General features: G+C 47.5%; 54 protein-coding genes (2 of these 54 running past the window's edge). 16 read left to right on the top strand and 38 right to left on the bottom strand.

The genetic code is table 11. The annotated features are described in order from the left end of the window. On the bottom strand, positions 1–1,882 hold the 5' portion of the coding sequence (locus tag KNO98_RS09000; RefSeq protein ID WP_214700563.1) for a 2-oxoglutarate dehydrogenase E1 component. It extends 971 nt beyond the left edge of the window; 1,882 of the gene's 2,853 nt are visible here — the first part of the coding sequence; it begins with the start codon at positions 1,880–1,882; its stop codon lies beyond the left edge, outside the window. 336 nt (positions 1,883–2,218) lie between these two features. Between KNO98_RS09000 and KNO98_RS08995 the strand changes: the two genes are divergently transcribed. From KNO98_RS08995 to KNO98_RS08985, 3 genes are all read left to right on the top strand, one after another. Next, on the top strand, positions 2,219–3,151 hold the full coding sequence (locus tag KNO98_RS08995) for an ABC transporter ATP-binding protein (RefSeq protein WP_214700561.1): 933 nt from the start codon (positions 2,219–2,221) through the stop codon (positions 3,149–3,151). Then, positions 3,129–3,866, top strand: coding sequence for an ABC transporter permease (locus KNO98_RS08990; RefSeq protein ID WP_214700559.1), 738 nt, complete (start codon positions 3,129–3,131; stop codon positions 3,864–3,866). Before KNO98_RS08995 ends, KNO98_RS08990 begins: the two co-directional genes overlap by 23 nt. Before the next feature lie 175 nt (positions 3,867–4,041). Continuing rightward, complete coding sequence (locus KNO98_RS08985) at positions 4,042–4,236, top strand: hypothetical protein (protein WP_026826600.1); 195 nt, start codon at positions 4,042–4,044, stop codon at positions 4,234–4,236. 43 nt (positions 4,237–4,279) lie between these two features. Here the strand turns inward: KNO98_RS08985 and KNO98_RS08980 are convergent, their stop codons facing one another. After that, the gene (locus KNO98_RS08980; RefSeq protein WP_026826601.1) at positions 4,280–5,059 is read right to left on the bottom strand and encodes a sulfite exporter TauE/SafE family protein; all 780 of its coding nucleotides are present in this window, start codon (positions 5,057–5,059) and stop codon (positions 4,280–4,282) included. Positions 5,060–5,092: 33 nt separating this feature from the next. Then, entirely contained in the window at positions 5,093–5,467 is a 375-nt protein-coding gene (locus KNO98_RS08975; protein ID WP_251129558.1) for a rhodanese-like domain-containing protein, read from the bottom strand. 115 nt (positions 5,468–5,582) lie between these two features. Between KNO98_RS08975 and KNO98_RS08970 the strand changes: the two genes are divergently transcribed. The 3 genes from KNO98_RS08970 to KNO98_RS08960 all read left to right on the top strand — a co-directional run bounded on the left by KNO98_RS08970 (position 5,583) and on the right by KNO98_RS08960 (position 8,497). Further along, positions 5,583–5,879 (top strand): rhodanese-like domain-containing protein, encoded by a 297-nt coding sequence (locus tag KNO98_RS08970; RefSeq protein WP_214700558.1) that lies wholly within the window; start codon positions 5,583–5,585, stop codon positions 5,877–5,879. Positions 5,880–5,911: 32 nt separating this feature from the next. Continuing rightward, positions 5,912–7,312 (top strand): MBL fold metallo-hydrolase, encoded by a 1,401-nt coding sequence (locus KNO98_RS08965; RefSeq protein WP_214700557.1) that lies wholly within the window; start codon positions 5,912–5,914, stop codon positions 7,310–7,312. Between the two features lie 66 nt (positions 7,313–7,378). Beyond that, entirely contained in the window at positions 7,379–8,497 is a 1,119-nt protein-coding gene (locus tag KNO98_RS08960; protein WP_214700556.1) for a TlpA family protein disulfide reductase, read from the top strand. A gap of 44 nt (positions 8,498–8,541) precedes the next feature. Here the strand turns inward: KNO98_RS08960 and nfsA are convergent, their stop codons facing one another. Then, on the bottom strand, positions 8,542–9,291 hold the full coding sequence (gene nfsA, locus KNO98_RS08955; RefSeq protein WP_214700555.1) for an oxygen-insensitive NADPH nitroreductase: 750 nt from the start codon (positions 9,289–9,291) through the stop codon (positions 8,542–8,544). A 170-nt stretch (positions 9,292–9,461) separates the two neighbouring features. Here nfsA and KNO98_RS08950 point away from each other — a divergent pair, with 170 nt between their 5' ends. Continuing rightward, positions 9,462–10,352: a DNA/RNA non-specific endonuclease gene (locus KNO98_RS08950; RefSeq protein ID WP_214700554.1), complete on the top strand. Its 891-nt coding sequence runs from the start codon at positions 9,462–9,464 to the stop codon at positions 10,350–10,352. 83 nt (positions 10,353–10,435) lie between these two features. Here KNO98_RS08950 and KNO98_RS08945 read toward each other — a convergent pair whose 3' ends face one another. From KNO98_RS08945 to KNO98_RS08885, 13 genes are all read right to left on the bottom strand, one after another. After that, positions 10,436–11,905 (bottom strand): catalase, encoded by a 1,470-nt coding sequence (locus tag KNO98_RS08945; protein WP_214700553.1) that lies wholly within the window; start codon positions 11,903–11,905, stop codon positions 10,436–10,438. A gap of 84 nt (positions 11,906–11,989) precedes the next feature. Further along, the gene (locus KNO98_RS08940) at positions 11,990–12,586 is read right to left on the bottom strand and encodes a DUF2238 domain-containing protein (RefSeq protein ID WP_214700552.1); all 597 of its coding nucleotides are present in this window, start codon (positions 12,584–12,586) and stop codon (positions 11,990–11,992) included. A 257-nt stretch (positions 12,587–12,843) separates the two neighbouring features. Beyond that, the gene (locus tag KNO98_RS08935) at positions 12,844–13,569 is read right to left on the bottom strand and encodes a class I SAM-dependent DNA methyltransferase (RefSeq protein WP_214700550.1); all 726 of its coding nucleotides are present in this window, start codon (positions 13,567–13,569) and stop codon (positions 12,844–12,846) included. Next, entirely contained in the window at positions 13,569–13,916 is a 348-nt protein-coding gene (gene rsfS, locus KNO98_RS08930; protein WP_026826611.1) for a ribosome silencing factor, read from the bottom strand. Before rsfS ends, KNO98_RS08935 begins: the two co-directional genes overlap by 1 nt. Positions 13,917–13,926: 10 nt before the next feature. Then, positions 13,927–14,484, bottom strand: coding sequence for a bis(5'-nucleosyl)-tetraphosphatase (symmetrical) YqeK (gene yqeK, locus KNO98_RS08925; RefSeq protein WP_214700548.1), 558 nt, complete (start codon positions 14,482–14,484; stop codon positions 13,927–13,929). Next, a complete protein-coding gene (locus KNO98_RS08920) occupies positions 14,474–15,043 on the bottom strand; it encodes a nicotinate-nucleotide adenylyltransferase (protein WP_026826613.1) in 570 nt (189 codons plus the stop codon). The genes yqeK and KNO98_RS08920 overlap by 11 nt, the downstream gene beginning before the upstream one ends. After that, positions 15,040–15,336 (bottom strand): ribosome assembly RNA-binding protein YhbY, encoded by a 297-nt coding sequence (yhbY, locus tag KNO98_RS08915; protein WP_026826614.1) that lies wholly within the window; start codon positions 15,334–15,336, stop codon positions 15,040–15,042. The genes KNO98_RS08920 and yhbY overlap by 4 nt, the downstream gene beginning before the upstream one ends. A gap of 6 nt (positions 15,337–15,342) precedes the next feature. Further along, complete coding sequence (gene aroE, locus KNO98_RS08910) at positions 15,343–16,128, bottom strand: shikimate dehydrogenase (protein ID WP_214700546.1); 786 nt, start codon at positions 16,126–16,128, stop codon at positions 15,343–15,345. Further along, entirely contained in the window at positions 16,125–17,237 is a 1,113-nt protein-coding gene (gene yqeH, locus KNO98_RS08905) for a ribosome biogenesis GTPase YqeH (protein ID WP_026826616.1), read from the bottom strand. The genes aroE and yqeH overlap by 4 nt, the downstream gene beginning before the upstream one ends. Before the next feature lie 133 nt (positions 17,238–17,370). Beyond that, the gene (locus tag KNO98_RS08900; RefSeq protein WP_026826617.1) at positions 17,371–17,997 is read right to left on the bottom strand and encodes a YqeG family HAD IIIA-type phosphatase; all 627 of its coding nucleotides are present in this window, start codon (positions 17,995–17,997) and stop codon (positions 17,371–17,373) included. A 125-nt stretch (positions 17,998–18,122) separates the two neighbouring features. Beyond that, entirely contained in the window at positions 18,123–18,902 is a 780-nt protein-coding gene (locus KNO98_RS08895; protein ID WP_214700544.1) for a phosphatidylserine decarboxylase, read from the bottom strand. Further along, positions 18,899–19,321, bottom strand: coding sequence for a thioredoxin family protein (locus tag KNO98_RS08890; RefSeq protein ID WP_214700542.1), 423 nt, complete (start codon positions 19,319–19,321; stop codon positions 18,899–18,901). Before KNO98_RS08890 ends, KNO98_RS08895 begins: the two co-directional genes overlap by 4 nt. A 75-nt stretch (positions 19,322–19,396) precedes the next feature. Further along, positions 19,397–19,591, bottom strand: a complete 195-nt coding sequence (locus KNO98_RS08885) for a YjzD family protein (RefSeq protein WP_026826620.1) — start codon at positions 19,589–19,591, stop codon at positions 19,397–19,399. Between the two features lie 162 nt (positions 19,592–19,753). Between KNO98_RS08885 and KNO98_RS08880 the strand changes: the two genes are divergently transcribed. Beyond that, positions 19,754–20,566: a Cof-type HAD-IIB family hydrolase gene (locus tag KNO98_RS08880; protein WP_214700541.1), complete on the top strand. Its 813-nt coding sequence runs from the start codon at positions 19,754–19,756 to the stop codon at positions 20,564–20,566. A gap of 51 nt (positions 20,567–20,617) precedes the next feature. Here the strand turns inward: KNO98_RS08880 and KNO98_RS08875 are convergent, their stop codons facing one another. The 8 genes from KNO98_RS08875 to KNO98_RS08840 all read right to left on the bottom strand — a co-directional run bounded on the left by KNO98_RS08875 (position 20,618) and on the right by KNO98_RS08840 (position 30,844). Next, positions 20,618–21,466, bottom strand: a complete 849-nt coding sequence (locus KNO98_RS08875; protein ID WP_026826622.1) for a YitT family protein — start codon at positions 21,464–21,466, stop codon at positions 20,618–20,620. 146 nt (positions 21,467–21,612) lie between these two features. Beyond that, on the bottom strand, positions 21,613–23,910 hold the full coding sequence (locus tag KNO98_RS08870) for a glycoside hydrolase family 65 protein (protein WP_214700540.1): 2,298 nt from the start codon (positions 23,908–23,910) through the stop codon (positions 21,613–21,615). A gap of 216 nt (positions 23,911–24,126) precedes the next feature. Then, a complete protein-coding gene (locus tag KNO98_RS08865) occupies positions 24,127–24,534 on the bottom strand; it encodes a YflT domain-containing protein (RefSeq protein WP_026826624.1) in 408 nt (135 codons plus the stop codon). A 116-nt stretch (positions 24,535–24,650) separates the two neighbouring features. Then, positions 24,651–25,709: a LacI family DNA-binding transcriptional regulator gene (locus tag KNO98_RS08860; RefSeq protein WP_026826625.1), complete on the bottom strand. Its 1,059-nt coding sequence runs from the start codon at positions 25,707–25,709 to the stop codon at positions 24,651–24,653. Between the two features lie 50 nt (positions 25,710–25,759). Further along, entirely contained in the window at positions 25,760–27,262 is a 1,503-nt protein-coding gene (locus KNO98_RS08855; protein WP_214700539.1) for an alpha-amylase family glycosyl hydrolase, read from the bottom strand. Positions 27,263–27,285: 23 nt separating this feature from the next. Next, positions 27,286–28,119: a sugar ABC transporter permease gene (locus KNO98_RS08850; RefSeq protein ID WP_026826627.1), complete on the bottom strand. Its 834-nt coding sequence runs from the start codon at positions 28,117–28,119 to the stop codon at positions 27,286–27,288. A gap of 1 nt (position 28,120) precedes the next feature. After that, positions 28,121–29,473, bottom strand: a complete 1,353-nt coding sequence (locus KNO98_RS08845; RefSeq protein WP_026826628.1) for a carbohydrate ABC transporter permease — start codon at positions 29,471–29,473, stop codon at positions 28,121–28,123. A 105-nt stretch (positions 29,474–29,578) separates the two neighbouring features. Further along, a complete protein-coding gene (locus KNO98_RS08840) occupies positions 29,579–30,844 on the bottom strand; it encodes an extracellular solute-binding protein (protein ID WP_214700538.1) in 1,266 nt (421 codons plus the stop codon). A 371-nt stretch (positions 30,845–31,215) separates the two neighbouring features. On the opposite strand from KNO98_RS08840, the gene KNO98_RS08835 reads away from it, so the two are divergent. Both KNO98_RS08835 and KNO98_RS08830 read left to right on the top strand, forming a co-directional pair. After that, positions 31,216–33,000, top strand: a complete 1,785-nt coding sequence (locus KNO98_RS08835) for a glycoside hydrolase family 13 protein (RefSeq protein WP_214700537.1) — start codon at positions 31,216–31,218, stop codon at positions 32,998–33,000. Positions 33,001–33,159: 159 nt separating this feature from the next. Continuing rightward, the gene (locus tag KNO98_RS08830; protein ID WP_214700535.1) at positions 33,160–34,518 is read left to right on the top strand and encodes an MATE family efflux transporter; all 1,359 of its coding nucleotides are present in this window, start codon (positions 33,160–33,162) and stop codon (positions 34,516–34,518) included. A 25-nt stretch (positions 34,519–34,543) separates the two neighbouring features. On the opposite strand, the gene KNO98_RS08825 is transcribed toward KNO98_RS08830, so the two are convergent. Next, a complete protein-coding gene (locus tag KNO98_RS08825) occupies positions 34,544–35,284 on the bottom strand; it encodes an enoyl-CoA hydratase/isomerase family protein (protein ID WP_251129561.1) in 741 nt (246 codons plus the stop codon). 144 nt (positions 35,285–35,428) lie between these two features. On the opposite strand from KNO98_RS08825, the gene ybaK reads away from it, so the two are divergent. The 6 genes from ybaK (at position 35,429) to KNO98_RS08795 (ending at position 40,671) form a co-directional block, all read left to right on the top strand. After that, on the top strand, positions 35,429–35,893 hold the full coding sequence (gene ybaK, locus KNO98_RS08820; protein WP_214700531.1) for a Cys-tRNA(Pro) deacylase: 465 nt from the start codon (positions 35,429–35,431) through the stop codon (positions 35,891–35,893). A 19-nt stretch (positions 35,894–35,912) separates the two neighbouring features. Continuing rightward, positions 35,913–36,611, top strand: coding sequence for a CDP-diacylglycerol--serine O-phosphatidyltransferase (gene pssA / locus KNO98_RS08815; protein ID WP_214700530.1), 699 nt, complete (start codon positions 35,913–35,915; stop codon positions 36,609–36,611). Between the two features lie 89 nt (positions 36,612–36,700). Next, positions 36,701–37,450 (top strand): carotenoid biosynthesis protein, encoded by a 750-nt coding sequence (locus KNO98_RS08810; protein ID WP_214700528.1) that lies wholly within the window; start codon positions 36,701–36,703, stop codon positions 37,448–37,450. Further along, the gene (locus tag KNO98_RS08805) at positions 37,416–38,114 is read left to right on the top strand and encodes a lysophospholipid acyltransferase family protein (RefSeq protein ID WP_214700527.1); all 699 of its coding nucleotides are present in this window, start codon (positions 37,416–37,418) and stop codon (positions 38,112–38,114) included. Before KNO98_RS08810 ends, KNO98_RS08805 begins: the two co-directional genes overlap by 35 nt. Continuing rightward, the gene (locus KNO98_RS08800; protein WP_214700526.1) at positions 38,111–39,178 is read left to right on the top strand and encodes a glycosyltransferase family 2 protein; all 1,068 of its coding nucleotides are present in this window, start codon (positions 38,111–38,113) and stop codon (positions 39,176–39,178) included. The genes KNO98_RS08805 and KNO98_RS08800 overlap by 4 nt, the downstream gene beginning before the upstream one ends. 26 nt (positions 39,179–39,204) lie before the next feature. Next, entirely contained in the window at positions 39,205–40,671 is a 1,467-nt protein-coding gene (locus KNO98_RS08795; RefSeq protein ID WP_026826638.1) for a phytoene desaturase family protein, read from the top strand. Between the two features lie 440 nt (positions 40,672–41,111). Here KNO98_RS08795 and KNO98_RS08790 read toward each other — a convergent pair whose 3' ends face one another. The 12 genes from KNO98_RS08790 to addB all read right to left on the bottom strand — a co-directional run. Then, positions 41,112–41,951 carry a phytoene/squalene synthase family protein gene (locus KNO98_RS08790; protein WP_214700525.1) on the bottom strand — a complete coding sequence of 280 codons (840 nt, stop codon included), beginning with the start codon at positions 41,949–41,951 and terminating at the stop codon, positions 41,112–41,114. Next, complete coding sequence (locus KNO98_RS08785; RefSeq protein ID WP_214700524.1) at positions 41,920–43,398, bottom strand: phytoene desaturase family protein; 1,479 nt, start codon at positions 43,396–43,398, stop codon at positions 41,920–41,922. Before KNO98_RS08785 ends, KNO98_RS08790 begins: the two co-directional genes overlap by 32 nt. Further along, complete coding sequence (locus tag KNO98_RS08780) at positions 43,395–44,888, bottom strand: phytoene desaturase family protein (protein WP_214700523.1); 1,494 nt, start codon at positions 44,886–44,888, stop codon at positions 43,395–43,397. The genes KNO98_RS08785 and KNO98_RS08780 overlap by 4 nt, the downstream gene beginning before the upstream one ends. Positions 44,889–44,957: 69 nt before the next feature. Beyond that, positions 44,958–45,989, bottom strand: a complete 1,032-nt coding sequence (locus tag KNO98_RS08775; protein ID WP_026826642.1) for a class I SAM-dependent methyltransferase — start codon at positions 45,987–45,989, stop codon at positions 44,958–44,960. Positions 45,990–46,089: 100 nt separating this feature from the next. Then, positions 46,090–46,473 (bottom strand): YisL family protein, encoded by a 384-nt coding sequence (locus tag KNO98_RS08770; RefSeq protein ID WP_214700520.1) that lies wholly within the window; start codon positions 46,471–46,473, stop codon positions 46,090–46,092. Between the two features lie 122 nt (positions 46,474–46,595). Further along, a complete protein-coding gene (locus KNO98_RS08765; RefSeq protein WP_214700518.1) occupies positions 46,596–49,154 on the bottom strand; it encodes a sensor histidine kinase in 2,559 nt (852 codons plus the stop codon). Next, positions 49,151–49,513 carry a response regulator gene (locus KNO98_RS08760; protein ID WP_026826645.1) on the bottom strand — a complete coding sequence of 121 codons (363 nt, stop codon included), beginning with the start codon at positions 49,511–49,513 and terminating at the stop codon, positions 49,151–49,153. The genes KNO98_RS08765 and KNO98_RS08760 overlap by 4 nt, the downstream gene beginning before the upstream one ends. Positions 49,514–49,647: 134 nt before the next feature. Beyond that, positions 49,648–51,519 (bottom strand): ABC transporter ATP-binding protein, encoded by a 1,872-nt coding sequence (locus KNO98_RS08755; protein ID WP_285800411.1) that lies wholly within the window; start codon positions 51,517–51,519, stop codon positions 49,648–49,650. Next, on the bottom strand, positions 51,516–53,240 hold the full coding sequence (locus KNO98_RS08750) for an ABC transporter ATP-binding protein (RefSeq protein WP_214700516.1): 1,725 nt from the start codon (positions 53,238–53,240) through the stop codon (positions 51,516–51,518). The genes KNO98_RS08755 and KNO98_RS08750 overlap by 4 nt, the downstream gene beginning before the upstream one ends. Next, the gene (locus KNO98_RS08745; RefSeq protein WP_026826648.1) at positions 53,233–53,715 is read right to left on the bottom strand and encodes a MarR family winged helix-turn-helix transcriptional regulator; all 483 of its coding nucleotides are present in this window, start codon (positions 53,713–53,715) and stop codon (positions 53,233–53,235) included. Before KNO98_RS08745 ends, KNO98_RS08750 begins: the two co-directional genes overlap by 8 nt. A gap of 169 nt (positions 53,716–53,884) precedes the next feature. Then, positions 53,885–57,502 (bottom strand): helicase-exonuclease AddAB subunit AddA, encoded by a 3,618-nt coding sequence (gene addA, locus KNO98_RS08740; RefSeq protein WP_214700514.1) that lies wholly within the window; start codon positions 57,500–57,502, stop codon positions 53,885–53,887. Next, a protein-coding gene (gene addB / locus KNO98_RS08735; RefSeq protein ID WP_214700512.1) for a helicase-exonuclease AddAB subunit AddB crosses the window boundary here: on the bottom strand, positions 57,480–57,671 show its 3' end. It continues 3,246 nt past the right edge of the window; 192 of the gene's 3,438 nt are visible here — the last part of the coding sequence; its start codon lies beyond the right edge, outside the window; it ends in the stop codon at positions 57,480–57,482. Before addB ends, addA begins: the two co-directional genes overlap by 23 nt.

Below are 57,671 nucleotides of genomic sequence, written 5' to 3'. Positions count from 1 at the left end.
CATCGTTCAACATGATGTTTCGTTGTGCGAACGTTCCACGTTCCGAATCTTGACCGCTCAAGCGTACGGGCGTACCATCTGAAAGAATCGAAGCAAAGGCAAGCGTTTCCGCGTGACCCCAGTCGATTTTTCCACCTTCGTTGAAGGCCTCGCGGCGACGGTCGAGTACTTTTTGAAGCTTATGGAAGACACCAAACCCTTCTGGCCAGTCAAGCAACTCTTCGTTCAATTGAGTGAGCAGATCGTGCTCTACAGTCGTGTCGACTTTCGGGAATCCTTTATGGACAGCTTCCGGCAAGACGATGTCCGCGTCCACTTCTTCAGGAGGAACAAGGTCGCGGGCTGCTTTGAGCGCCTCTTCGATGTTTTGTTCAACTTGCGCTTTCTCTTCTTTCGTCATAACGCCTTCTGCTTCAAGCTGTGCAGCATAGACGTGACGGACAGATTGATGTCCCTTGATCGCTTTATAAAGAACAGGGTTCGTGTTCATCGGTTCGTCCATTTCGTTGTGACCGTAACGACGATATCCGATTAAATCGACTAAGATATCTTTATGGAATTTGGCACGATACTCACTGATCAACTTCGCGACGGCGACACACGCTTCCGGGTCATCCGCATTCACGTGTAAGACCGGGATTTCATATCCTTTGGCGATATCACTCGCGTAACGCGTCGAACGTGAATCGTTCGGGTCCGTCGTGAAACCGATTGTGTTGTTGGCGATGACATGAACCGTCCCACCTGTACGGTAACCCGTCAAATTCGTCATGTTGAGCGTCTCAGCGACAATTCCTTGTCCTGGGAAGGCCGCATCCCCGTGAATCAAGATCGAGGCCGCCAAATCATCGTACTGTACAGCCGAACCTTTTTCGGACCGATTATCTTGCGCGGCACGCGTGTAACCTTCAACAACGGAGCCGACAAATTCGAGGTGACTCGGGTTGTTCGCTAAGTTGAGTCGAACTTCTTTTTGTTGTTCAACCACTTTACGGTCAAGACCGAGGTGATACTTCACGTCTCCCGTCCACCCGAAGTTGATGCCGATCGACCCTTCAGACGGAATCAATTCTTTGTTCGGTGCGTGCTGGAATTCCGCGAAAATCATTTCATACGGTTTACCGAGTACGTGGGCGAGTACATTCAAACGTCCACGGTGGGCCATTCCGATATTGATATGTTCAGAACCGCTCGAGATGAGTCCTCCGACCATGGCATCGAGTAATGGCACCATCGCATCCAATCCTTCGATGGAGAAACGTTTTTGTCCGACATATGTTTTATGAAGGAATGACTCAAACAGTTCTGTCTCAGCAAGACGTGTGAATAATTCTATTTTTTCTTCTTTTGAGAATTTTTGCATCAACGCGCCTTGTTCGACTTGGCGGCGAATCCACTTCTTCTCTTCCATATCGTCTAAGTGACGAAGTTCGATGGCGACCGTCCCTGTGTAGACGTCAAGTAAGTGACGGAATAACTCGAGAGCACTCGCATCTGGTTTCGGTGCATCGTCTGATAAAAGGCGTGCTGGAATTCGCAACAAATCTTCTTCTGTCAAATCGTAACGTGACAGTTCGAACAATTCCTGCTCTCGTGGATGATCTTTCAGTGGATAAATATCGGCCGCTTTGTGACCGAAAGCACGGATATCATTGACAAGGCGTGTCGCAGAGACGACCTTCTCCAAATCAAACGATGGACCCGAGACCGATGCTTCTACCGGTGATGCTACTGGCGCCCCATTCTCATCGAAGTAACGACGAGTCTCCTCATCGACCGTTGATGGGTCTTCCAAATATTGCTCGTACAGTTCAATGATGTAGCCTAAGTTAGGACCATAAAATGCTTGCGATTTCTCGTGGACATTCGACGACTCTCCCATTGAATAAATCCCCCTTATCCATTCCTAAACGTTCTATCTGTGAACGCTTTCATTTTAACATGTAGCCCGAAGCCGTTCACTTATCTCTTACCCTAGTGAACAAAACAAAATCTTGCCTCTTACGCTCAACTTCATACTACACCTTTCATGGCGGAAAGACCCTTACAAATTCACAATTCGTCCATACTATTTCAATAAGTTTTGCTTATCGATAAATTGTGTCACAAGCATTTGTTTCAAAAATTTCAAAAAAAGATGAAACCTTATTTCAAACAAGCCCGTAGAAGGGGATGTAGGAAGCACACTAACACATTTAAAAGAAAGCTAGGTGACAACATGTTATCCGTACAGAATGTTCACAAGAAAATGGGAAAAGCGACGGTTTTGACGAATGTCAGTTTTGATGTCGTTCCAGGTGAGATTTTTGGTTTTCTCGGCCCAAACGGCGCGGGGAAGACAACAACGATACGTATTATCACAGGTCTCATGCCGGCCACTCACGGGACCGTAACCGTCGACGGATATGACGTCGCGAACAGTCGCCAAGAGGCGCTGAGCCGAATCGGTGCCATCGTCGAGAATCCGGCGTTTTACCCGTACATGACAGGACGAGAAAACTTGATTCATGCCATGAACTTGATTCCGAATTTGAAAAAAGTCGACTTGAACGCGCTCGGCGCACTCGTCGGTCTCGACGGAAAACTCGAGATGAAAGTGAAACAGTACTCGCTCGGGATGAAGCAACGTCTCGGGATTGCCCGTGCTTTGTTGCATAATCCAAAAGTTCTCATTTTAGATGAGCCGACGAACGGTCTCGACCCAGCTGGAATCGCCGACCTTCGGAATTACTTACGCCACCTCGCTGACCATCGCGGGATCGCCATCCTCATCTCAAGTCATTTGTTGAGTGAGATGGAATTGATTACGGACCGCTTCGCCATCATTGACCAAGGGCAAATCAAATCGGTAGAAGATGGACAAACGAAAGCCGAGAGTGTCATCCTTTGTAAAGTTGCCAAAGAACAGATGAACGATGCACTCGACGTCGCTGCACTCGCCTTTGATGACGTGAAAATCGTCCAGCAGTCTGCCGAGTCGTTCATCGTACCGCGACAGGAGACAGATATCCCAATCTTATTGAAACAATTAATCGAGCGAGACATCGCCGTCTATCAAATCGGTATGAAGCACGAGTCGCTCGAAGAACAATTCTTGAAATTAACGAAAAAAGAAGGAGGTTCGAACAATGCGTTCATTACTCAGCAATGAATGGATGAAATGGCATCGTACGATTAAACCATATGTCGCCTTAGGTGTATACACGGCGATCATCCTCATCGTATACGCCGTATTGGCAAGTGGAGACGGTACACCGGAAGCGGCATCGTTCTTTGAATTTTCAACAATGGGCGCTATCGCCTTCCTGAGTATTTTTACAATCGTCTTCACGGCTGAGATGGTCGGGAACGAACTGAAGTTCGATACGCTGAAGCATCTCTTGATGAGTCCTTATTCTCGTGACCGTATCTTGTTATCTAAACTCGTCATGGCCGTCCTCGTCATGTTGTTACAATTCGTCTTCATCTTAGTCGTCGCGTTCGGGTTCTCCCTCACGCTAGACGGTTCTGTCACATGGGACGTCGTTCGTCCAATCCTCATCAGTGTGAGCGGACCAATCTTCATCATCTTCTTGACACTCATGTTCTCGGTCGTCTTCAAGTCGGTCGGTGTCGTCATCGGTTTCACGGTGCTCGCGAATTTCGCGTCTAGTATCATCGGTGGTCTTCTCGTCGCTTGGAAACCTGAGCTTGCGAAATGGGTCGTCTTCTTGCATACGGACCTCTCCATTTATGACGTGAATCCTGAATTCATGAAAGCAATGGATGCTACGATCGGCTTCTCGATCTTCTACGTCGCCCTTCATATCGTCGCATTTTACCTCATCACGGCGTTCATGTTCCGTAGCAAAACGTTCGCGGAATAAACAAATAATCTCTATTGATTCGACACGTTCGAATCGATAGAGATTTTTGTTGTCTGAATCTGCATGTGTGACGATTCTCTTTCCCTTTTGTCACATAAACTCAATATTCTGGAAGACGTCACTAGCAAGCATACGATATGATGAAGGTAATAGGTTGAAAAAAGGATGTGACAATATGGCTCTCACGATCGGTTTAGCATTGCTCGTCTGTTTGATTGCGCTCATTTTCACCATCATGGTCGGGCTCGGGAAAGACCGTTCCACGTACAGCCAAAAGAAAAGCTTATCGATGGTTTCTTGGCTCTACATCATCTTGCTCCCCGTCTCGTTCATCGGACTCGGTCTGCTTTACTATTTCATTACGAAATAATCGAAAAAATCACGATGCCTACACGCTAGGCATCGTGATTTTTTTATGCGATCAAGTCGCTCCAAATTTTGATGGTGCTCGCTAAAATAAGTAGCGCCAAAATCCATTGAAGTGCTTTCGTATTCATGTTTTTGCCGACGTTTGCTCCGATCGGTGCGGCAATCAAACTCGCGATGATCATGATGATAGCCGGTTCCCAGACGATTTGGTCGGTAATGATTTTTCCGAATGTCGAACCGATTGACGAGATGAACGTGATGGCAAGTGAACTGGCAATCGCCATCTTTGTCGGGATGCGTAAGACGACGAGCATAATCGGCATGAGAATGAATGCACCCGCCGCCCCGACGATACCAGCCGCGATTCCTACGACGAACGCTGAACTTGCCGCAATCACTTTGTTGAACTGCACTTGGTCGAGTGGCATATCATCCACTTGCGGTTTCGGCAAGAACATCATAATCGTTGCAATCGTGGCGAGTACAGCGTAAACAACATTGATCATCGTCTCCGAAAGAATCGTCGATCCATACCCTCCAATAAAGCTACCAATCAATACTGCTACACCCATGTAGAGAATCAATTGCTTGTTTAAGTATCCACCTTTACGATAAGCGTAAATCCCACCGATAGTTGCAAAGAATACTTGAATCGCACTGATTCCTGAAACTTCGTGTGCGCTGAATGCAGCAAATCCTAAAAGTGGTGGAATGTACAACAACATCGGATATTTGATGATGGATCCTCCAATTCCGACCATTCCAGAAATAAATGATCCGATAAATCCTATTAAAAAAATTGTAATGATAAAACCGAACTCCATATAGACTCCTCCATTTAGTTTATTATTCTCTGATTATTCATTCGCTTCCCAAGAAATCATACCGCCTGAAACGTCATAAATTTCTGTATAGCCGGCGTCTTGTAACTGTGTGGCAGCTTGGGCACTTCGGTTACCACTCCGACAAATAACGTAAATCGGTTCGTCTTTCGGATACGATAATTGGGCAGCATCTAATGAAGAAAGTGGTGCATTCACCGCTCCTGAAATATGCCCCCCCTCGTATTCAGACACTTCACGTACGTCAAGGAGTGTTATTTCCTCGTTTTCCAATTTGTTTTGTAGAGTTTTTGTATCAATCTTCACAATATCATCCTTTTCAGATGTGATTACAAAGATAAAAATACCCATTAAAGCCACAATTCCGACAAATAAGGAAATTTTCTTCATCTTTTCTCCTCCAATTCTTTTCACTTGCGCTCATTATACCTTAGGGGGTATATTAAAGCCAACGAAACATTCTCGTTGCCAAATCACTAGGAAATGAAAAGGAGATCAATGACTTATGAAGACGATTACGACTACTGAATTAGAAGCGTTACTTCAAGCAGACGATTCACTCAACTTAATCGATGTGCGCGAGACAGATGAATATGCTGGAGGTCACATCAAACAAGCGAAAAACGTACCACTTTCTGAATTCGGGGCAAAAGTCGATGAGCTCGATCGCTCTAAACCGATTCACGTTATTTGCGCAGCTGGCGGACGCAGCATGAATGCATCTGCTTATCTCGACTCACTCGGGTTCGATGTCACGAACGTCGATGGCGGGATGATGAGCTGGCAAGGCGAAGTCGAATAAACCATTACTTTAGGTCATAGGGGGAAATTCACATGTTATTACGTTATTTTTATGATGAAAAATTAGCACAAGCTTCATATATGGTCGGTTGCCAAATGACGGGAGAAGCGATTGTCATCGACCCGGCCCGCAACATCGAACCATACCTTCAGGAAGCTAAAAAAGAAGGCATGAACATTGTTGCAACGGCAGAGACTCACATCCATGCAGACTTTGTGTCCGGTTCACTCGAACTCGCGAAACGCACAGGCTCAAAAGCATATCTATCTGATGAAGGAGATGCTTCATGGAAGTATGCGTTCGCGAAAGACATCGATTCACAACTCGTCAAAGACGGTGAGACGTTCAAAATCGGAAACGTGACACTCGAAGTCATGCACACACCTGGCCATACACCAGAGCATATCTCGTTCTTATTGTATGACCGCAATCAAACACAACCGATGGGAATCTTCACAGGGGACTTCGTCTTTGTCGGCGATATCGGTCGCCCTGACCTTCTCGAAGAAGCAGCAGGTGTAAAAGGAACGACGGCAATCGGCGCAGAACAAATGTTTGATTCGCTCAAAAAATTCGTAGCTCTACCAGACTTCGTTCAAGTATGGCCTGGACACGGCGCAGGTAGCGCTTGCGGGAAAGCGCTCGGTGCGGTTCCTACGTCAACGGTCGGTTACGAGAAAGCGACGAACTGGGCGCTGCAGATGACGGACAAAGATGCCTTCATCAAAGAGTTGACAACCGATCAACCCGAACCACCGAACTACTTCGCGATGATGAAAAAAGTGAACAAGGAAGGCATCCAAGTCACGACTGAAATTACTCGGCCTGAAGTCGTCGAATCGAATCGTCTCGATACACTCGTCGAAGAGACGCAAGTCGTCGACACGCGTAAAGGTGAGGACTTCGCGAACGGACACGTACCAGGGACGATTAACATCCCGTACAACAACAAGTTCGTCTCGTGGGCGGGGTGGCTCGTCAACTTCGACAAAGATATCACACTCATCGCAAGTGCTGAGGACATCGATCAAGTTCAAACGGACCTTCAATCGATTGGCCTTGACCGTCTTCGTTTCATCGTTCCAGTCGAAGAACTCGAAGCATCGCTCTTGACGGAAACGTATACGGACGTGACGGCAGAACAAGCGATTGAAGCTGCTGAAAAAGGAGACGTCTTCGTTCTTGACGTTCGAAACGCGACAGAATGGAACGCAAGCCATTACGAAAAGGCAGAGCGCATCTTGCTCGGAAAACTCGCACGTGACCATGAAGGTCTTCCGACAGACCAAACGATTGCGGTTCATTGTGCTTCAGGCGTCCGCTCACGCATGGCGGCAAGTGTCCTTCAATCGCTCGGCTACAAAAACATCCACAACGTCCTTGGTGGCTACGGTGCGATGAAGACTGTCTTGAACGCTCAACAAATCAAATAATGTTATACTGACTATGAATATGGCGCCCGCTTCGAGAGGGGTGCCTTTTGTTTAGGAGGGAAAGACGTGGTCGCTATCGGTCCACTTAACATTCGTTTAGATTTACTCATCTTCTTACTGAGTCTTGTTGTCCTTTATGGCATCTTCCGCTTCCTTGGGTTGACAAGTAAACAACGTGAAGCCGTCATCGGTACATGGTTCTATGGTTTTCTCGCTTGGAAAGGAAGTGCGATTGTCATCGGTCTCTTGACGACACGTGATATCTCAATCGCTCTCTATGCGACTGGAGGTATTTGGGCTCAACTGATTGCAAGCGGAATCGTACTTTGGCTCGTCTATCGACTCGATCGAGACCTTTTAGGATATTGGGTGCTAAGTGGGGTCCTCGTCTGGCTCGGGATGACACTCGCAGTCCCTGTGTATGGGACGATATTGAATCTTCCCGACCAACCGATTCATCTATGGAGCGCCGTCCTCATCCTTCTGCTACTCGTAACGACGTGGCGATGGATGCATGAGCCGACACGCGGGAACATCCTTTGGACCGTCCTTGGTGCATCTAGTATCTGGCTGTTTGAATCATACGCAGTCGGACAGATTCAATGGTGGATGATCGTCATCACCCTCGTCCTGTTTGGACTGACCGTCTTTCTCGCTCGCCCTTCAAGGAAAGCCGTACAATTCAGTATCGGCGTTCTTGTCGTGCTAGCGGTGGTAAATGCTGCTCTACCGGAACGCGCGTCGCAAACCGTCACCACCGAGACGGCATCGACCGGTTTGAATATCGGGCAAATCCCACCTTCGTTCGAATTAAAACGAACCGACGGGAGCGCATTCGACTTAGAATCGTTACGCGGTAAGCTCGTCGTCGTCAACTTTTGGGCGTCTTGGTGCCCTCCGTGTCGCGCAGAGATGCCAGATATGGCCGCGTTCGCCAAAGAGCGTGAAGATGTGATCATCGTTGCTGTTAACACGACGACGAGCGAACGCGATCCAAGCAATGCCGTCTCGTTTGTCGAACCGTACGAAGACGCTTTTACCGTCGTCTATGACCGTGACGGCCAAGTCGGTGATGCGTACCGAATTCAAGCGATGCCGACGACGTATGTGCTTGATGAATCTGGAGTAATCATTGCGAAGCAATTCGGCGCCATCGATCATGACTGGCTCGATGCTCAATTATAGTGAACATGACAAAACCGCCGACAGAGACTTGTCGGCGGTTTATCTTATTGCTTCAAATAGCCTTGTGCTTTCAAGAAGTCTTTGACGTCAAGACGTGTCGATTTCGACAACATGCGCCCCATCTGTCCGGTCCACGTATCTTTACGCGGGTTAGAGCCCCGGACCATATAATAATCGTGGATCAACGCATCGTAATCGGAAAGTGACTGTTTGATCCGTTCAGGATTCGCCTCGTATGTGTTCTCATGGTAGACATGGTGGAACGGTAGACGTGGTTTTTGATCCTCGACTGTAGCCGGTACACCGACTGCCATCCCGAAGAGCGGAATGACCCGTTCTGGCAATTCGAGCACTTCTTTCACAGCAAACAGGTCGTTCCGAATGCCGCCGATATAACAGATCCCGAGTCCCATCGACTCCGCTGCCACCGCCGCATTTTGTGAGGCAAGCGCCGCGTCGATCACAGCAACAAGTAGTTTCTCATCAGTCTCAAGCGTCGCAGAAACCTCAGCCTCTTGTAGCTCACCAATCATTTCATGACGATGCAAATCCGCACAAAAGACGAAGAAATGACCATTCTCGACCACATAGGACTGATCACCCGCTATCTCGGCAAGTCGTTTCTTTTTCGCTTCATCGGTCACCCCGATGATGGAGTATGCTTGGATAAAGCTAGACGTTGATGCGCGTTGTGCGCTCTCGACGACTGTCTGAATTTGTTCATCTGTCAATTTCTCGTCCGTAAAATCGCGGACGGAACGGTGGTTCAATAATGTCTCAATCACTTCGTTCATACGTTCTTCCCCCTTTTTTCAATCTTGGCACAAGGTTTGTGAATCCACAAATAAGAGGAGTCCGTTGGGCACATTTTGAATGGATGATGTCCGAATTTTGCTTTCTTATGCTATCATTAAAAGCTATATAGTAAATACAATCATGTAACTTCGAATAAGGAGCGATATATATGAAAAGAATGCCATTTTACATTCCATACCTTCTTGGTGCTCTATTCCTCTCTGGATGTACAGATGCCGATGTGAGCGTCTCGACGGCGACCGAAGAAACGACCGAAGAGAGTACGACACAAGAGGAACAGACCACCGAGACTTCACCTGAACAGGAAGAAGATTTGTTCGAAGGCTATACGTTGATCGAAGTTGATGGCGGCGATCAATCCGGTAGTCGTGAAGCGAATGTCGTCGTCGATATCGGTTTTGGCGACCGTGAGTACTGGGCGTTCACGAACGAACATGGTCAACTCATTCGCGTGATTGCCGATGAGATCACTCTTCAGGACGATGAGACCGAAGACGTCAATTCTTCAGGACGTTACTATTCAGACGAGGCAAAAGTTCCAGGTGTCGAAGACCCAAACCTCGATGAAGGCCATATCATCGCCGATTCGCTTGGCGGTGTCTCAAACGCCTATAACATCACACCACAAAACAGCGCACTCAACCGCTACGGTGACCAGGCGTTCATGGAAGATGTCATCCGAAAAGCTGGTGGGGCGAAAGACTTCGAGGCCATCATCACCTATCCGAACACGACAACACAGATTCCTTCCCGCTACCAATACACGTATACCGTACGAGGCAACACGGTCACCGATACGTATGATAACGCGGACCCGGAAGAAGTAAACGAATCGCTGGATTTGACGGACGACTCACCGCCTGACGTGACGACGGAGCCGGTCGAGGAGCGAGAATTATCTGATATCGACCTTGACGGGAACGGGCAAGTGACAATCAAAGAAGCAAAGAATGCCGGATTTGAGATGCCGATCACGCGTGACCATTGGTTGTATCAATATATGGACGACCGAGACGGTGATGGGATGGTCGGTGAATAACAGCGTTTCACGAGACGTTTCTCTAATGGAGAGACGTCTTTTTGCATACAAAAAAACCGCGGTACATGACCGCGGCTAACTTGTTAGTTCGACATCTGATTCAAGAATGGTGCGAGATCAACGTTCAACTCGTTCGAGAGACGCTCTCCGAGCTCACGGTCCGCACGATAGAAGTTACAGATCAGGAGAAGAGTCGTCTTCTCATGACGAACTTCTTTAATGTGGGCGACGAGGTTACGGATGAGTGCGTCCTTCTCTTCTTGAGAATAACGGCGATACACTTCTCCGGCCTGGCCGAAGTCGTTCGTCTTCTCAATCTTCTGACGTCCCGTCACACCTGTGATTGGCTGTGGCGTCTCGATGTAATCCGCATTCGGCTTCGGTGCGTCTTCATAGCGGTTCGGCTCGTAGTTGACCGGGCTCGTCTGTTGCTTGAATGGCATCGCTCCGTCACGCTGGTTGTTTGCGACTTGAGCGAATGGACAGTTGATTGGAAGCTGAAGATAGTTCGGTCCGATGCGGTGACGTTGCGTGTCTGAGTACGAGAAGAGTCGTCCTTGAAGCATCTTGTCTTCTGATGGTTGAATCCCTGGGACGAGGACCCCCGGGTTGAAACCAACAGACTCGGTCTCGGCGAAGTAGTTGTCGACGTTTTTGTTGAGTGTCATCGTTCCGACCAATTGATACGGGATGACGTCCTCGAACCAATCTTTCGTCGCATCTAGCGGATCGAAGTCGAAGTTATCCATGTCCGCCGGGTCTAAAATTTGTACATATAAATCCCATTCCGGATAGTCCCCGTTTTCAATCGCGTTGAACAAGTCACGTGTCGCATGGTTGAAGTCTTCTGCTTGAATTTTCGCAGCTTCTTCCATCGATAAGTTTTGAATCCCTTGCTTCGGTACCCAGCGCAACTTTATGTACACCGTGTTTTCAAATTCATTCACCCATTTGAAAGAGTGGACGGATGACCCGCGCATATGACGATACGATGCCGGGATACCCTCATCACTGAACAAATGAAGAAGCATACTCGTCGATTCTGGTGTGAGTGACATGAAGTCGAAGAAGCGGTCCGGGTCTTGAAGGTTCGTTTGCGGGTCCGGTTTGAGTGAGTGAATCACGTCTGGAAATTTAATCGCATCACGGATAAAAAAGACCGGCAAGTTGTTTCCGACGAAGTCATAGTTTCCTTCTTCTGTGTAAAACTTGACAGAGAAACCACGCGGGTCACGAAGCGTTTCCGGTGAACCTAAGCCGTGGATGACGGTCGAGAAACGCGCAAAGATAGGCGTCTCTTGCCCCTCTTCTTGCAAGAATGCCGCTTTCGTATAGCGTTTCATACTATTTTTTACGGTGAAGACACCATGTGCTCCTGCCCCTCTCGCATGAACGACACGTTCTGGTACACGTTCACGGTCGAAATGCGCTAATTTCTCAATTAGTTGATAGTCTTCGAGAAGCGTTGGGCCCCGACGACCCGCAGTGATGGAGTTGGCGTTATCCCCGATTGGCACGCCTTGATTAGTAGTTAGTTGACGATGTTGATCCATTTGATTGCCTCCCATTATTTATAATTATTACAATCTTGATATTAATAAAATATTATAATGATTACAAATAAAAAAGCTCGTGCATCACGAACTTTTTTTCATGCTTCGTTTTTTCTTGGCTTTTTCACGTTGATGAAGCGACACGACGAAGAAAGCAGCAAGCACTCCCCCGATTGATCCGGCAATGATATCGACCATCGTATCATCGTTTCCGTTCCCCTGCATCGTCGTGTTCAAGAAGACATCGGATGTGAATTCATACATTTCCCAAAGCGCCGCCCCGGCCATTGAAAAGACGACGATATACACGAATAGAAACCGTTTCGGAATTTCCGTACGAAGATCGTCATCGAGCCGGGAGAAAAAGTCGAATCCTAAAAATGCGAGAAAGATGCCACTCAAGAGATGAAGGAATGTGTCCCACCAGCCGTTCCCATACAATCCGACGATGGACCCTAAATATTGTGACGCGAACAAGAATAAGATATACGCCACTTTCATCTTGCCATCAAGTTCTGTTTTGAACGTCTTTTCAATGAAAAACGGGATGAGACCAGAGATGATCCCGGCTCCCGCCACACTCGCATCGAACCAGGATTCTTCAATAATCGCTGTCACGAGTATGACCGCCATGAACAAGACGAACCCAAACTCAAGGATACGCCCTTTCGTGAGCTTCATAATCTTTCGCCTTCTTTCGTCAATAATGTTCTCTATATGGTTTATTCCCAACTCACGATGGACTTCAACCTATACACACATTTGTTGATTCGCAAGCTGCTCATTTAACTGAATTTAGCGCGAATTCTCCCACCTCCAAGCGTCTCGGGGCACAGCCGAGCGTAGGTGGAAGATGGATCGGCGGGTATCGGATGAGGAAGACAATGGATGTGCGTGATACGAAAAAATCCCTGATTCTTGAAGAATCGGGGATTTACTTATTTCTGTGCAACGAAGAAAATACGCTCAGCATCAGTTCCTGGTGCATGTTCAGTGAAATCAGATGTAACTGATTTGACGTGGAACCCGGCACCAATCAACCATTGCATGTACTGCCCTGGTTCATATGTCCGTTGCTCATGCGTCTCCTCGACCCGTTCGTACGTCCCGTCTTCAAGCGCGACGAAGAACGTCAAATCATGAACGACCGAGAGCGGTGCTTCTCCCGGGTCGGCAAACCAAATATACGAGCAGTCTTCTCCGTTTGACGCGTACGTCTTTTGGTTGAAGAGCGTCTGCATCTTATTCGGGGCATGCACATCAAAGATGAACAGCCCATTTGGCTTGAGTTGGTTGTAGACGGATTCGAACGTATCGATTACATCCGCCTCATCCTGAAGATAGCAGAGCGAGTCGCAGAGAATCGTCACCGCATCGACCGGCTCCGGCAGTTCCAACTCGCGCATATCCTGTTCCCAAAGCGGCAACTCGATTTCTGCTTCGAGTGCCTTTTCTTGTGCGACTTCGAGCATCGACTCCGATAAGTCAATTCCCATGACATCGTAATGTTCAGCGAGACGAATCGTGGCCGACCCGGTCCCGCATCCGACATCCGCGAGTGTCGCACCATCTTGGACGTGACGACGCACGAAAGCGACCCACTCATCATACGGCGCGTCTTTCATCAACTCGTCGTATACATAGGCGAATCCTTCGTATGCCATTAGCCGACTTCCACTTCGACGTGCGGCGCGTCAGCCCACAATTTCTCTAGGTTGTAGTAATCACGGTCGTCACGATGGAAGATGTGAACGACGACGTTCTCGAGGTCAGCAAGGACCCAACGTGCCGTATCCATTCCTTCGAACTTGTGGAGCGGTAAGTCGTTTTCGCCAGCGATGTCTTTAATTTCACGCGCGATCGCTTCGACTTGTTTCTCCGAGTTTCCGTGACAGATGACGAAGTAGTCCGCAATCGGTGAAATGCCTTCCATGTCGAGTACGACGATTTCTTCGGCACGTTTATCGTCAGCCGCTTTTACAATCAATTCTAATTCTTCTCTTGCAGTCATAAAGACCCTCCTAAGGTGTATTCACAAAATCATTATACGTATCAATCGTCAGTGGAAAAATGCGCACTGACTTCTTTAATAAAAATTCAATCGTTTGACGCAGTGTCGCGACAACGGCCGCTTCGAGCGACTGCTCCGCTTCTGTCCGCAGGCGATCGACACCTGGATAGTTCCGATTCGGTTCGATGGCGTCGGCCACGAACAGGATTTGGTCGAGACGAGACATTCCGGGTTCTCCTGTTGTATGGTTCCGGATCGCAGAAAGTACATGCGGGTCCAAGTCATACTGTCGAGCCAGCAACACTGCTCCCACCGGCGCATGCAATAACTCGTCCCCGTATTGAAGGAGATTCGGATCAAGCCCCTCATCGATGACGATTTGGCGCATCTTTTCCGTGTCGAAGTATTTCGCATAATCATGAAGCATCGCAGCAAGACGGGCTTGTTCAATATTTTCGCCATATTGATTCGCTAAGCGCTCCGCTGTCTCGACCACGCCGAGCGTATGGATATAGCGTTTTTCTGGCAGCGTCTGTTTAATCAACTCGTGTGCTTCTTCAAACGTCATACAACTTATGCTCCTTCACATACGTCTCGACTAACGTCGGGACAAGATATTTGATGGACTTGCCTCGTTTCGCCCTTTCACGGATATCCGTCGACGAGATTTCAAGCTGTGGCATGTCAATCGTGCGTACGTCCGCCTTCTCTGGAATCAAATAGCGCGTGCCAGGGCGAGCGACCGCTCCGAACGCGACGAGACGGATGAGCGTTTCGTAGTCGTGCCACGATTCGAGCGAGACAAGCGAATCCGCTCCAATTAAAAAATAGAACGTATCGTCTGGATGTTGTTCAATCAACCGCTTCATCGTTTCCACCGTATAGGATGGCTCACTCCGTTCAAATTCAATCAGGTTCAACTTGAAGTCTGACTGATTTTGAATGGCACGACGGGTCATCTCGATTCGGTCGTCAGCCGAGCTGAACCCGACTTTGTGTGGTGGAATCGCAGCCGGCAAAAACCAGACTTCGTCGAGTACAAGCTGTTCGCGAGCTTGTTCGGCGATTAACAGATGACCGAGATGCGGCGGGTCGAACGTGCCCCCCATCAAACCAATCCGGCTCATGGGAGTTTGATTTGGCGATTTTCTTTCTCTGTCGCCTCTTTGTATAAGACGATGACTTTTCCAATGACTTGTACGACTTCAGCCTTTGTACCTTCTGACAATTCGCCAGCCACGTCTTTCGGCGTGTCCATGCAATTTTGAAGTACTTGGACTTTGATTAACTCACGTTTCTCAAGTGCGTCCGAGATATCTTTACACATCGCTTCACTTACACCATTTTTCCCGACTTGATAAATCGGTGAGAGATGGTGCGCTTCTGCACGTAAAAAACGTTTTTGTTTACCTGATAGCATAGTATATTATTCCTCCAATAATCTTTCGATTAACTTCTTTCCGATGGTTTCGTCCGGTTTCACGCCCGTCCATTTCTCGAACGAGAGCGCGCCTTGCCCAACGAACATACCCACACCTGTCACAACGACTGCCCCGCGATGTTCCGCTTCTCGAATCATCGGTGTGATGAGTGGACGATATATGATATCACAAACGACGGTGTTTTGTCGTAATCCTTCTAATGAAAGTGGTGTGGATTGATTGTCCATCCCGACCGATGTCGTTTGAATGACGACATCATATCGAGAAATGTCGACCTCATCGAACGTCGTGTACGCGACTCCGAACGTGTCGGCGAGCACTTTTGCCCGTTCGACTGTCCGATTGACAATCGTCACGTTGCGCGTCGGGAGAGCTTGTACGATCCCGCGGGCGGCGCCTCCTGCACCGACGATGAGAACACGTCCTGTAAAGTCTGTGAATGGCATCAGCGCTTGGACGAGACCGGCACCGTCCGTGTTCGTCCCGATGAGTTGCCCGTCTCGTTTATAAACCGTATTGACGGCACCTGCTAACTTTGCCGCATCATCGAGCTCGTCAAGATGACGAATGACCGCTTCCTTGTATGGAATCGTCACATTGAATCCGTCCCATCCCCCGTCTCGCATCGCTTCAATCAAGGTAGAAAGTTCGTCCGGTGCGGCGTCAATCGCCTCATAACGCCCGAAAAGCCCAGACGCCCTCAACCACTGCTCGTGCAGCTTTGGAGAGAGCGAATGAGCAATCGGGTGACCGATGACGGCCAGATTCATACGAGCGCCTCGCGGAGTGTTACAGCGACGCCTTTTGGAGCCCACGCTGCAATACGGCCGCCTTTACCGTGAATCGAGACCCATCCGAGACCGCTGAACACGATATCAGTCTTCACACCATCTCGTAAGCTGAATTCGTGACGGACGAGTGGTGGTAACATTTCAAGTGTCTTCTCGTTCGGTGGGTTGAGCATTTTCCCAATATGTTGGTCATAGAGCTCATCCGCGCGTTCGAGTTTCGTACGGTGTGCTTTCAACTCGTTCGACATATAGATGACGAACGACCGTTTATTGCCTTCCAAGTAATCCAAGCGTGCCAAACCGCCAAAGTAAAGCGTCTGTTGCGGGTTCAATTGGAACACGTGCGGCTTGATTTCTTTCTTCGGCGTGATCGTCTTCAAATCTTTTGCATCGACATAGTGTGCCATTTGATGACGGTTGATGATCCCTGGTGTATCGTACAGGTTCGCATCATCATCGAGCGGGATGTCGATCAAGTCAAGTGTCGTACCCGGGAAATGACTGACGGTGATGATGGCTTCATCCTCTTCACCGAAACGTTTGATCACCTGGTTGATGAGTGTCGACTTTCCGACATTTGTACAACCGACGACGAAGACGTCTTTGCCTTTCCGGTAATATTCAATTTTCTCAGCAAGCTCATCGATACCGTGCCCTTTTTTCGCACTGATCAAATGAACGTCGATCGGGTTCAATCCGAGCTCTTTTGCCTCTGCCTTCATCCAGTTCGCCATCCGGTTCGGGTTGACCGACTTCGGTAACAAGTCGACCTTGTTCCCGACTAACAGTACGGGGTTCGAACCGACAGAACGTTGTAGACCCGGCAGCCAGCTGCCATTGAAGTCAAAAATATCGACAATTTTGATGACGAGCGCTTCTTTTGAACTGATGCCGTTCAAGATACGTAAGAAATCATCATCTGATAAATCCACGTCTTGAACTTGGTTGTAGTGCTTCAATTTGAAGCAACGTTGGCAAATGACAATCTCACGGTCAAGTGCCGATTTTGGTGCATAGCCGACTCCGTTCGGGTCTTCCGTTTGAATGGCTACGCCGCACCCAGCGCAATATCGTTTAGTTTCTTCCATAGTTGTACTTACTGCCGTTTAGGTTTCCCCTTCTTCATTCACCGTAGCACCTCGCTGCTACTCCTGAAGCGTTAATTCCGACGCCTTGGTCGCCGTACATCGGCAGCCTCCTTCTTTCTGTGCGTTCGAGGTCTTATTCATCTTTTTTATGTGAATCTTCGGAACGTGGATGCATCGCCTCACCGATTTTTTCAGCGACAGCAACTTTTGCACGCTGTGCGTCAACGGCAAGCTCTTCCACTTTTTTCGTGATCAATACGTACTTCCCACGACGCTTCATGTGCGCGAAGACCACCTTCTCAAGCATCCGGTTGAATTTCGTGACGAGCCCGTCCGTTTTGACGACCGGTTGCACATGGATGACATGAATGCCCGCCATATTGGCACCGAGCACGTCTGTAAACAGCTGATCCCCTAAGAAAATAGCTTCTTTCGGCGAATAACCATATTTCGAGAGCGCTTCTTTAAACCCAGATGGCAAAGGCTTTCTAGCACGAGCGACATAATGAAGGCCGAGCGGCTCCGTAAACGTTCGTACACGATTCTCATTATTATTTGATACGACAATCACATCGAAACCGTATGATTTTACTTTTTCAAGCCACATCAATAAAAGCTCTGGCGCATGTGGGACATCCCACGCGACGAGTGTATTATCAAGGTCCGTCAAAATGACACGTACCCCACGGTCTTTCAATTCTTGTAAGTCGATGTCAAACACAGTCGCGACGAACTGTTTCGGATAAAGTCGATTAAACACGTAAAATTCCTCCAATTAGCTAAACGATTCAACTACTTATACAAGTATTGATATCCCTTCTATGGTAAACGAAAACCGACCAAACGACTAGTCTATCGTTCGGTCGGAAGAAAATTATTGTAAAATTAGTTGGTTTTGAATGTCCCGATGACTTCACCGAGTCGAACCGGACCCATTTTTTCACGTTCTAATTGAACGGCATCTTTCTCAAAACAGAGGACGACGGTCGAACCGAATGAGAAGTATCCGACTTCTTGCCCTTTATCGGCTTGGTCCCCCTCGAGCGTCCATTCAATCGTGTTCACGTTAAGGGCACCCACCATAATATGTTCATACGCTCCGACCGGGCTGTCAAAGCGTGTCACACGACGGTAGTTGCGCGAGAGCGGTCGCACCGTCTCGGTCAATCCGAGCTCATTAACCGGTGCTGAGCGGTCACCGAGCTCGTAATGGCTGAGCACGCGGCCGGCAAGTGGTGTGTGGACACGGTGATAATCGCTCGGGCTGAGATAGAGGACGACGACCGTTCCGCCAGCGTAACGGCGCGCTTCTTGTTGTGAACCGAGAAGTTCCGCAAGCGTATACGATTGTCCTTTCACTTCAAAGCGGCTATCTTCCGAAATTAACTCAATGACCGATAACTTCCCGTCACAAGGTGATACGAGTGTGTCGGTCGATTCATCAATCGTCCGTGCGTCAGGCTTCAAATGACGCGTGAAGAACGCATGCAGTGAAGGATAAGCTTGTAGCGGTTGCTCCGCTTCCTCTACCGCAATGTGATACACTTTTGCGAACGACGGAATCAAATGACGACTCACTCCTGATTCTGCGAAGCGTTTAAGGCGTGAGGCAATCCAAGGAGAGGCGTTTAGCTCAAATAACGTTTGATAAAAACGACGTTTCATTCCTCTTTGGCCTCCTCATTTTTAAAGAATGTCTCGTATTGTTGTTCCGAGACCGCACCTTCAATGCGACCGATTTCTTTTCCATCCTCAAAACGGATGATTGTCGGTGTCCCATTGATGCCATATGTTTCCCAAACATTGTGGTCTGACAAGTTGATTGAAACCGCATCGTATTCTTCGATGAGAGGTTCGACATAAGGCTTCACTTGCTCACAATATTCACAGCCAGTTTGCCAAAAGTAAGCGACGACCTCTCCCTCTTTATCTAACCTTTGCTGCAATTCATCTGCCGTGACGGCATTGGCACCTTCTTCTTCATTAGCACCGTTCAAAAAGAACAACAAAGCGATTCCGATGACGATAATCGCTCCGATGATGGCGAACGTCATGAAATTCGCACGTTTTTCAGGATTTTTCATATGTTAGGCCCTCCTCTAATAATGATGAAAGAAAAAAGACTGACTCATGCACGAGTCAGTTTGATTGTAGACGGCTTACTTCTCTTGTGCAACGTCGCTAATTCCCATGTCTTGGTTTAAGACATCGAGAATTGCAACGAAGAATGTGATGGCCACGCCAAATCCTGTCGCGAGCATCGCGTTGTACTCTACACCATCAACAGCAGAAATGATAAATACCGCTGTATTCGAGAGCACAATCGCCCAGATCAATGTCACTAAATAACGCATTGAACGTCCCCTCCATCTCACAGATGATTCGTAAAAATTCATACGACATTAGTATAGCATTGTTCGTATAGAATATGCGACTTCGATTGTATATTCTTTCCGTCCAATCAAAAAATGTGATACGGTCGTAGAAACATCATTGTGAAGAAAAGAGGATGACTAATGTCACGTTATTTAATCGCAGTTGATTTAGATGGTACGTTGTTAAGAGATGATAAAACAATTAGTGAACGAAATCTCCGTGCCTTACAGGCGGCGCGTGAAGCTGGACATGAAGTGATGATTGCGACAGGGCGACCGAAGCGTCACTCACTCATGTACTATGAACAACTCGGACTAACGACACCGCTCGTCAACTTCAATGGCGCGCTCGTGCACCACCCGAAAGATGCGAATTATGCGGTCACACACCGACCAATCCCGCTCAAGACCGCGCACGACATCATTGAGGAAGTAGCGGATACGAAAGCACATAACATCGTCGTCGAAGTGACCGACCACGTTTATTTCCAAAAGGATCCGCAAGAGTTTTATAGCCCGTACGCAGAACGTGCGCTCAGTGTCACATCCGGCAACCTGTTGACCCATCTACAAGATGAACCGACGTCACTCCTGATTCACGCGACTAAAGATCACGTCGCGCACGTCCGTTCACAACTCGATGATATTCATGCAGAAGCGGTACTGAATCGGCAATGGCGCATGCCCGAGCATATGATTGAAGTGATGAGTAAAAACACGTCGAAAGCACTCGGACTAAAGGAAGTCTCGAAGCATTTAAATATCGACCGAAAGCACATCATCGCATTCGGTGACGAGGAGAACGACCTTGAGATGCTCGACTATGTCGGCACAGGTGTTGCAATGGGGAATGCCATCGACCAACTGAAAAATGTGGCCAACGAAGTGACCGCTTCGAATATGGATGACGGAATCGCCCTCTTCCTAGAAGAAAAACTCGGCATCAAGGCATAATGAAAGCACCGACTGCAAAGTCGGTGCTTTCATTATGATTCATATACTTTTTTAGCGACGGAACGTCCCTTCGACGTCCTCTGTCGGCAAGATATTGATCCAAACAGTTGGGTCGGCATCTTTACAAATACGTGTGATTTCACGAACCTCATGTCGCTGCGCGACCATCATGAGCGTTGCTTTCTCGACTTTCGAATACGTGCCGATTGCCGGCATGAGCGTGATACCACGGAACACGTGTTGATGTAGTTCCTTTGTCACCTCATCCGGATGATTCGTCACGATAAACAGCGTCTGACGCTGTGTGTTCGTATAAATCTCATCGATGACTTTTGATGTCACGTACAAGAACACGATTGTATAGAGTGCCGTCGGCCATCCGAACAATGCCCCTGCAGCGAGCGCGATCATCATGTTCATTAAGAAGAGATAAACCCCGACCGAGTTGTTTGTAAATTTCGCCAAAATCAAAGCGACGATATCAAAGCCCCCTGTTGAGGCACCATATCGAATCGTAATTCCCGATCCAATTGCCAAGAGCACACCGCCGAATACGGCGTTTAGTAACGGGTCGTCCGAGAGAAGCTGCGATTGCGGAAGCATACGGATGAACAACGTGACCGAGGCAACACTGACGAGCGTATGGATCATCATGTTCCGGCCGAGCATAAAATAACTGACGACGAGTAGTGGTGCATTCAGAATAAAGAACCAGAGCCCTTCCCCTAGTTCAAACGGTGTGCCCGCTAACAATGTCGTCAAGATTTGGGCTAGACCTGTAAATCCCGTCGAATAGACGCCAGCTGGAATTAAAAATAATGTCATGGATAAGGCAACGAACAATCCTCCGATAATCGAGACAACCCCGATTCGTGTATGTTCTTTAACGGCTTCCGTCAAGCTTCAACTCCCCTTTCTCAAAATAGCTAAGAATCAAGATAACATAGATTATTCATACTGCATACAGCAAATATGCATGAATTCTCATAAGTTTGATACACAAAAACAAGCCGACCTCAGTCGACTTGTTCATATAAAGCAATTGATCACGCTTTCACTGTTTCAATTGTAATCGAATCATCAGCAGGTACCGTTATCTCATTTCCGTACACATGAATCGTTACATCTGACCCGCCCGTTTGTTTGATCGTCACTTGTTCACGTGATGAAGTGACCGTCAAATGATGACCACGCCAGAGCATGTTGAACGAGTAGCCGTTCCAACCTTTTGGAATCATCGGACTGAACGAAAGATTATCTTCTTTGATGCGCATTCCTGCAAATCCATGAACGATTGACATCCATGAGCCGACCATCGATGTGATGTGTAAGCCATCTTCTGTGTCGTTGTTGTAGTTATCGAGGTCAAGACGTGCCGAACGTTGATACAATTCGACCGCTTTATCTTCATATCCGACTTCTGCCGCGATGATCGAATAGACACATGGCGACAAGCTCGACTCGTGAACCGTACGTGGCTCATAGAAATCAAAGTTCGCTCGTTTCTGCTCGACTGTGAAACGGTCACCGAACGTGTAGAGTCCTTGGAGAACGTCCGCCTGTTTGATGAAGTTCGAACGGAGGATTCTGTCCCACGACCAGTTTTGGTTGAGTGGCAAGTGTTTCGGATCGAGGTCTTTCACTAAGATCTGTTCTTTATCCATGAAGCCGTCCTGTTGCATGAACACGTCTGGAACGAGGTCGTCTTTCGGGTAGTACATTTTCGCCTGAATGTCCGCCCACTTCGCGAGTTCTGCGTCCGTGATGCCGAGTGTCGATACGAGCTCATCGAGGCGTGCAGGCTCTGCTTCTTTCAAATAGTTGTACACTTCTTGCGTGTATTCGAGTGTCCACGCGGCAATCAGGTTCGTGTACCAGTTGTTGTTGACGTTGTTATCGTATTCGTTCGGACCTGTGACGCCTAGAATCATATATACGTCTTTGTGCGGCACAAAGTTGACACGGCTAGCCCAGTAACGCGAGATCTCGACCAATACTTCCAGTCCGTATTGTCCAAGGTACGATTTATCGCCTGTGAAGTTCGTATAATTGAAGATGGCGTGGGCAATCGCACCGTTTCGGTGAATCTCTTCGTGTGTAATTTCCCACTCATTGTGGCACTCTTCCCCGTTCATCGTGACCATCGGATAAAGGGCACCTTCCATGCCGACATTCTTCACAGAATTCTCTTTCGCCTGTGGTAATTGGTTATGACGATATTTGAGCAAGTTCCACGAGACTTCCGGTTTTGTAGTCGCCAAATAGAAGTGGAGGCAGTATGCTTCTGTATCCCAATATGTCGCACCACCATATTTCTCACCCGTGAAACCTTTTGGACCGATGTTAAGGCGTGAATCTTCACCTGTATACGTTTGATACATGTTGAAGATATTGTACCGGATGCCCTGTTGCGCTTCGATGTCTCCATCGATGCGGACATCTGCATCTTCCCAACGCGCAAGCCATGCTTCTGTCTGATCAGCGAGAAGCGTCTCAAAACCTTTTTCAAACGCTGCTTCGACACGTGTCATCCCTGCAGATTGCAACTCGTCAATCGTATGGTCACGGTTCGTCACGACAGATACGTATTTATATGCAGTCGCCGTTTCGCCAGCTTCCGTATGGACGGTGAATTTGTTCGCCACGAACAAGTCTGTCGCTTCAAGCACTTCACAACGCGCACCTTCCACGTCTGCAATCATCGATGCCGTGACATGCCAATCGAGTTTTTTCGTCTTCGTCGTCACGAAGCCAAAGCGCTCTTCGACACCACTTTCGACCGGAAGCCAGAACTTCTCGTCGTAGTTTGAGTCTTCGTTGACGACATCACCGTCTAAATATGGGGTGAACTCGATTTTAGCTTTATAGTTGACTGGTGTAATGTTATAGCGGATTGCCAAAATTTCTTTGTCGACGATTGAGAAGAAACGGACGACTTCGACTTTCGTCTCTTCTGTCCCGTTCATCAACGTGAACGTCCGTGTCAAAACACCACGCTGCATATCGAGCTCGCGTGTAAAGTCTTTTACTTCCCATTTTGCCAAGTCGACTGGTGTTTCATTAATCGCGACGCGTAGACCGATGACGTTTGTCGCATTCAACACTTTGGCAAAGTACTCAGGATATCCGTTCTTCCACCAACCGACACGTGTTTTGTCCGGGTAATAGACACCCGCCACGTAGAATCCTTGGTGCGTATCATTCGAGTAATCCTCTTCAAAGTTTCCCCGCATCCCCATATGCCCGTTTCCGAGCGATGTGATTGATTCAGCAAGGCGGTTTTCTTTCGGATGAAGACCTTCTTCTGTTACTTTCCATTCATCGACTGCAAACAATCGTTTCATCTGTCTGCCACTCCTTTTTCTCTACAAGGCTACCTTCGACAGACAACTAGTTCGTGCAACCGTTTGTCTATGAAAGCGCTGTATTTAATCTCACCTTTCATTTTACACAACTGAACTCAGAATGCAATCGTTTGCATAAAACTTTTTCTTTCTTTTTTTTTCACATTTTTTCAGAAAAAAAAGACTGCCTTTTGCCGAGGCAGTCTAAATGAATCATCATTTATGGTCTTCTTGATTTTCACCGAACGCGGCATTCGCTTCATGTCCTTCAAAAACATCGCTCCGTCCATCATTGAATCCCGTATCGGGTTCGTCGATGATGAGAGCGTATCCACCTTGCTTGACTTGTGAATGCGCATGATCCACCTCATCATTTGAGATGCCTAAATCACTAAGAACTTGCTTCACGTCTTGACTCTTTCCTCCTTGGATGTTGTCTAGCCAAGACGTATCGCCTTCTTCCACTTTTACGTTTGTCTCACGCTTGACGACCCGAACCTCGTCTTCCTGCTCAGTCACAACGTATAATTCACCTTCATCATAGCCATTTTCTTTCAGCTCATTGATTTTGGAGAGAAGATTCCCTTTTGTTTCATATGTTCCGACAAATCGTCTTTTACTCATATTAATCCTTCCTTTCGATTTCAGTTCATTCTTGAAAGATGTTCCCTTCTTCTTTTAGCTTCAATCACCAGGATATGCAAAAAACGACCTCGCTCACGCGAAGTCGTTTAGATCATTCAAGAATTCGATTCAAGTGTCTCCACCGTCTTGCTATCCTTCTGTCCGCACGATTGACGTACGACCAGATAATGAGGCACGATGACGCGTTTCCCATAAGGTGGGGCACTATCACTAATCTGTTCAATCAAACAGTTCGTCGCTTCGAATCCAAGACCGAAAATATTGATTTCAACCGACGTGAGTGGCGGATTGGAGTGCTCTGCGATATAGACATTGTTGAAACTGACGACGGCGACGTCTTCAGGAATTTTAAGTCCCATCTCACTGAGTGTGCTGATGACACCGAGCGCCATCATATCATCACTGACAACGACGGCCGTTGGTGGTTCTTCGTTCTGAAGTAACTCACGGACAGCCATCGCTCCGCCTTTCGTCATAAATTCAGCACGTGCAATATAGTCTTCACATACCGGAATGCCCGCTTCCATGAGGGCGGTCGCATAACCGTTCCGACGGTCTTGTGTCACCGCAAGTTTGTCCGATCCACCGATGAAGGCGATTCGACGGTGACCTAGGTTGTAAAGATGTTTCGTCACCTCACGACCGGCAAGATAGTTGTCCGTATCGACATATGTGATCGAAGAAGCGTCCCCGAACGGCTTCCCGACCACGACGAACGGAAACTTCGTTTGACGTAAATATTGGACGACTTGGTCGTCTTCCCGTGAATAGAGGACGATCACGCCGTCGACACGTCGTCCTTGTACCATTTCAATGACACCGGACAGTACTTCTTCCTCTGTCACTCCAGTTGTCATATAGAGAGAGTATCCATTTTGGTGCGCCTTCGTGCTGATACCTCGCAACACTTCAGGGAAAAATGGATTTTGGAGCGTTTTTGTCGCCGCACTCGGCATGACGAGACCAATCGACTGCGTTGAGCGGTTCGCGAGACTTCTCGCATGAATGTTTGGATGATACCCTAGCTCTTCCATCGAACTTCTAACCCGTTCTTTTGTCTTTTGGCTGATTCTTGGGCTGTTGGCGATGACACGAGATACTGTCGACGGCGCGACGTTCGCATGCTTCGCAACATCTTTGATTGTAATTTGCATGGTGTTCCCCCCTGCTTCCGTGAATTCATACCTTACGGCGTTTCATTTCTTTATTTGCGGCGCTTCCACATGACCAAACCTGTCAAGAAAATCGGAATCGTGACGACAAGTAATCCCATCATCCATGGATTTACCGATGACTCCTCAACAATGTAAGCGTTCGCACTTTCACCAGATAGTTCAATTGTAAACGTTCCGCGCCGATCTGTGACCAGTTGTGAGAATAATAGACCGCGAAGTCTCGTATCTTCCCCGATTTCATTGACATCGATTTCAATCTCTCGATCCTCGCTGTTCATGTTGATTGCATATAACGCGATGCCATCTCCATCTTTCCGCTCAAAGACAGCCATCCCATCTTCGGATGCAATCATGCGTTGTTCACCAGTCGCAAATACTGGGTATTCTTCACGCATGCGATTCATCGTCGCCATGTATTCATGCAATTCTTCATTTCCCGGGAATTCCGTCATAACACGGTTCGCCGGGTCGGCTCCGCCGGTCTGTGCATTTTCTGTTCCTTGGAAGACGATCGGCATGCCAGGTGACGCATAAAGCGCGAACAACCCGAGGCGTAACCGTCGTTCTGCTGACTTCACGTCGCCGAGTTCTGCCATATGCATGAAACGTTCGACATCATGGTTATCGAGGAACGTCGCCATTTGGTTCGGGTCGTTGAAGAACGTTTCTGCATAGCTTGCGGCAACATCGATTTCGTCGACATTCGCCTGTTTTTGCGTCATCGTTTTCGACACCCGATCATAAAACGTAAAGTTTGTGATGCTGTTGAATCCAAGATTATCATATTGTGCGACATATTTCGGATCCGGGTCGAACACTTCGGCGAGTAAGTAAAAGTCAGGGTCGACCGACCGAACACCTTCGACAAAGTCTTTCCAAAATGCTTTGTCGACGTGACGAACCGTATCGAGGCGATAGCCGTCGATGTCCGTCTCTTCGATCCAGTACTTCGCCGCGTCAATCAAATACGACTTGACTTCCGGATCCTCTGTTTTGAAGTCAGGTAAGTCGAACAACCAGTGCGTCTCGACTTGCTCCTGGTCTTTCCAAAATACGATTGGTAGTTGCTCGTGGAACCATTCCGGCTTTTCTTCCACCCATGGATGGTTCGGACCGACGTGGTTGACGACGAAGTCGAGGATGACTTTCATGTCTCGCTTGTGCGCCTCAGCGACGAGCTCTTGTAAATCCTCTTTCGTCCCAAATTGCGGGTCGATGTTGTAGAAATCTTTTATCCAGTACCCGTGATAGCCGTCCGGCATATTTTCAAAGACGGGTGTTAACCAAATCGACGTGAACCCGAGTGACTCGATATAATCGAGTTTTTCAATGACTCCACGGATGTCCCCGCCATGAAAAGCTTTCGGATCGTCTTTGTCTACCTGTTCATTGTTGTCGGGGTTCCCGTCAACAAAACGGTCGACCATAATAAAATACATGCGTTCTTGTTCCCAAGTAGCAGCTTCCTTTGCTCCGACGATAGTCGGAAACAAAAGAAGCGACAGGAGCACGAGCACGACGCCTCGTCTCATATCGCTTCCTCCTTTTACGAGTATTATCCTTTCGTACCACCCGCTGTTAGGCCAGAAACGAAGTAGCGTTGGAACATGAAGAACAAGATGACGATCGGGAGGGCTGAAAGGACAGCACCTGCCGCGAACAACGTGAAGTTGTTATCAAATTGTTTCGAGATCATGTTGTAAAGACCAACTGCCAATGTTTGTTTCTCTGGTGAACGAAGGACGAGCGATGCCAAAATAAAGTCGTTGAATGGTCCCATGAAGTTAAAGAGAGCAATCGTTGCGACAATCGGCTTCGCAAGCGGCAAGATGATTTGCCAAAAGATTCGGAGGTGACCGGCACCATCCATTCGAGCAGCTTCGTCAAGTTCTTTCGGAATCGTGTCGAAGTACCCTTTCGCCAAGTACGTGTTCATCGGAATCGCACCACCTGCATAGAGCAAGATGAGCGCTGTATGTGTGTCAAGAAGACCGAGCATGTTGAGCAATACATAAATCGCGATGATTGCAACGAACTGTGGCACCATTTGAAGGACGAGGAACAAGACGAGCGAGTTTTTCCGTCCAACGAAACGGTAGCGCGAGAAGACGTATCCAGTAATCGTTACCAAGATGACAGAGAGTGCCATCGTAATGAAAGCGATTTTTAACGTGTTCACATACCATAAACTATAATCCGAAATCGTTAAATCAAACAAGTTTTTGTAGTGAACAAATGTCGGGTTTGAAGGAATAATCGTTGACGTAATCGTACGCCCCGGGTTGAACGATGTACCGACAACCCAAAGCATCGGATAGAGAATGATGACCGACGCAAGCGTCAAGATAACATACGAGATCGCCAAATTGATTCGTTTTTGTTTTTTCATATCAGATCATATCCTCGTCTTTGAAAGATTTTGTCCGACGGAACTGGATGACCGCAAGCGTCATGATGAAGAATGACAGAATGAGCGTGATCGCAGCCGCAAGTCCGTATTGCGGGTTGGCACCGAGGGACAATTTGTAAATCCAAGAAATCAAGATGTCGGTACCGCCGGCCGTTTGTCCAGGTACAGCAGGGCCACCGCCATTAAAGAGATAAATGATATTGAAGTTGTTGAAGTTGAACGTGAACTGTGTGATCAAAATCGGTGCTGTCGCGAACAAGAGCATCGGCAATGTGATCAAACGGAACTTATCAAAAATCGTCGCTCCGTCAATCGTCGCAGCTTCATACAAATCACCAGGAATTGATTGAAGCACACCTGTCATGAGCGTCATGATGAACGGGAACCCGAGCCACCATTGAATGAGAACGAGTGCCGAACGGGTAGCCGTCGGATCGGTCATCCAGTTGATTGGATCAAGACCGAGTGCCGGCAGAATCGTCGTATTGAACACCCCAAACGATTCGTTGAACATCGAACGGAAAATCAAGATTGTGATAAATGCCGGGACTGCCCAAGAGAGAATCAAGATTGAGCGGAATAAGCGACGGAAGCGAAGACCTTCTTGGTTCAAGAGCACCGCAAGGAAAATACCGATTGCGATAACACCAGTTGTAGAAGCAACCGTCCAGACAAGTGTCCAACCGAGAACCCCGACGAACGTGTCTCGGAAAATATCGATTTCAAAAATGCGCGTAAAGTTCTCAAACCCTACCCACTCTACGAGTTTCGCTGGTGGTGCATTGTTGTAGCGATAGTTCGTAAAGGCGATCAAGAACGTAAAGATTAATGGAAGAATAACTGTAAACACTAACAAAATGAGTGATGGGATCAACATTAAGTATGGGAATCCATGGTCACGCAAGTTGCGAAGTTGCATTTGGAACGATGGAAGGTTTAGATGCTGATCACGAGCGCGACCGACACGATAGGCGTCACGAATGTTCCAAATATAGAACGCGATTCCGAAGAAAAGTAAAATTAACGCGACAATCCCCTCGACCATCAAAAAGATGGAGTGGTCGTTACGAGGTCCTGGCACTTCACCAAGCGTGATCAATCCCCAAAGTCCTCCACGGTCACCTGGTCCGGCGCCCGCCCCTTTGAAAAATAGATCATAGTTTACGGCAAAATAAGATACGACGACGATAAAGAACGCTACCGCTTTCGCGTATTGTTTGTTATAAAATTGTCCGAATCCCGGAATAATGGAAAGTAATCCCGCGTTCCGAGCATGGTTTGTAGGCTTATCCGGGCGTTGGTCCGGTGATTTAGGGTTCGCAATTGCAGCCATCCTCAGTTTCTCCTTTCGATTTGAGCAAATCAATCAAGCAAACGTTTGCTCAATGCTAGAAAATGATGGGGAACGCCTAGCGGCGTACCCCGTCATTTCAATTCCTTATTGGTTATTCGCTTGGATTTGTTGTTCGATGACTTTGACTGCATCGTCTGCAGATTTTTGTGCATCTTGTTTACCAGTCGCTACGAGCTGAAGTGCTTGTGCCATTGGCTCCCAAACTTGTCCCATTTCAGGAATGTTTGGCATTGGGATAGCGTTTGTCGCTTGATCGAATACCGCTTTCGCAACTTCGTTCGATGTGATTGTCTCGTTCGACTCGAGTGCTGCTACTGGTGGAATCTCGTTGTACGATTCAAACATTGCCAATGCGTTTTCTTCATTCGTCAACTCTTGAAGGAACATTTCAGCCCACTCTTGGTTTTCTGTGTAAGCTGAAAGGGCATATGTTTTCACACCCATGAACGTCTTGATCGGCTCACCGTTTGGAAGTGTCGGCATTGGAGCCGCTCCGAGGTTCACGCCTGCATCTGTGTAACCAGCTACAGCCCAAGGTCCGTTCATGACTGAATGAGCTTTCTTCTCAGTGAAGAGTTGGTCCATCGCTTGGCCACCAGACTCACCGATCAACCCTTTAGGGAAGAGACCTTCTTCGTACCATTTACCGATGTATTCGAATCCTTCAACTGCACCTTCGTTGTTCAAACCGATATCCGTTGGGTCGAGTGCGCCACCGTCTTCTTTGAACACGTATCCGCCGAATCCTGCAACAACACCGTGAGCGAAGTAGAAGTTATCCCAAAGTGCGAGGAATCCATACTCGCCGTCAGCTTTTACATCGTTAGACAACTTGTAAAGGTCGTCCATTGATGTTGGCGCTTCAGACATCAAGTCTTTGTTGTACATGAGAACTGGTGTCTCAACAGATTTCGGGTAACCGTAAGCTTGACCGTCGAACATGACAGCTGATTTCGAAGCGTCAGTGAACGCATCGAGTGAACCTTCGTCAGCAATCGGAGTCAAGTGACCTTGGTCTGCGATTGTACCGATTTGGTCGTGTGGGACGAGAATGATGTCCGGACCTTTACCAGCTGGACCATCAAGCGCGAGCTTGTCTTTTTGATCCGTCATCTGTACTTCGACGACTTCAACTTTTACGCCATGCTCTTCTTCGAATGCTTTCGCAACTTCTTTTGTTGTTTCAGACTTTTCGATGTCTTCCCAAATGACGATCTTCTCAGGCTTGTTCTCGCTTGAAGAACCACCTTCGTTAGAAGATTCGTTGTCTGTTCCGCCACCACATGCAGCTAGTGCACCGAATGCGAATACTGCTGTTGAAAGTCCTGCTACCATTTTTTTCATCTTCATGATGAAAAACCTCCCCAAGGAAATAGTATGGTCAGATTTGCGCAATCGCACGACCACGTCAATTTTAAAACTCCGCTACGAAATTGACATGGTAGTGAAAACGTTTGCATCCTCACCTCAATTTTTATTATACAGTTGTGAAAGCGTTTTACAAGTCTTTTTTTACACTTTTTTTACGACTGTTGACCCATTTATGTAATTTTTAAAAAAATGTTCTCATTTATACAATTTTTATAAGCTTCAGCAATTGACAAAATGTAAACGCTTTATTAACCTTTGCTTGAGCAAACGTTTTCACAACCCCTGTTCTCTTTGATGCACGGTGTTGTAAAATGATGTCATCCCCTATTAAAGAAAGGACTGTTTTCCTTATGATGAAAGAAGCGATTTATCATCGTGCCATGTCCCCATTCGTCTACAAATATGACCGTGAGACAATCCATGTTCGTTTCCATACGAAGCGTAGTGATATTGAATCGGTTGATTTGATTTGGAATGACCCTTACGATTGGCACGCTGAAGACCCGGCGATGTGGAACTTTGATCCGAGTAAGCCGAGCTATTGGCGTACATACGAAACTCCAATGGAGAAGATTGGTTTCGATGATACTTATGATTATTGGTTCATCGCGATTAAACCACCATTCCGACGTCTTCGCTACGGCTTCCGTTTGAATGATGGGCAAGAGACGGCCGTCTACACTGAAAAAGGATGGTTCGAGGAAAAACCACTTGATGACACGGGCTATTACTTCTGTGTTCCATTCATTAATCCAATCGACATTTTCCATGCACCATCATGGGTGAAGGACACGGTTTGGTACCAAATCTTCCCGGATCGCTTCGCCAATGGAGATGCTTCACTCAATCCAGAAGAAACTCTCCCATGGAACTCGACAGAGCCGACAACGACGAATTTCTTCGGTGGCGATTTCCAAGGTGTCATCGACCATATTGATCATTTAGTCGAACTCGGCATCACAGGAATCTATTTCTGTCCAATATTTAAAGCGACGACAAACCATAAATACGACACACTCGACTATATGGAGATTGATCCACAGTTCGGAACGAAAGAGAAGTTTAAAGAAATGGTCGACCTGTTGCATGAGAACGGCATTAAGGTCATGCTCGACGCCGTCTTCAATCACGTCGGGTATCATCATCCGTGGTTTAAAGATGTTGTGGAGAACGGTTCGGATTCTGAGTACCGTGATTGGTTCTACCTTCGTGAGTTCCCGATTGCGACGGAACCGAAGCCAAACTATGATACGTTCGCATTCGAGAAGAACATGCCGAAGATCAACACCGAACATCCAGAATTAAAAGCTTACTTATTAGATGTCGCCCGTTACTGGGTCGAAGAGTTCGGCATCGATGGCTGGCGTCTCGACGTCGCCAACGAAGTTGACCATGCGTTCTGGCGTGACTTCCGCAAAGCAGTCAAACAAGCTAATCCGGAAGCCTATATTCTCGGAGAGATTTGGCACGACGCACAACCTTGGCTCCAAGGTGACCAGTTCGATGCCGTCATGAACTATCCGTTCACGAATGCGAGTCTCAATTATTTTGCGCTCGACCGGACGACCGCTTCCGAGTTCCGAAACGAATTGACGCGCGTCGAGATGATGAATACGATGAACGTCAACGAAGTCACGTTCAACTTGATTGACTCGCACGACACACCACGCGCCTTGACACGAGCTAATGGCCATAAAGGGAAATTCAGACTATTGATGACTTCGATGCTCACGTACACGGGGAGTCCATGTATCTACTACGGGGACGAAATCGGGCTTGAAGGTGAACAAGATCCGGGATGCCGCCGCTGCATGCCGTGGGATGAAGCCGAAGAAGACCGTAATCTCTTCCGTTACATTCAAAAGCTCATCCAGCTACGGAAAGACCATCCAGCACTCGCCAACGCGGGCTCGTATCGCTTCAACCTAGTCGATGATTCCAACAACGCCGTCATCATCGAACGATGCACGAAAGATGAGACATATTTGGTCTACTTCAACAACTCCGACTCTACTTCAAAACTGAATCCGCTCGGTTATAGTGGCGCCGCCTATGACCTCTTACAAGATCGTGATCTCGATTCACTCGAAATCGAACTCGCACCATTCAGCGCCGCTATTCTGAAATTGAAATAATTTCGAAAATCACCTGATTCATTCGGGTGATTTTTTTGTTGAAAATAATTCAGCAAACCCCTTTCTTTTTCATTTCATAAGGAGTAAGATGACCTTTGACATTTTTACAAAACAAATAGTTAACAGAAAGAATTATAGAGAAAAGGGAGAATACACTACATGCAGACGAAACAAACGGAACAGCTCACCTTGTTCAAACTGTCGTGGCCGATTTTTATCGAACTTGCCCTCCATATGGGGACCGGGATCATCGCCACATTGATGCTTGCTCACTACTCGGATGCCGCCGCTTCGGCCGTCGGGGTCGCTAACCAAATTCTAAACGTGTTCTTGATTGTCTTCAGTGTGACGTCTGTCGGGGCTACGATTTTGATCGGTCAAGCCATCGGGGCACAGCGCATGAAGAAAAGTCGCGACTTCGCCCGCTCCGCTGTCAGTTTGAACATGTGGCTCGGTGCGATTATGGTCGTCGTCATCTTCTTGTTCGGCGAAACGTTCTTACGCCTATTCGGGCTGTCAGACGAACTGTTCGCGCACGGCCTGCTGTTCCTTCAAATCGTCGGCTTGTCGTTATTTACCGAAGCGCTGATCATGGCGCTCAGTTCGATTCTACGGAGTCACGGCATGACGAAGCACGCCATGCTCGCGACGTTGTTGATTGACATTATTACTGCAGTCGGAGCCGTCTTCGCCGTCACTGGTTGGTTCGGGCTTCCTGTAACCGGTGTTGCCGGTGTTGCTTGGGCCATCGTAATCGCACGGTTCGCCGCAATGATTCTCTTGTTTTGGCTCGTCAAGCGTAAACTTATGATTCGCTTCCCGTTAAAAGAAGTCATTCGTCCGAAGAAAGACGATATCCAGTCGCTTCTGCAAATCGGGATTCCTTCTGCCGGAGAGAACTTGTCGTATCAAGCATCACAAATCGTCATCACCGGTTTCATCGCAACGATGGGTGAGGCTTCCCTTGCCGCTCGTGTATACGTGATGAACTTGTCGATGCTCGCCTTCTTGTTCACTGTCGCTGTCGCTCAAGGGACACAGCTTTTGATTGCACGAGACATTGGAGGGAAACGATTCAAAGAGGCGTATCATCGCGCCGTCAAGACGTTGAAGATTGCCATGTTCGCCTCGTTCATCGCCTCTCTCGGTTTGGCAGTATTCAGCGAATCGTTACTCGGTCTCTTCACATCAAACCCTGACATCATCGCAGTCGGGGTACCGATTTTATGGGCAACGCTCATCTTAGAGCCGGGTCGTGCGATGAATATCGTCTTGATGGGTTCATTGAAGTCTGTCGGGGACGTGCGTTTCCCAGTCATGATTGGAATTGCCTCGATGTGGGGTGTCGCTGTCGCATTCAGTTATTTGTTCGGTCTTCAAATGGGACTCGGCATCCTTGGGATTTGGCTCGCCTTCTCCCTCGATGAGTGGTTCCGTGGCTTCTTCGCATTCCGTCGTTGGAAATACGGGACGTGGCAACAAAAAGGATTCCAGTTCGAAGCAAAATCAACCACGTAAAAAGCGGCCCTCGCGGCCGCTTTTTTCATTTCATCAAGAAAGCCTGCATCGCCTGGCGGTGAACGTCCGTGTCCCCACACTTCCGCTGCCATTCGATTTCTTCATTCAATCCGTCCTCAAACGAAGTGGCTCGCATGAGCGCCTTCATCCCTTGAACGGCAATTGGTGATTTTGCAGCGAGCGTCTCTGCATAGGTCGTCAATCGCTCCGTATACATCGCATCTTCCACTAACTCTGTGACGAGCCCGAATGTATGCGCGACCTCCGCGTCAATCGTACTGCCATTCCACAACCAATCTAGCGCCAGATCGTGGCGCATGAGTCGACGTAAGTGGTACGGTCCACCAGCATCCGCCACTAACCCTATTTTAATGAACGCCGAGCTGAATTTCGTCGATTTGGCGACGATTCGAACGTCTGCCGCAAGTGCCAAACTGAGTCCCGCTCCAGCTACTACGCCGTGAATCCCTGCGATGAGCGGTTTACGGCATGAGAAAAGCGCACGTACGAGTGGATGATACACATCCTCTAAATATTCCCCATAATCCGCATCACTCTCAATCGTTAAATCTTGTCCGGATGAGAACGCCCGTCCCTCGCCGACAATGACGATGACGCGAACCGCATCGTCTTGATCAAATGTGTCGATTGCCGTTTTCATTTCACGAAGCAACGTCTCGTTCAAGGCGTTCAGCTTTTCAGGTCGGTTCAGTTTCAACCACCCTACCCCATTATGTGTCGTCAATTGAATCGTCTCCACTTTCATTCCCCCTTCAAAATGAATCACTGTTCATTTCTTCATCATTCCATTAAACTCCTTCCTTTACTGAAAAGTTTTTTGAAGTTCAATTGCCGGGAAGTTGGTCTATTTGCTATTCTAAAAGAAGTCAGTCACGAAAGGATGAGTCAGATGCAACTGACAAACGCCGCTCGGCAATTGAAACAGAAGAAGATCCCGTTCACTTATCATACGTACGAAGTTGATGAAATCGATGTCTCGGCCAAACATGTGGCGATGACGTTGAATAAACCACTTGATGAACTGTATAAAACGATTTGTCTCGTGAACGAGAAAAAGCAATACGCTTTCTTTCTCATCTCTGGAGAACGTGACATTGATTTAAAAGCAGCCGCAAAAGCTTGGGGGGCGAAGAAAGCAGCGCCAGTCCCGATGAAAGAACTCGAAGCGCTGACGGGATATATTCGAGGTGGTGTCTCGCCGATTGGGGCAAAAAAAACGTTTCCGATGTATCTGCACGAAGCAGCTAAAGACAGAGAGACAATCACCATTTCTGCCGGGAAACGCGGCTACCAAATCGAGTTAACGCCTGAAGATTTACTGCAATTTACAAACGGTCACTGGTTCAGCCAATGACCTTATTGGGGGAAAAATTATGTGGAAAGAACGCATCCGTTCGTGGATTCCAAACTCCTTTACGTTCGGAAACTTATTCTGTGGTGTAGTCGCAATCGTCTATGCCGCTCGTGGTGACTTCTCAAACGCCACGCTATTGATCATCATTGCGATGATGCTCGACAGTTTAGACGGACGACTTGCCCGTATGCTCGGGGTGGCCGGGGACTTCGGGAAAGAATTGGACTCTCTCGCCGACATTGTGACGTTCGGAGTTGCACCGGCGATGCTTGCTTATTACACCTTCTTTATTGACTATGGTAATTATGGTTTATTCTTTGCTGCACTCTTCCCGCTCTTTGGCGCCTATCGACTCGCTCGCTTCAACTTATCCGCTACAAACGTTTCGGCCAGTTACTTCTCAGGTGTCCCGATCACGGCTGCTGGCGGACTACTTGCTGTCATCACGACGTTCGGGGACCGGGTCAGCGAACTGTTGACACCTATTTTCTTTACGGGGCTTGCACTTTTAATGGTGAGTCGTGTCCGCATCCCGAGTTTTAAAGATGTGCCACTACCACGTCACTCATTCATTATCACGATCAGCCTTATCTATGTGACATACATGATGTTCGCAAGGTGGAAAGAATGGCCGACTTTCTGGTTTATCGCTGTTCCTTTCTATATCTTATTTATCGCCTTTTCGTTCGTAAAAAAACGGAAAAATTTAGCAAATTAAGAGTCTCATTCATTGAGGCTCTTTTTTCGTACATGTATTTGTTAGACCTAGACTAAGATGACCTTTAGAATGAAAGAAGAGGTGATGAAATGAAAGTGTATCCGTTTATTTGGAAATGGTTTATCGTTTGGTATTTCATAGGTTTAGTTTTAGTCGGATTCGATCTCCTTCCTTCGTGGTTGGAGTGGGCAAACCCTGTCTTTTTATGGCTCGCCGGTGCAATTGGAGGCACGATACTATACAAAGGGATCCGACAAGGCGTTTGGATTGTCCCATTTATTTTTTTCGGGTCAATCGCAGTCGAGACGCTCGGTGTAAAAACCGGATTCCCCTTCAGTGAATACGTGTATGCCGAGGCGTTCGGTCCGACTCTTTTCGGCGTTCCGGTCACCATCGGTGCTGCATGGCTTGCCGTCATCGGTTCAAGTTTTGCCGTGGCACGCCTGTTCACATTCCGCAACAAGACATTATGGCTCGTCCCGATTCTTGCGGTTTGGCTTGATATGGCAATCGACCCGGTTGCTGCAAACGTGAAAGGTTATTGGGAATGGGCAAACGACGGGTTATATTACGATATTCCAACGCAAAACTTTATTGGATGGTTCGGATTATCTCTCCTCTTTTCATGGTTGCTGCAGCGCCATGAACGAGCAATCGACTCGTTGTTTATCCAACACGGCGTGTATTTGTTCGTCATGCTCCATGCGCTCTTTGGTGTCACAGCCGTCAACGCCGGTCTTTACGGGATTGGAATCCTCAGCGTCTTCACGTCCGGGGTAATGCTACTTGAAAGGAGAAGCCGCAATGATCGAGTCACACAAAAAGAAATGTTTCAATAATCTGTTCTCGACGTTTGTGCGAGAGCGTCAGATTCGCCCGACGTTCCATAATATCTTCATCCGAACAGACGATGTTCCGACTCCAGGGTTATTTTTAAGTACACATAGCGCCTGGTGGGACGGTCTCATCATGTATATGATTAACGAACATTTTTTAAGGCACGACATTCATGTATTGATGGACGAGGATGGACTGCACCGCTTCCCGTTCTTTCGACATCTCGGTGCCTTCTCTGTAAAAAAAGGCAGTTTATCTGATGTGCGAGCATCCCTTGCTTATGCAAACGAATTGCTCACATCCGGAAAATCCGTGTGGATGTTTCCTCAAGGTCGAGAGATGCCACAGGAGCAGCGTCCCGTTGAAATCGAATCCGGAGCGACACTGCTACTGAACGACCGCCCCATTCAGTTATGTGCTATGTATTATTCGTTTGAAAAACATGCTGAACCGATTGTGTACGTCCGCTTTCGGAAGTACGCCGTGACCTCGACGTCGCGGCGGTCACAAAAACAAGAAATCGCGCAAGCACTTGAAGGGCTTTATGACGATGTGAGACAAGACGCCATCGTTCGGTCTGATGCCTATATCCCGCTCTTTCGACCACGTCGCAATCTTGCCGAATGGACAGAAGCGATGCTCCGACTTGGGAGGGGACGCTCATGATCTTATGGATCGCCGCCCTCTCGATGCTTCTCTTCACAATTGTCAATCTACTGTTTTTAAGACCACTCGCAAACCCAGGACGGACACCAGCGACAGCTGTCTGCATTCCGATGCGAAACGAGTCTCGACATGTCGACCGACTCATTTCCAATCTAAAGCAGTCGATACCGGAAGGGACACATGTCTACATATATGAAGATCGCTCCGAAGACGATACATTCGAAAAGTTGACTCTTGCCATTGCGGACGATTCTCGTTTCACGATGATTCATGGTGTTCCCTTACCTAGTGACTGGTCCGGGAAGGTACATGCCTGCCATCAACTAGGAACGCGCACGACCGAACCGTACCTTCTGTTTTTAGATGCGGATGTCACGATCGATCCAAGCTTTATCGCACGTATGCACGCTACGCTCGACCGCGAACAGGCTGTCTTTTTATCAGGATTCCCTCAATTTCCAACGTCGACATTTCTCGGGAAATTGTTGATTCCGATGCAACATGTTCTCATCGCCCAACATCTGCCTTTGTTTTGGCGTAAAGTGAAACATCCGGCATTTGCGGCAGCAAATGGGATGAACGTACTCGTCGAACGCATCAGTTATGAAGCAGTTGGCGGACATGCTTCGATTCGAACATCGTTGATTGATGATATCGATTTGTGCCGAACGTTCAAACGGCATAAAAAAGTCACATCACTCGTCCAAGTCTCCCCTTTCATCTCCTGCGACATGTATGAGACGAACGAAGAAGTCTGGACCGGGTTTTCAAAAAACGTATTCAAGGGAATGAATGAATCAGTAGGACTCGCCTTGTACTTTATGACGTATTATGGCATCCAGTTGACCGCCATGCTCGCATGGATATTTTCACCAAGTTGGCAAACGGTCAGTGCGGCACTCTTCGTGCTCCTTGCGCGCCTCGCTGTCGATGTGAAGTCAAATGGATCTGGTTCATGGTTACATCCACTCAGTTTAATCGCTTATTTAATCTTACTCGGAAACGCCGTCATCCGAAAATGGAGACGGTTGCCTATCACTTGGAAAGGTCGTCACTATTCTTAAACACACGTCTTAAGGGGGACATATGTATGAAACAGATTATTGTGGTTGGTGCCGGACTAGGCGGACTCAGCGCTGCCGTCACGCTTGCTGCCCGTGGCTATGATGTCACAGTTATTGAAAAAAATGAACATGTCGGTGGAAAACTCATGCCTGTCATCACTGACGGTCACCGGTTTGACTTCGGCCCGAATACGATTACGATGCCGGATGTATTTCGCTCGGTCATCCGAAACAGCGGAGCCAATCCGGATGACTATTTTGAGTTGATCAAACTCGAGCAACATACCGTCAATCATTTTTCAGATGGCTCATCGTTCACTTTTAGTACGGACCGGGCACAACTTGAAGCAGAAGTCCGTCGATTGACCGGTGATCAAATGAAGCAAAATCAAATACACGCTTACTTAGATGAGGCAGAGAAGCTGTTCCGGATCGCGAATGAACGTTTCTTTACGCGGATGGAGACAAAATTAGACCCTGGTCTCTGGGCGGACATGGTCAAAGTACACCCGCTCCAAAGCTTGCATGCCCTCCATAAGAAATACTTTAAAGACCCACGAATCATCCAGTCCCTTGATCGCTATGCAACATATATCGGAAGTAGTCCATACGTGACACCCGGCACCTTCGCTCTCATCTCACATTTAGAGTTGAATGAAGGCGTCTACTTCGCAAAAGGTGGCAACTGGAATATCGCAAAAGGTTTCGCTAAGCGGGCGAGTGAACTCGGGGTAACATTCCGTCTCGGACATGAAGTGACGAAGATTGAGGTGTTGAATGGAAAAGCACATGAGGTCGTCGTCGATGATGAGGAAGTCATCTCTTGTGACGCCGTTCTTCTTAACGGGGAGTTGCTCACTCAATATCCACGACTCGTCGCCGCGAAAGACCGCCCTTCCTTCCCGGTCCCGACACGAGACACGGTAGAACCATCAATTTCTGCGTTCGTCTTGATGATCGGGTTATCGAAGCGATTGAATCTTGCCCATCATAACGTCTATTTCGCTGACGACTACGAACGAGAATTTCGGGCACTCTTTCAAGAAGCACGATATGCAGATGAGCCGACCATCTATATATCAAATTCGTCCGCGACCGATCCATCCATGGGCGAGGCGGGCGACAATCTGTTCATCCTCGTCAACGCCCCCGCCCACCTGACCGAAATCGATGCCGTTACGTATGAACATCTGATTCGTCGTCGTTTGCGTGAATTCGGTGTGGATTGGAACGATGAGGAGGTCCTCTATCATAAAAGAGTGACGCCCCAAGACTTGACCCGTGATTTTTATGCGTACTATGGCGCACTTTATGGTACATCAGCCAACTCGAAAAAAGGAGCCTTTTTCCGACCAGCTGCTCGGTCGACAGACGTGTCGAACATCTGGTTCGCAGGTGGTTCGACCCATCCAGGAGGCGGTAGCCCGATGGTCACGCTTTCAGGACAATTCGCTGCGCGCTCGATGTTAGAGGACATACCTCTGACAATATGAACATTTTGTGAACGTGAGTTTCGACACTTGTCGACAAGTGAGAGACGTGATAATATCATATTCGAGTTCAAACAGTTTTGTAACGTTTGTTACACCTGTAGCGATCGAATGGCTTCCCCGAGCCAAATCGCGTTTTGAACTTGTCACACCCGAGAAAGTGATGAGCGAGTTTCCCCACTCGTATCCCGTAGTTGAAACAGCTTGCGTATGATGTTCCCCCTTAGTCCATCAAGCATCCTGTTTCAGCGAAGATGTCCCAATGATTCATTCCCCATGAATCCCGGCACATCTTTAGGGCTTCATCACAAATCGATTCATTCATTTCCCCGATGAATGAATCACATAACGCTTACGCCACTTTTGGTCCCCCGCCAAAAGTGGTTTTTTTTGCGCAAAAAAAAACTGTACACGCATGAAGCGCCTACAGCTATCTTGACATCTTATAGTTTTGCTAATAATTTCCCTTTTTGTAAAGTTGATACGTACGCCCGTTTTGTGAAGACATCGTATTGATTTGCCCGCGCTGCATCTAAAATCCCCTCATAGAGAAGAGCTGCCGCCTGCACCGGTTTTCGGCTCGCAAGTGGATACAGATGATGGGTTGCTCGGGCTCGCTCATACAAGGACTCTGCTCGAGTCGCCACCGCCTCCCATAATTCGATAAAGGAAGGTGTCACTTCATGTTGGCGCAATTTCTCTTCACTCACACCGTATTGTCGCATCATCGTACGTGGTAAATAGATTCGATCCCGATTCAAGTCTTCTCCGACATCTCGTAAAATATTCGTTAATTGCATCGCGATACCAAGGTCGATAGCGCCTTGTCTTAACTGAAGTTTTGTCTCAGCGTCTTGATTCGGGACAAGAATCGGGAGAAGCATCAGACCGACTGTACTGGCCGCATAATAACTATATTGTTCGGTCTCTTCGAGTGTCTCATACCGCGACTTATGTAAATCCCATTTCATGCCTTCTGCCAACTCGAAGAAAGGGTCGACGTCCATCTCATAGCGCTTCCATACATCTCGAAGGGCGACCCATAACGCTTCATCTTGATCGTAATCGGCTAAAAAACGGTCGAAATCATGCAAAAATGCTGCCAAACTCTCTTCTGGACGGTCTGATTCATCGACTGCATCGTCGAGTGTCCGACAGAATGTGTAAACAGCCATGACCGCCTGCCGATCTGGTTTTGAGAGCAAAGAGAAGGCCCGATAAAAAGTCAACGAGCCCTTCTTCATGATTTCCTCACATTGACGATACGCTTCTTGTGTCGTCACGATGTATTGCCCCCATTTCTTCTTCCATTTTTTTCACGAGTAATTGTGACCCAATCATGACAATCGGTACACCGCCACACGGATGGACGGATGCCCCCACCGCATAGAGACGCTCGATTTTCGAAAATGGTCTCGCCTGTGGTTTGAAGGCGGCTGACTGAGATAACTTTGGTGCAATCCCAAAGCTTCCTCCTTCAAACAAACCGAATCGCTCGGCATCCATTGGCGTACGAACTTTCATCTCGATGACTCGTTCACGAAAATCAGGCAACAGTACTTCGATTCGTCCTACTAGATGATCGATTGTTCCTTGGGCTTCAATATCTTCACGTTCTAATTTACGTGGAACCGGGACGAGGACATACAACACACTCGTTCCATCCGGAGCCAGTGTTTCATCCATGCGAGATGGATTGAACGTATACATTGCCGGATACTCACTTAGTTTACCATCCTCAAAGATGGTTCGCATCGATCCCTCGAAATCATTCGGTAAATCAAATTGATGAATTGGCAAATCAAGTTCACCTTTGACAGTGAAGTAGAGGAGTAACGTACCACTTGATGGTTCATACGCTTTTGGTGTCACCCCGTCAACGAGCCGCTCCATGAGCGGGAAGTCACCGTTCACGATGACTGCATCATAAGGGACATATTCGTCATTGACCGTGACGCCGTTCGCCACCCCGTCCGTGACGTGCACACGATTGACAGTAGCGTTCATGACGAAGCGGACACCTCGCCGTTTTAATTCATTCTCCATTGTCGTTGCGAGCGAGAAATATCCTCCTTTTATGTACCAGATCCCTTCTTCCTGTTCACGATAAGGGATGAGTCCATATAAAGAAGGAGTCGCATAAGGGTTCCCACCGATATAAAGGGTTTGTAAGCTATAGGCGACACGTAAGCGTTCATCTTCAAAGAAACGTTTCATGTTCGCATGGGCCGACTCATATGCTTTTAACCGCATGAGGAGGAGTAACAGTTTAGGTTCGAACAACTCTGTTTTTGATGCGTAGCTACGATTTAAAAACGTATTGAACCCAATTTGATACTCTTCTTTCTTTTGAGACATATAACGACGGAACGCATCTCCCTCACCGAAAGTTCGTTCGATTTCATCAGCCTGACGCTCGATATCTCGATACTTGTAAAATGACGTACCATCTTGATAGCGCAAACGGTAGAGTGGGTCGACTTCAAGCAATTCCACTTCATCCTCAGATAAACCCGCTTCGATTAATTGTTGCTTTAATTTACTCGGTAACAAGACGATCGTCGGACCTTCGTCGACTTTCGCCCCATTTTCAAATTCAACGTAATTCAGTCGTCCACCGACACGCGCTTCTTTTTCGTAAATCGTGATATGAAGCGATGGATTTCGTTTCGTCAACAACAGAGCGGCGTAGAGTGACCCAACCCCGGCCCCCACAAAACTGATGTTCATCGGCCGACACCTGCCCGCTCACGTAATAGATTCGTCGTGATTCGTGCCGATTCAAAGATTGTCGGAAGTCCGCTTCCAGGGTGAGTTCCACCCCCGACAAGCCACACGTTGTCGAGCTCTTCGAATTGGTTATGCGGGCGAAAATACATCATTTGCGATAAATTATGTCCTAGATTGAATGTTGCTCCTTCGTACACTCCAAACGTTTCCCAATCCTCTGGGGTCAGCGTTTCCATCACCTCGATGTGCTGACGAATATGACGATAAGGCGAACGCGTTTCAAGAGCGTCAAGTACACGTTCTGTCATCGTCGTTTGCAATTCTTTCCATGGTAGACCGGATAAGTTGTTCGGTACCGGTACGAGGACGTAGAGCGAGGATTTACCTGTAGGCGCAAGTGTCGGGTCGATACGTGAGGCATTCTGTACATAAAACGAAAAATCCTCACTCAACTTCAACTCTTTTGTCATCTCTTTGACGTTCATTTCATAATCGTCCGCAAAATGAATCGAATGGTGTGCTACGTCCTCATATACGTGATCGAGTCCAAGATAAAGCATAAATGTCGAGCACGAGTAACGTTTCTTCTTCAATTGAGTCGGACTCCACTTCGACAACTTGCCTTCCGGAACCAAAGAAGTCATCGCATGTGCAAAATCAGCACCGATCACGACTTCGTCGAACGCATAATGGACGCTTCCTGACACGAGACCTGTCACTTTCTTGTCGTCGATGAGAAGACGTTCCACCGGTTCGCCTAAACGAATGACTCCACCCTCTTCTTCAATCACGTTTGCCATCGCGTGACAAAGCTGATTCACTCCTCCGATCGGATGATGAACTCCATACGCATGCTCCATGTAAGATAAGATTGAAAAGCCACCTGGGCATTCCCAAGCAGACATACCTAAATATTTCGCTTGAAACGTGAATGCATATTTCAATTCTTCGCTCGTAAAGTATTCAGACAGGACATCATAAAGTGATTTACCAATGGAGAGAAAAGGAAGCGCCTTGAGCACTCGTAACGATACGTAGTCGGTCAATTTGTCGTGAGCGGTTTGCAAGACAGGCATCAACTTAGATAATTTAATCGCCTGTTCGCTCATGAAACGTTCGTATCCTTCCCCATTTCCAGGAAACTGCTCTTCAATCGCTTGATGCATTTGATCGCGGTCTGTTGTCATTGAGAGATGACGCGTCCCGCGGTCGAAGTACAAATCATACATCGGCTCAAGTCGTTTCATCTCGACATAGTCGTGTAAATCACGTCCAGTTTCTTCGAATATCTCTTCTAAAATATACGGCATATTTAAAAAAGTAGGTCCACGGTCAAACGTAAACTCGCCTACTTGGAGGCGCGATGTTCTTCCACCTACAAACGATTGCTTCTCAAATACAGTGACATCGACCCCACGATGCGCTAATAGCATCGCAGCGGCCAAACCACCAGGTCCTGCTCCAATAACGGCAACTCTTTGTTTCGACACACTCAACAACTCCCTATGTGAATAGTCTCTTATGCTTCTCTATCATTATAGAAATGACTGGAGACAAGTTCAATTTTGAATCGGTTGATTGAGTAAATTTGCGCTTCCTCGCTCGGCGATAACGATATACCAAGATCCTTCTGGGATGAATGGGATAAACCGAATCTGTTCAAATCCTACTTCTTGCATCTGTTGACGCAATTTTGGGATTGTCGGAAGAGGATACAAATTGTCATGAAGCGTCATGAACGCATTGAACGCGGATGCGAAACGACCACCAAGAGCCGTCTCAGCAAGTGGCGTCACGAGGACAGCGACACCATTTTGATCCAATCGCTCTCTTAGTCGATCTAACAACTGAATCCGCTCCTCCGGTGAAAAGTAATAGAGCATATTGTTCATCATGACCGCATCGAACTGCTCTTCAGTTTTCCAATTCATGAAGTCAGCAACTTCGAAGTGAATATCATCACTCTCATCGCGCGATTTTGCCTCTTCAATAACATCCTCCTCTAAATCAATCCCCGTCAGTTCCCAACTCGGTTCGAGAGATTGTAATTTACGTAAATAGCCCCCGTGACCACAACCGATATCGAGCATCGATTGGACATTCGCTTGTCGTAATAACTGTTGCACAATCGGGAAAGCGACTGTTTCGACAAGCGTCGACGTCTTCGCGACAACTTGACCATGCTCGGCTCCATCGAACGTTTTCTGTTTACCTGACTCTAAAAAATCAGGATAGGCAATCAAGGCTGGGATATGGAGTTCCATCATCTCCTGTAACATAAACCCGATGCTACGTTCATCGGTACCGGATAATTGATATTTTAATCCCCGGGTCGGATAATAACGCCATCCCTTTTTCTTCAAATGGCGTACGGCGACCCCTACCTCTAACCAACGTTCTAACGCAAGTTGGGTCAATGGGCGTTTGAGTCGCAGGTTCATTTCAGCCATACTCGCCCCACCTTGCAGGGCATCGAATAATTCGAACTTATAGCCGATGTAACCGTGCCAGAGTGGTAAAAATGATTCCGTTTGCTTCATCCATTTTCGAGCATGTAAAACACGTGTCCATTCCATTAATTGTTGATCCATCGTTTCACCTCATCGTCATGATTACTGATTTTTTTATTTTCCCCTAATAATTTGTCTACAAACAAAAAATTCCCACTTCGGTATGCGAAGTGGGAAAGTCTTATTGAATGAAACTGTTAAAGAATGATTGTCCGTATGGCAACGCGTAACCGATAAAAATCGTTGCGAGTGCAAACACGATAAATCCGCCGAACAAAACGTTCGATGGTTTTTTCTTTTTGACTTTGATGAGCGTCATTTCACCGAAAATCAACGACAGTAATCCAACCGTGATTTTCACATGATAGAACGTACCGCCTCCGTTTAATTGAAGGTAAAGATAAAGTCCTGTTCCGAACGCGATGAGTAACATGAGTCGAAACGCCATATGTGCGATCTTTCCACTCTTGTTGCCGTTCTTATAGCCGATGTAGGCCACGGCAAACAAAATAAGTAACAAAATCCAGCTCGTGACGTGCGTGTGCAAGAATGCAATTAGTGGCATTCAAGTGCCCCCCTTTATGATGTTTGTTCAGTCTTCATTGTACACGAATCATCTCATGAATGGTCAAGCGAACGCTTTAATCAAAAAAATGAGTCACCCCTCCGAAAGGATGACTCATTTCATTATACTGGTGTCGTCTCCGCCTGTTGGACGGCAAACTCATAACTTGGAATTTCGACGATGAACGTCGAGCCTTTATGTTGAATCGATTCCACATGGATTTGACCGTTATGGCCTCGAACGATTTCCTGGCAAATTGGTAACCCAAGTCCAGTACCGCCGATTTCCCGACTGTCGGAATTATCGACACGATAAAACTTATCAAATAATCGGTCGATCGCGTCGCTCGGAATTCCGATTCCTTCATCCATCACTTTGATAGACACGATTTGTTCATGATGCTCAAGCTCCACTGTGATCTTTCCTCCACGCGGAGAATACTTCACGGCGTTCGACAACAGGTTACTCATCAATTGTTTAAATTTTTGACAATCGACAAACAATTCATATGACTGCAAATCATCGGCAATCAACTCAAATTTATGTTTCAGAGAAGATGCTTCATAAAATGTCAGCATGTCTCGAACGACCGGCTCAATATCGAGTTGCTCCCGGTCATACATTTGACTACCGGATTCCATACGTTGCACATCGAGGAAGTCGTTGACAAGATGCGTCAGGCGTTCCGTCTCGGCATGGATGGTTTCCAAGTATTTTGCTTGCTTTTCATTTGGCAGTTGCTTCTTCACCATCAATTCAGTGAATCCATAGATGGATGAGAGCGGTGTCCGTAATTCATGAGAAATGGTTGAGATAAACTCACTCTTCAATCGCTCGGCCTCTGTCTCGCTCGTAATATCCCGGAATACGAGAAGGGTCCCTTTCGAAAGCCCTCCGACGATGATTCTTTCCGCATACATTTGCAAGTTCATTTCGCCTTTGCGAATCGAGAAGCTTACACTGTCATGCGGGAAGTCTTCAGTAAACAATCGGTTTGTATATTTCATAAAGTCTTCTGCCTGGTCGACGGTCTCGACAAGACGATGGCGCCATTCTTCCCATGATTCTTCCTCAAGGTCGAGCGAACTGACCTCACTTAATTCAGGGAACATCTCATAAAGTGGTCGGTTGACGAATACATCATCGGTCGCATGTTCGATATAGACGACCGCTTCCCGAATCGAGTCAAGGATACGTTCCGTCTTCCCTTTTTCGCGCTTCATCTCTTCAAATAGACGCATCCGTAAGAGCGAAAGCGAGAGTTGACGGGCGAATGACATGATGTCGCCCATCTGTGTTTGGGTGAACCGATCTTTATAGCGGACAAGATAAATGAACGCGATAATCGAATCGTCAGTAGGGTCATTGACGGGTACCGCAGTCTCAAACATGTAATACGGATATGGCAGTGGGTGATCACTTGCAACTTGTTTCGACGAATGAACCGTCGTCTTCAAGCTCATCGCACGTGTCAGCACCGAGTTCTCGCTGTCGAGCAACTGGCGAGTCAACATCTCATTCAAACCATGGCTCGTCACTTTAAAGTTTTCAGCTTCATCAACGAAGACGAGCGCACCAACCTCTGAATCGGTGATTGTCACAAGTTTTTCGATAATCTCAGGATAAGCAGTGAGCGAGTCACGTGACGCAAGCGTCTCCGTCAACTCATTTCGATATGCAAGATGTTGTTCATTTTGTTGTGTCTGTTCTAAAATTTCTTCTAACTCCTGTTGTTGTGCCTGCAGTTCTTCTTGTTGCGCAATCAACTCTTCCTGTTGCGCTTGTAACTCGTGGTTCTTTTCAATCAAATGACGTTCATTGTCACGAAGTGTCTCGGCCATCTTATGGAACGAACGAGACATCGTACCAATCTCATCTTCACGTTTCATTTGATCGCTTAAGTCAACAATTTCACCCTTCAACAAGCGGTTTGAGGCGTTTGAGAGTCGTGAAATTAAACGTGTTTGACGACGGAGGAACGGTTGGACAAACAATAAAATCAATGCGGCAAATGAGGCGATGCTCATCATCCACAAGAATTGAAGAATGTTATTGTTTTGATGCCATTCTGCGTAGACGGTCTCTTTTTCAGATGCCATCAGGTCTCGATAGTTCTCAAGAGACGATTCGACTTCATCGATTGGTCCTAAGATGTCGATGCCTCGGTCAGGATTAAATTGAACGAGTCCTTGCTCAATCAAACGCTGTGCCGTCGGGAGTTCGGCAATGGTTTTTGCATCAATAAACGTTTCAGTGATTTCACCATCTTGTTGTGCTTGTGCGTATTCGTAAGTCACTGGGATGACGACGTCATAATAAAAGTTATGGAACTGTTGAAGGTCCTCTGCGAACAGTTGACCCTGACGACTCTGCACTTGTGTCTTGAACCAATTGATTTCTTGTTGGAACTTCGCCTCGTTCGCACTCGCGCGTTCGAGCGTTTCAGTATCACCAAATAAGAGATAGCCACGCGTATCATACTGATCGGCTTGCCACTCGTCCCAAAGTACCGTCAGACGGTCGACGCGCTCGTCGACCTGACGCAGTTTGGCCTCATTCGCCTCTAGTCGGTTCTCGATATAGACATATGTCAACACCGAACCTACCAACGCGATAACGAGGAACGAATAGAGGACGACCATGATGTCACGTCCGAGTTTTTGTTTAAACCACCTTTTCAATTCACGATGCCTCCTATGATTTTGACAAGTTCAAGTGGGCTGAACGGTTTTGAAATGAAGTAGTCGACGCCAATCTCATTCGCGCAATCACGGTCAGATTGTTGGCTTTTCGCTGTCAACATCATCACTTTCGTATGCTGTCGCCCCGGTAACTTTCTTACTTTTTCAATAACTTCAAGCCCAGTCATACCGGGCATCATATGGTCCACAATGACCAAATCGTATTCATTTTTTTCAATCAATCGATAGGCTTCTAGTCCATCCTGCGCCTCGTCGATTTCATACCCTTCATCTTCTAATGTATCCATTACGAGCATTCGTAGTACTTCTTCGTCTTCTGCAAGCAAGATTTTAACCATAATCGTTCCTCCATTTTTTATCCCATTTATCTATTTTAACGGATTTGTAATTGTTACACAAAATAAAAAGACGTACGAAACATATCTTCGTACGTCTTTTACCGAATCACCTGACCGTAAAACCTATATTCTGTTTATACGACCTCTTTTTCAGCAAACTGACTGTTGTAAAGATTTTCATAAAATCCGCCTGCTTCTAGTAATGACTCATGCGTTCCTTGTTCAATGACACGACCTTGGTCCATGACCAAAATTAAATCAGCGTCTTTAATCGTCGACAACCGATGTGCGATGACAAAACTCGTTCGGCCGTCCATCAACCGTTTCATCGCCTGTTGAATCAAAATCTCGGTGCGCGTGTCTACACTTGATGTTGCTTCGTCCAAAATCATAATAGGTGGGTTCGAAAGTACCGCTCGCGCGATGGTCAGTAATTGTTTTTGTCCTTGTGAGATGTTATTCGCTTCCTCATTTAAGACTGTGTCATATCCATCCGGCAACGTCCGAATGAATGAATCGGCATGTGCCGTCTTCGCTGCATTCACAACTTCCATCTCTGTCGCACCCGTTTTACCGTAAGCGATATTGTCACGGATTGTCCCGTTGAAGAGCCACGTGTCTTGCAATACCATGCCAAACGTATGTCGCAAATCGTGCCGCGACATTTGTCGTGAATCTTTCCCATCGATTAATATTTCGCCTCCATTCAATTCATAGAAGCGCATGAGTAGATTGATGAGCGTCGTTTTTCCGGCGCCCGTCGGCCCGACGATGGCCACTGTTTGTCCCGTCAACACATCGAGGTTCATATCTTGAATGAGCAGGTCCTCCCCATATCCGAAGTCGACATGACGGAACGTAACATTTCCTTCCGCGCGTTCTAAGCGGTAAGTCGTCACATCCTTCACTTCTTCCTCTTCATCCAATAGTTCAAATACGCGTTCCGCAGCAGCGACCGTCGACTGGACGATATTTGCGATGTTCGCCGTTTGAGTGATCGGTTGAGTGAACTGTCTCGTATATGTGATAAACGCCTGGATATCCCCAATCGAGATAGTGCGTTGTGTCACGAGAATCCCGCCAACGACACTAATCAACACATAGCTGATGTTCCCGATGAACATCGTCATCGGCATGATGATTCCGGAGATGAATTGCGCTTTTCGTCCGGCATCATAGAGTTCCTCATTCACTTCTTCGAATTCACGAACAGCCGTCTCTTCTCGACCGAACGCCTTGACGACGGCGTGTCCAGTGTACATTTCCTCTACATGACCGTTCAATCGTCCAAGATTTCGCTGTTGATCCGAAAAATATTGTTGCGATCGTTTTAAAATAGGTCGAATCGCAAAGATAGTGAGCGGTAAGGACACAAGGGAGACGACCGTCAAAAGCGGACTGATCGACAACATCATAATTAAAATCCCAATGATGGTGACAATCGATGTAATAAATGACGTCACACTTTGTTGAAGCGTGCTCCCAATCAAGTCAATATCGTTCGTGACACGACTAAGTGTCTCCCCATTCGAGCGTCCATCATAATATTTGAGTGGCAGTCTTTCTAGCTTTTTATTGACGTCCTCCCTAAGATCATACACTGTTTTTTGGGCCACACCAGACATCAAATATTGTTGAACGTAGTTGAACAGACTGCTGATGACATAGAGACCAGCGAGTAAGGACAAAATTTGTCCGATTCGTGTAAAGTCAATCTCTGCATCAGGTACTCCCGTGAATTTTGCATAGGCACCCTCAAACAGTTCCGTGATGGCGATCCCCATAATTTTCGGACCGGCGATCATGAAAATCGTACTCAATATCGCAGCGATGAATACAGCTATCAGTGTATTTCGACGTGGTTTCAAATAAGCAAGAAGGCGATGGAACGTGACTTTGAACGCCTTCGGCTTTTCACCCATCATCATCATGTTCCCACCGCCGGGACCTCCAGGACCGCCGTGTCCGCCATGAGTTTGTCGTGTATTTCCTTGTTTCTCACTCATGCGATCTCCTCCTCAGACAATTGCGACTTCACGATTTCTTGATATACCGCATTATTCGCAAACAATTCTTCATGTGTCCCAATCCCGGCTACTTTACCTTCTTCTAGCACAATAATCCGATCAGCATCTATGATTGTGCTAACGCGTTGCGCGACAATCAATACTGTCGCGGTTCTTGTTTCATCTTTCAATGCTTTTCGCAATGCGGCGTCCGTTTTGTAGTCAAGTGCCGAAAAGCTGTCATCGAATACGTATAAATCCGGTTTTCGAACGAGCGCACGCGCAATCGAGAGGCGTTGTTTTTGTCCACCCGACACGTTCGACCCACCTTGCTCAATCATCGACTCATAACGGTCTGGCATCTTCTCGATAAAGTCACTCGCCTGTGAAATCGAGGCCGCATGTATGACTTCTTCAGCTGTCGCATCGGCTTTTCCGTATCGAATGTTCTCTGCAATCGTTCCAGTGAACAGAAGCGCTTTTTGTGGGACGAACCCGATTTTCGAGCGAAGGTCTTCTTGGGAAACGGATTGAACATCCACACCGTTCACAAGGATATGACCTGACGTCACGTCATAAAACCGTGGAATCAAGTTGACGAGCGTCGACTTCCCAGACCCTGTCCCACCAATCACCGCCGTGACTTCTCCCGGATTTGCTGAAAAACTCACATCGGATAGCGCTGGTTCTTCAGCGCCCGGATAAAAGAACGTGACATGGTCAAAGACGAGCGTGCCTTGTTCAACGTCCGCAGTCATCGTTCCGTCATCAACTAGTGACGGTTTCATCTCGAGCACTTCGTTGATCCGGTTCGCAGACACCGATGCACGCGGAATCATAATAAACATGACAGACGCCATGACGAGTGCAAACATGATTTGCATCACGTATTGAATGAACGCCATTAAATCTCCGATTTGCATGGCCCCATTGTCAATCCGGATGCCACCGAACCATATGACACCGACGACCGTCAAGTTCATCACAAGCATCATAATAGGCATAAGGAACGCCATGATCTGGTTTACTTTGATTGAGACATCTGTCAATTGTTCATTCGCTTCTGTCATGCGGACTTGCTCTTCTTTTTCACGATTGAATGCCCGAATGACACGAATACCCGTTAGATTTTCTCGGAGGATGAGATTTAAGCGATCCAATCGCTTCTGCACTTTCTTAAATAGCGGCATGGCCTTCCAAAAAATCAAGAAAATTGAGATGACGAGCACTGGCATAGCTGCCACAATCACGAGCGACAATTTCGCATCTTTTGAAGTAGCCATAATCAATCCACCGACAAACATGATTGGCGCACTTACAACCATCCGAAGCATCATGATGATCACTTGTTGTACTTGTGTGATATCGTTCGTCGTCCGAGTGATCAATGAGGCCGTTCCGACGCGATCGAACTCTTCAAGAGAGAATCGCTCAACATGATTAAAGACGCGTCTCCGTAAGTCACGACCAAATCCCATCGCTGCTTTCGATGAATAAAAACTGGCCACGACGGCTGCGATGGCTCCAAGGCCCGTCACACCTAGCATGATACCTCCCATTTGCCAAATATATCCTGTATCGCCCGTCACGACCCCATTATCAATGATGTCTGCCATTAACGTTGGTAAAAATAAATCTGCCAACGATTGTGCGAATACAAACAACAAGACCATCAGAACGGCCCACTTATAACTAATGAGACGTTTCAACAACTTAATCATGACGGCATCCTCCTTCACAGTCTGTGAACCCTTCATTTAACCCATCTGCAATCTGTTGATGGGCTTCAATCATATGATGATACGTACCTTCATTTAGACGAGATAAGATTTGATTCAATTGTTGCTCGGTCCCTTCTTCTTGTTGCTCAATATCCTCAATCAAACGTTTGCCCGATGTATCAATCGTCAACACGACCTCCCGACGATTGTCGGGATTGATGTCCCGACGAATCAGTCCTTTCTCCACGAGACCATCGAGCGATTGACTCAACGTGCTCTTTGGCATCTTTGTCCGTTGAACTAGCTCCTTTTGCGAAATCGCTCCCTGTTCATTTAACATCATCAGTCCATGAAGTTGAGGTAGGGTGAGGTCATTTTGTTGTGCCGTTTGATGCATCAAACGAATTAAAACACGCTGTACACGCCAAAAGGATTGCATCATTTCCCGTGCCCGCGTTGTATTCGTCTCGGTCATACTCGTTCACTCCTTTATCGTTCCGTTCCGAATTGTTCTATTCGGAACAATTACTTATATAAAATAAATTACTCCTCTCGTGCTGGATTGTCAACGAAATTGAATGTGACTTTGCACATAAGAAAAGAGCGATGCCATCTAGCTGACATCGCTCGCCATGTATTCTCATTTATTTGGTCGACACGGTCACGATTTCCTGTAAATCAAGCGAATAAATCAAGGTCCGCTCGACACGAATATCCCAAATCGTTTCAATAGCCTCTCGATACAGTTGCAATTGAATTGCATAGCGATCCCGCAGTCGATTATGTGCCTCTTCACGAGACTCAGATAAATGGACAACGGCATCTGATTTATAGTCTAAAAGGACGTAAGAGGTCCCATCAAAATACAGACAGTCGATAATCCCTTGAATCAATACATGTTCATCCGTGAACTGTCCATTCGGATTGACTCGCTCGGCCGGTACCGTGTAGGTGAATGGCAACTCTCGCCATGCGGTTCCCCGCTCGATTGCACCGGCGAGCGATTGCCCGACTTCCGTTTGGAAAAATGCCTCAACATCAGGGAGTGCGAGGCGTGCCGTCTCGGCCTCGACTGGACTAAGCATCCCTTGCATCTCCCACCGATTGATTTGATCGACAATCGGTTGGCTTGGGTCCGCTAATTGGAAAATCAAGTGTAACGTCGTCCCTCGTTCGGCACCGGTCTGTTTGACTTGACGCCATTTTGGTTCTCGGTAAGGCGTATCGACCGGTCGGACCGGGTCTTCAAAGGCGGCTTGTTCAAGTTGCATCGCCCGTTTCAATTCGGTCACTGTTTGTTTCGCTGCCGTGCGCACCGCATCTTGAGAAGGGTATGCGTAGTTCAAAGCCTGATGGACGGTACGTATCGTCACTTCTTCGTTTTGAATCGGGAAATCGATTGCTTCAAATCTTTGGACATGATGCAGTTGAGCCATCATTTCTTGCAGTGTCGCAATCTCCGCAAGATCCGGTACACCAATCATGCGGTACATCCACGAGGTCGACTCATGAAATGAAGCGGGAACTGTGAAGCCGAAGGACTCGATGAAGGTCGAAGCGCTTGGCAATCGCAAGAGCGCCGGAGCAATCCAGTCCAAGTACGTTTTCGCCTCTCGTCTCGCCTCACTAGCCAACAGCTCCCCGGATTGTTCGACCTGGAGCCACTGTTGGAGATGTTTGACCGGTTCCCCTACCGTTCCGACGAGAATCAGTTTTTCTTTCGCCCGCGTCAAAGCGACGTAAAGAACACGCATCTCTTCTGCTTTCATCGTCGCGTCTAAATCTCGTCGAATCATCTCTTTCACAAATGTTTCCGACTTTGTACGCGTCACCACATCGATTGCATCCAGTGAAATCCCGTAATGCTTGTGGAAAATGACACGTTGCATCTGATCACGTTTATTGAATTGTTTTCCGAGCTGAGCGACGATCGTCACCGGGAACTCGAGACCTTTCGATTTATGGACGGTCATGATGCGAACGACGTTCTCCTCGTCACCAAGTGACCGTGCCTCTGACAAGTCCTCACCGGTATCCTGCAGACGGTCCATCACGCGTAAGAAGCGATAAAGGCCACGATAGCCACTACGTTCATAGGAGAGGGCGCGGTCATAGAGCGCCTTCAAGTTTTCTTGCCGTCCTTTTCCTCCAGGCAATCCACCTGAAAAGTCATAAAACCCGGTATCATTGAATAACTGTTGAATCAATTCAGACAAACTATGGTTTCGCGCATAGGTGCGCCAACGGGATAGTCGGTCGAGCATCTCTCCACATTTCACCCCAAGCTCATCATCGTCATCTGCCTTTGCTTTGAGTGCCTCATAGAATGAATCGTCGGATTCGAGTCGGATTCGTGCCAACTCACCGTCATCGAAACGGAACATCGGTGAACGAAGCGCACCTGCGAGAGGGATGTCTTGTAGCGGGTTGTCAATCACTTTCAAGAGGGCAAGAATCATACGGATCTCAGTCGCTTGAAAATATCCACCATCCGAATCGGTGTAAGCCGGGATGTTGTACTGTGTCAAAATATCCATCAACTGCTCGACTCGTTCTTTTTTCGAACGCACGAGAATCACGATGTCTCGATACTCACAGTTTCGAAGTTGTCCGGTCTCTTCATCCGTCACCTTGAACGGTTCTTCTCCCGATACGAGTTCTAAGATTCGGGTTGCGATCGCCCGACCTTCTACCTCTTGCTTCGATAACTCACGACTCTCCCCGTCGACCAAAATGAATTCTGGGTCCGCTGGAATCGGTTCATACTCACGTCCCGGTACAAGTTGTGCTGCCTCGTCATATGCGATTTCGCCGACCTCTTCATCCATGAGCTGAACGAACAAGTCATTAATCCCGTGGAGGACTTCTCTGCGACTACGGAAGTTTTGAGAAAGGTCGATTCGTTTCCCTGTACCCGCTTGTCTAAATCGCGTCGCCTTATCGATGAAAAGACCCGGTTCTGCATGGCGGAATCGATAAATCGATTGTTTGATGTCGCCCACCATGAATAAGTTCCCGACTTCCTCTCGTTCATTTGCGACCAAATTGATGATCGTTTCTTGAATCTCGTTCGTATCTTGGTATTCATCAACGAGTACCTCAGCGAATCGTTCTTTATAAAGCGCAGCGACATCGGACGGTCCCCCATCTTGTCGTAAAATGGCGAGCGCATAATGTTCCAAGTCACTGAAGTCAACGAAAGCCCGTTCACGCTTTGCTTGCTCATATGCTTGACCGAATGTACGGACGGTTCGGACGAGTGTTTCAACGAGAGGTTGTTGCATCGAGACGCTCTCTAATAAGTCCGCCCCACTAACACGCGCCTGCTCGACCACTGTCGTCAATTTTTTCTTCGCCTGGTCGTACGCTGGTTTGAGGACCTCGTGGTAAATCTGGTGCTCCTCTTTTTTTGGAACAGCCTTCATCGTTCCAAACTTCATCGCACGAGCCGCCGTCTCGAGTTCACTCCAGACAATTGTCTCCCCTTCAAGTTGTTCAAACGGAAAAATCGCCTGACGAACATTGTCCGATTGTGGTTCATAACCGGCGACCCGAAGCTCCGCTTCAAGCTTCCGAAGTTCCCGTACCGCCTTTTCGATATCTTGCCACAACATCTGACCAAATTCGATTAAAATCGCCTCTTCGTCAGGGTCATCTCCGAACGTATACATAGATACGAGATTATCTAAATAGGCGTCTGGATTTGGGAGCGTACGCGCATAGTGGTACATTCCGAGAACCAAGTCCTCGATTTCGCTATCACCGCGATCTGACGTATACGCATCGACAAGAGAAAAGAAATCGGTATCTTGTTTCCCGTACTCCTCTTCAAGCACCTCTTCTAATACGTCGTCCTGCAACAGGACGAGGTCACGTTCTTCCGCAATCTTGAACGCCGGGTCTAAGTCTAATAGATAGTAATTCTCGCGAATCACTTCTAAACAAAATGAGTGGATGGTCGTGATGAGCGCCCGGTTCAACATCTGCCGTTGCTTCCGGACGTATTCATTCGTCGGGTCGTCGCGTAACGCCTCTTCAAGCGCCTTTGCGATGCGTCGTTTCATCTCTGCAGCCGCTGCATTAGTAAACGTAACGACGAGCATCCGGTCTGCCGTGAGCTCATCCGTCTCGTCAAGCAATCGGCTAGATAACCGCTCGACAAGGACCGCGGTCTTACCAGAACCTGCCGCAGCCGAAACGAGCACATGGCTTCCCCTCGCTTCAATCGCGGCGAACTGATCATTCGTCCATTTCACGGTCATCGCCTCCTAACTCCTGGAATACTTCTTCTTTCTCGAGCTTCTTCAATTTACGAGGCTCATTCGAGAGTGCCTCGTCAAAGTGACAAACACTTTGGTACGGACATGTCTGACAGGGCCGCCGCTCTTTATACTCATACGGTTCTACATCAATTTTGCCGTCATACATCTC

This window comes from Exiguobacterium sp. s57, from assembly GCF_018617685.1.
Lineage (GTDB): Bacteria > Bacillota > Bacilli > Exiguobacteriales > Exiguobacteriaceae > Exiguobacterium > Exiguobacterium marinum.
This window is presented reverse-complemented; position numbering and strand designations above follow the sequence as displayed.

Bases quoted from the DNA above. Each gene is read 5' to 3' on its own strand.
- KNO98_RS08995 (WP_214700561.1), top strand. From the start codon at position 2,219: ATGTTATCCGTACAGAATGTTCACAAGAAAATGGGAAAAGCGACGGTT.
- KNO98_RS08990 (WP_214700559.1), top strand. From the start codon at position 3,129: ATGCGTTCATTACTCAGCAATGAATGGATGAAATGGCATCGTACGATT.
- KNO98_RS08985 (WP_026826600.1), top strand. From the start codon at position 4,042: ATGGCTCTCACGATCGGTTTAGCATTGCTCGTCTGTTTGATTGCGCTC.
- KNO98_RS08980 (WP_026826601.1), bottom strand. From the start codon at position 5,059: ATGGAGTTCGGTTTTATCATTACAATTTTTTTAATAGGATTTATCGGA.
- KNO98_RS08975 (WP_251129558.1), bottom strand. From the start codon at position 5,467: ATGAAGAAAATTTCCTTATTTGTCGGAATTGTGGCTTTAATGGGTATT.
- KNO98_RS08970 (WP_214700558.1), top strand. From the start codon at position 5,583: ATGAAGACGATTACGACTACTGAATTAGAAGCGTTACTTCAAGCAGAC.
- KNO98_RS08965 (WP_214700557.1), top strand. From the start codon at position 5,912: ATGTTATTACGTTATTTTTATGATGAAAAATTAGCACAAGCTTCATAT.
- nfsA (WP_214700555.1), bottom strand. From the start codon at position 9,291: ATGAACGAAGTGATTGAGACATTATTGAACCACCGTTCCGTCCGCGAT.
- KNO98_RS08950 (WP_214700554.1), top strand. From the start codon at position 9,462: ATGAAAAGAATGCCATTTTACATTCCATACCTTCTTGGTGCTCTATTC.
- KNO98_RS08945 (WP_214700553.1), bottom strand. From the start codon at position 11,905: ATGGATCAACATCGTCAACTAACTACTAATCAAGGCGTGCCAATCGGG.
- KNO98_RS08940 (WP_214700552.1), bottom strand. From the start codon at position 12,586: ATGAAGCTCACGAAAGGGCGTATCCTTGAGTTTGGGTTCGTCTTGTTC.
- KNO98_RS08935 (WP_214700550.1), bottom strand. From the start codon at position 13,569: ATGGCATACGAAGGATTCGCCTATGTATACGACGAGTTGATGAAAGAC.
- rsfS (WP_026826611.1), bottom strand. From the start codon at position 13,916: ATGACTGCAAGAGAAGAATTAGAATTGATTGTAAAAGCGGCTGACGAT.
- yqeK (WP_214700548.1), bottom strand. From the start codon at position 14,484: ATGACGTTTGAAGAAGCACACGAGTTGATTAAACAGACGCTGCCAGAA.
- KNO98_RS08920 (WP_026826613.1), bottom strand. From the start codon at position 15,043: ATGAGCCGGATTGGTTTGATGGGGGGCACGTTCGACCCGCCGCATCTC.
- yhbY (WP_026826614.1), bottom strand. From the start codon at position 15,336: ATGCTATCAGGTAAACAAAAACGTTTTTTACGTGCAGAAGCGCACCAT.
- aroE (WP_214700546.1), bottom strand. From the start codon at position 16,128: ATGAATCTGGCCGTCATCGGTCACCCGATTGCTCATTCGCTCTCTCCA.
- yqeH (WP_026826616.1), bottom strand. From the start codon at position 17,237: ATGGAAGAAACTAAACGATATTGCGCTGGGTGCGGCGTAGCCATTCAA.
- KNO98_RS08895 (WP_214700544.1), bottom strand. From the start codon at position 18,902: ATGAAACGTCGTTTTTATCAAACGTTATTTGAGCTAAACGCCTCTCCT.
- KNO98_RS08890 (WP_214700542.1), bottom strand. From the start codon at position 19,321: ATGAAAAATCCTGAAAAACGTGCGAATTTCATGACGTTCGCCATCATC.
- KNO98_RS08885 (WP_026826620.1), bottom strand. From the start codon at position 19,591: ATGCGTTATTTAGTGACATTGATCTGGGCGATTGTGCTCTCGAATACA.
- KNO98_RS08880 (WP_214700541.1), top strand. From the start codon at position 19,754: ATGTCACGTTATTTAATCGCAGTTGATTTAGATGGTACGTTGTTAAGA.
- KNO98_RS08870 (WP_214700540.1), bottom strand. From the start codon at position 23,910: ATGAAACGATTGTTTGCAGTCGATGAATGGAAAGTAACAGAAGAAGGT.
- KNO98_RS08865 (WP_026826624.1), bottom strand. From the start codon at position 24,534: ATGAGTAAAAGACGATTTGTCGGAACATATGAAACAAAAGGGAATCTT.
- KNO98_RS08860 (WP_026826625.1), bottom strand. From the start codon at position 25,709: ATGCAAATTACAATCAAAGATGTTGCGAAGCATGCGAACGTCGCGCCG.
- KNO98_RS08855 (WP_214700539.1), bottom strand. From the start codon at position 27,262: ATGAGACGAGGCGTCGTGCTCGTGCTCCTGTCGCTTCTTTTGTTTCCG.
- KNO98_RS08850 (WP_026826627.1), bottom strand. From the start codon at position 28,119: ATGAAAAAACAAAAACGAATCAATTTGGCGATCTCGTATGTTATCTTG.
- KNO98_RS08845 (WP_026826628.1), bottom strand. From the start codon at position 29,473: ATGGCTGCAATTGCGAACCCTAAATCACCGGACCAACGCCCGGATAAG.
- KNO98_RS08840 (WP_214700538.1), bottom strand. From the start codon at position 30,844: ATGAAGATGAAAAAAATGGTAGCAGGACTTTCAACAGCAGTATTCGCA.
- KNO98_RS08835 (WP_214700537.1), top strand. From the start codon at position 31,216: ATGATGAAAGAAGCGATTTATCATCGTGCCATGTCCCCATTCGTCTAC.
- KNO98_RS08830 (WP_214700535.1), top strand. From the start codon at position 33,160: ATGCAGACGAAACAAACGGAACAGCTCACCTTGTTCAAACTGTCGTGG.
- KNO98_RS08825 (WP_251129561.1), bottom strand. From the start codon at position 35,284: ATGAAAGTGGAGACGATTCAATTGACGACACATAATGGGGTAGGGTGG.
- ybaK (WP_214700531.1), top strand. From the start codon at position 35,429: ATGCAACTGACAAACGCCGCTCGGCAATTGAAACAGAAGAAGATCCCG.
- pssA (WP_214700530.1), top strand. From the start codon at position 35,913: ATGTGGAAAGAACGCATCCGTTCGTGGATTCCAAACTCCTTTACGTTC.
- KNO98_RS08810 (WP_214700528.1), top strand. From the start codon at position 36,701: ATGAAAGTGTATCCGTTTATTTGGAAATGGTTTATCGTTTGGTATTTC.
- KNO98_RS08805 (WP_214700527.1), top strand. From the start codon at position 37,416: ATGATCGAGTCACACAAAAAGAAATGTTTCAATAATCTGTTCTCGACG.
- KNO98_RS08800 (WP_214700526.1), top strand. From the start codon at position 38,111: ATGATCTTATGGATCGCCGCCCTCTCGATGCTTCTCTTCACAATTGTC.
- KNO98_RS08795 (WP_026826638.1), top strand. From the start codon at position 39,205: ATGAAACAGATTATTGTGGTTGGTGCCGGACTAGGCGGACTCAGCGCT.
- KNO98_RS08785 (WP_214700524.1), bottom strand. From the start codon at position 43,398: ATGAACATCAGTTTTGTGGGGGCCGGGGTTGGGTCACTCTACGCCGCT.
- KNO98_RS08775 (WP_026826642.1), bottom strand. From the start codon at position 45,989: ATGGATCAACAATTAATGGAATGGACACGTGTTTTACATGCTCGAAAA.
- KNO98_RS08770 (WP_214700520.1), bottom strand. From the start codon at position 46,473: ATGCCACTAATTGCATTCTTGCACACGCACGTCACGAGCTGGATTTTG.
- KNO98_RS08760 (WP_026826645.1), bottom strand. From the start codon at position 49,513: ATGGTTAAAATCTTGCTTGCAGAAGACGAAGAAGTACTACGAATGCTC.
- KNO98_RS08755 (WP_285800411.1), bottom strand. From the start codon at position 51,519: ATGAGTGAGAAACAAGGAAATACACGACAAACTCATGGCGGACACGGC.
- KNO98_RS08750 (WP_214700516.1), bottom strand. From the start codon at position 53,240: ATGATTAAGTTGTTGAAACGTCTCATTAGTTATAAGTGGGCCGTTCTG.
- KNO98_RS08745 (WP_026826648.1), bottom strand. From the start codon at position 53,715: ATGACCGAGACGAATACAACGCGGGCACGGGAAATGATGCAATCCTTT.
- addA (WP_214700514.1), bottom strand. From the start codon at position 57,502: ATGACCGTGAAATGGACGAATGATCAGTTCGCCGCGATTGAAGCGAGG.